Origin of the sequence: Bacteroides fragilis, from assembly GCF_019583405.1 — a bacterium.
In the GTDB taxonomy this organism is placed as follows: domain Bacteria; phylum Bacteroidota; class Bacteroidia; order Bacteroidales; family Bacteroidaceae; genus Bacteroides; species Bacteroides fragilis_B.
Genome location: NZ_SZUU01000002.1, coordinates 346,028 through 403,698, shown reverse-complemented (window position 1 = coordinate 403,698; position 57,671 = coordinate 346,028). Strand labels below are relative to the sequence as shown.

Annotated in this window: 39 protein-coding genes and 1 tRNA gene (2 of these 40 running past the window's edge); 24 read left to right on the top strand and 16 right to left on the bottom strand. The window is 46.4% G+C overall.

From position 1 onward, the window contains the following. From FDF36_RS05995 to pheS, 8 genes are all read right to left on the bottom strand, one after another. Positions 1–2,191: the 5' portion of a tetratricopeptide repeat protein gene (locus tag FDF36_RS05995; RefSeq protein ID WP_220390708.1), read on the bottom strand. It extends 8 nt beyond the left edge of the window; the window shows 2,191 of its 2,199 coding nt (coding positions 1–2,191); it begins with the start codon at positions 2,189–2,191; its stop codon lies beyond the left edge, outside the window. A 3-nt stretch (positions 2,192–2,194) separates the two neighbouring features. Further along, the gene (locus FDF36_RS05990) at positions 2,195–3,385 is read right to left on the bottom strand and encodes a DUF418 domain-containing protein (RefSeq protein WP_220390707.1); all 1,191 of its coding nucleotides are present in this window, start codon (positions 3,383–3,385) and stop codon (positions 2,195–2,197) included. An 11-nt stretch (positions 3,386–3,396) separates the two neighbouring features. Then, positions 3,397–4,434, bottom strand: coding sequence for an OprO/OprP family phosphate-selective porin (locus FDF36_RS05985; protein ID WP_220390706.1), 1,038 nt, complete (start codon positions 4,432–4,434; stop codon positions 3,397–3,399). A gap of 19 nt (positions 4,435–4,453) precedes the next feature. Beyond that, positions 4,454–5,473 carry an ABC transporter substrate-binding protein gene (locus tag FDF36_RS05980; protein WP_220390889.1) on the bottom strand — a complete coding sequence of 340 codons (1,020 nt, stop codon included), beginning with the start codon at positions 5,471–5,473 and terminating at the stop codon, positions 4,454–4,456. A 7-nt stretch (positions 5,474–5,480) separates the two neighbouring features. Next, positions 5,481–6,740, bottom strand: coding sequence for a phosphoglycerate kinase (locus FDF36_RS05975; RefSeq protein WP_005807633.1), 1,260 nt, complete (start codon positions 6,738–6,740; stop codon positions 5,481–5,483). Positions 6,741–6,829: 89 nt separating this feature from the next. Then, the gene (nth, locus tag FDF36_RS05970) at positions 6,830–7,507 is read right to left on the bottom strand and encodes an endonuclease III (protein ID WP_220390705.1); all 678 of its coding nucleotides are present in this window, start codon (positions 7,505–7,507) and stop codon (positions 6,830–6,832) included. Further along, entirely contained in the window at positions 7,504–8,700 is a 1,197-nt protein-coding gene (locus FDF36_RS05965) for an MFS transporter (protein WP_220390704.1), read from the bottom strand. Before FDF36_RS05965 ends, nth begins: the two co-directional genes overlap by 4 nt. Positions 8,701–8,812: 112 nt before the next feature. Then, positions 8,813–9,832: a phenylalanine--tRNA ligase subunit alpha gene (gene pheS / locus FDF36_RS05960; RefSeq protein WP_220390703.1), complete on the bottom strand. Its 1,020-nt coding sequence runs from the start codon at positions 9,830–9,832 to the stop codon at positions 8,813–8,815. A 630-nt stretch (positions 9,833–10,462) separates the two neighbouring features. Here pheS and FDF36_RS05955 point away from each other — a divergent pair. After that, entirely contained in the window at positions 10,463–11,605 is a 1,143-nt protein-coding gene (locus tag FDF36_RS05955) for a hypothetical protein (protein WP_259281375.1), read from the top strand. A 108-nt stretch (positions 11,606–11,713) separates the two neighbouring features. Here the strand turns inward: FDF36_RS05955 and FDF36_RS05950 are convergent. Further along, positions 11,714–11,787: transfer RNA gene (locus FDF36_RS05950), tRNA-Ala, on the bottom strand. Positions 11,788–11,902: 115 nt separating this feature from the next. On the opposite strand from FDF36_RS05950, the gene FDF36_RS05945 reads away from it, so the two are divergent. The 10 genes from FDF36_RS05945 (at position 11,903) to FDF36_RS05900 (ending at position 27,114) form a co-directional block, all read left to right on the top strand. Beyond that, a complete protein-coding gene (locus tag FDF36_RS05945; RefSeq protein WP_011203211.1) occupies positions 11,903–12,205 on the top strand; it encodes a DUF4286 family protein in 303 nt (100 codons plus the stop codon). After that, positions 12,202–12,768, top strand: a complete 567-nt coding sequence (ruvC, locus tag FDF36_RS05940; protein WP_220390702.1) for a crossover junction endodeoxyribonuclease RuvC — start codon at positions 12,202–12,204, stop codon at positions 12,766–12,768. The genes FDF36_RS05945 and ruvC overlap by 4 nt, the downstream gene beginning before the upstream one ends. A 57-nt stretch (positions 12,769–12,825) precedes the next feature. Next, positions 12,826–14,826 (top strand): type I pullulanase, encoded by a 2,001-nt coding sequence (pulA, locus tag FDF36_RS05935; protein ID WP_220390701.1) that lies wholly within the window; start codon positions 12,826–12,828, stop codon positions 14,824–14,826. A gap of 240 nt (positions 14,827–15,066) precedes the next feature. Further along, positions 15,067–15,624: an RNA polymerase sigma-70 factor gene (locus tag FDF36_RS05930; protein WP_220390700.1), complete on the top strand. Its 558-nt coding sequence runs from the start codon at positions 15,067–15,069 to the stop codon at positions 15,622–15,624. 88 nt (positions 15,625–15,712) lie between these two features. Then, positions 15,713–16,711, top strand: coding sequence for a FecR family protein (locus FDF36_RS05925; protein ID WP_220390699.1), 999 nt, complete (start codon positions 15,713–15,715; stop codon positions 16,709–16,711). A 137-nt stretch (positions 16,712–16,848) separates the two neighbouring features. Beyond that, on the top strand, positions 16,849–20,286 hold the full coding sequence (locus tag FDF36_RS05920; protein WP_220390698.1) for a SusC/RagA family TonB-linked outer membrane protein: 3,438 nt from the start codon (positions 16,849–16,851) through the stop codon (positions 20,284–20,286). Positions 20,287–20,300: 14 nt separating this feature from the next. Continuing rightward, positions 20,301–22,166 carry a RagB/SusD family nutrient uptake outer membrane protein gene (locus FDF36_RS05915; RefSeq protein ID WP_220390697.1) on the top strand — a complete coding sequence of 622 codons (1,866 nt, stop codon included), beginning with the start codon at positions 20,301–20,303 and terminating at the stop codon, positions 22,164–22,166. A 106-nt stretch (positions 22,167–22,272) separates the two neighbouring features. Beyond that, positions 22,273–23,829, top strand: coding sequence for a beta-N-acetylhexosaminidase (locus tag FDF36_RS05910; protein ID WP_220390696.1), 1,557 nt, complete (start codon positions 22,273–22,275; stop codon positions 23,827–23,829). Between the two features lie 15 nt (positions 23,830–23,844). Next, on the top strand, positions 23,845–25,359 hold the full coding sequence (locus FDF36_RS05905; RefSeq protein ID WP_220390695.1) for an arylsulfatase: 1,515 nt from the start codon (positions 23,845–23,847) through the stop codon (positions 25,357–25,359). 300 nt (positions 25,360–25,659) lie between these two features. After that, positions 25,660–27,114, top strand: a complete 1,455-nt coding sequence (locus tag FDF36_RS05900) for an ATP-binding cassette domain-containing protein (RefSeq protein ID WP_220390694.1) — start codon at positions 25,660–25,662, stop codon at positions 27,112–27,114. A 222-nt stretch (positions 27,115–27,336) separates the two neighbouring features. Here FDF36_RS05900 and FDF36_RS05895 read toward each other — a convergent pair whose 3' ends face one another. Beyond that, entirely contained in the window at positions 27,337–29,679 is a 2,343-nt protein-coding gene (locus FDF36_RS05895; protein ID WP_220390693.1) for a PDZ domain-containing protein, read from the bottom strand. A gap of 156 nt (positions 29,680–29,835) precedes the next feature. Between FDF36_RS05895 and gpmA the strand changes: the two genes are divergently transcribed. Beyond that, entirely contained in the window at positions 29,836–30,582 is a 747-nt protein-coding gene (gene gpmA, locus FDF36_RS05890) for a 2,3-diphosphoglycerate-dependent phosphoglycerate mutase (protein ID WP_220390692.1), read from the top strand. A 155-nt stretch (positions 30,583–30,737) separates the two neighbouring features. After that, a complete protein-coding gene (locus FDF36_RS05885) occupies positions 30,738–31,790 on the top strand; it encodes a class I fructose-bisphosphate aldolase (protein WP_220390691.1) in 1,053 nt (350 codons plus the stop codon). A gap of 82 nt (positions 31,791–31,872) precedes the next feature. On the opposite strand, the gene FDF36_RS05880 is transcribed toward FDF36_RS05885, so the two are convergent. Further along, complete coding sequence (locus FDF36_RS05880) at positions 31,873–34,791, bottom strand: ligand-binding sensor domain-containing protein (RefSeq protein ID WP_220390690.1); 2,919 nt, start codon at positions 34,789–34,791, stop codon at positions 31,873–31,875. 176 nt (positions 34,792–34,967) lie between these two features. On the opposite strand from FDF36_RS05880, the gene FDF36_RS05875 reads away from it, so the two are divergent. Then, on the top strand, positions 34,968–36,617 hold the full coding sequence (locus FDF36_RS05875) for a beta-N-acetylhexosaminidase (RefSeq protein WP_220390689.1): 1,650 nt from the start codon (positions 34,968–34,970) through the stop codon (positions 36,615–36,617). 122 nt (positions 36,618–36,739) lie between these two features. Here FDF36_RS05875 and FDF36_RS05870 read toward each other — a convergent pair whose 3' ends face one another. Further along, on the bottom strand, positions 36,740–38,206 hold the full coding sequence (locus FDF36_RS05870) for an arylsulfatase (RefSeq protein WP_220390688.1): 1,467 nt from the start codon (positions 38,204–38,206) through the stop codon (positions 36,740–36,742). Between the two features lie 299 nt (positions 38,207–38,505). On the opposite strand from FDF36_RS05870, the gene FDF36_RS05865 reads away from it, so the two are divergent. The 6 genes from FDF36_RS05865 to FDF36_RS05840 all read left to right on the top strand — a co-directional run bounded on the left by FDF36_RS05865 (position 38,506) and on the right by FDF36_RS05840 (position 49,485). After that, positions 38,506–40,089, top strand: coding sequence for a sulfatase family protein (locus FDF36_RS05865; RefSeq protein WP_220390887.1), 1,584 nt, complete (start codon positions 38,506–38,508; stop codon positions 40,087–40,089). Positions 40,090–40,133: 44 nt separating this feature from the next. After that, positions 40,134–42,449: a glycoside hydrolase family 20 protein gene (locus FDF36_RS05860; protein WP_220390687.1), complete on the top strand. Its 2,316-nt coding sequence runs from the start codon at positions 40,134–40,136 to the stop codon at positions 42,447–42,449. A 77-nt stretch (positions 42,450–42,526) separates the two neighbouring features. Next, complete coding sequence (locus FDF36_RS05855) at positions 42,527–45,589, top strand: glycoside hydrolase family 2 TIM barrel-domain containing protein (RefSeq protein ID WP_220390686.1); 3,063 nt, start codon at positions 42,527–42,529, stop codon at positions 45,587–45,589. A 49-nt stretch (positions 45,590–45,638) separates the two neighbouring features. Further along, positions 45,639–47,456, top strand: coding sequence for an alpha-L-fucosidase (locus tag FDF36_RS05850; RefSeq protein ID WP_220390685.1), 1,818 nt, complete (start codon positions 45,639–45,641; stop codon positions 47,454–47,456). Positions 47,457–47,521: 65 nt separating this feature from the next. Beyond that, positions 47,522–48,178 carry a fructose-6-phosphate aldolase gene (gene fsa / locus FDF36_RS05845; RefSeq protein WP_220390684.1) on the top strand — a complete coding sequence of 219 codons (657 nt, stop codon included), beginning with the start codon at positions 47,522–47,524 and terminating at the stop codon, positions 48,176–48,178. Between the two features lie 137 nt (positions 48,179–48,315). Next, positions 48,316–49,485, top strand: coding sequence for a mechanosensitive ion channel family protein (locus FDF36_RS05840; RefSeq protein ID WP_220390683.1), 1,170 nt, complete (start codon positions 48,316–48,318; stop codon positions 49,483–49,485). Here the strand turns inward: FDF36_RS05840 and FDF36_RS05835 are convergent. Continuing rightward, positions 49,470–50,504 (bottom strand): endonuclease/exonuclease/phosphatase family protein, encoded by a 1,035-nt coding sequence (locus FDF36_RS05835; RefSeq protein ID WP_220390682.1) that lies wholly within the window; start codon positions 50,502–50,504, stop codon positions 49,470–49,472. The genes FDF36_RS05840 and FDF36_RS05835 overlap by 16 nt on opposite strands. Before the next feature lie 145 nt (positions 50,505–50,649). Continuing rightward, positions 50,650–52,116: an aminoacyl-histidine dipeptidase gene (locus FDF36_RS05830; protein ID WP_220390681.1), complete on the bottom strand. Its 1,467-nt coding sequence runs from the start codon at positions 52,114–52,116 to the stop codon at positions 50,650–50,652. 162 nt (positions 52,117–52,278) lie between these two features. Here FDF36_RS05830 and FDF36_RS05825 point away from each other — a divergent pair, with 162 nt between their 5' ends. Next, entirely contained in the window at positions 52,279–52,512 is a 234-nt protein-coding gene (locus tag FDF36_RS05825) for a hypothetical protein (RefSeq protein WP_005807575.1), read from the top strand. A gap of 27 nt (positions 52,513–52,539) precedes the next feature. Next, positions 52,540–53,145, top strand: a complete 606-nt coding sequence (locus FDF36_RS05820; RefSeq protein WP_220390680.1) for an OmpH/Skp family outer membrane protein — start codon at positions 52,540–52,542, stop codon at positions 53,143–53,145. Between the two features lie 909 nt (positions 53,146–54,054). Here FDF36_RS05820 and FDF36_RS05815 read toward each other — a convergent pair. Together FDF36_RS05815 and FDF36_RS05810 are read right to left on the bottom strand one after the other, a co-directional pair. Then, complete coding sequence (locus FDF36_RS05815) at positions 54,055–54,399, bottom strand: hypothetical protein (RefSeq protein ID WP_005807567.1); 345 nt, start codon at positions 54,397–54,399, stop codon at positions 54,055–54,057. Next, positions 54,396–54,698: an FtsB family cell division protein gene (locus FDF36_RS05810; RefSeq protein WP_005807565.1), complete on the bottom strand. Its 303-nt coding sequence runs from the start codon at positions 54,696–54,698 to the stop codon at positions 54,396–54,398. The genes FDF36_RS05815 and FDF36_RS05810 overlap by 4 nt, the downstream gene beginning before the upstream one ends. A 148-nt stretch (positions 54,699–54,846) precedes the next feature. Between FDF36_RS05810 and FDF36_RS05805 the strand changes: the two genes are divergently transcribed. Together FDF36_RS05805 and FDF36_RS05800 are read left to right on the top strand one after the other, a co-directional pair. Continuing rightward, entirely contained in the window at positions 54,847–56,691 is a 1,845-nt protein-coding gene (locus tag FDF36_RS05805) for a DNA polymerase III subunit gamma/tau (RefSeq protein ID WP_220390679.1), read from the top strand. A gap of 100 nt (positions 56,692–56,791) precedes the next feature. Beyond that, positions 56,792–57,671, top strand: partial view of a head GIN domain-containing protein gene (locus FDF36_RS05800; RefSeq protein ID WP_220390678.1) — the 5' portion only. It continues 101 nt past the right edge of the window; the window shows 880 of its 981 coding nt (coding positions 1–880); the start codon lies at positions 56,792–56,794; its stop codon lies beyond the right edge, outside the window.

Sequence of the window (57,671 nt, the reverse complement as noted above, 5' to 3'; positions counted from 1 at the left end):
GATCGAGAACCAATGGAATATCATCGGAGGTAATACCTTTTCCTATGATGATATCCTCGTCCTTGCGGAACATCTCAAGGAACTGCTCTTTACTGCCATAGAGTTCTGCGGCTTTGGAGTAGAAAGGCACGGCTTTCTCTATATCTCCCAATGACCATGCCACATGACCGGCATTCAGGTAGTCTACCGGCATCGGCTTTTGGGTAATCACTTTATCATAGTACTTCATGGCTTGTTCGCGTTTTCCTGTCATGAACGAACACCAACCGATGGCACGCCATGCTTTGATGCAATCACTTTCCAGGAAATCGAGTTTGAAGAAGTAGTTCAGTGCTTCTTCGTAGTTCCATGTCTCTGCCAGGCAGTTGCCAATATAGAAAATTACTTTTGTGTCTTCCGGCAATACTTCTTCCACTTTTCGGTAATATTCCAAAGCTTTGCGGAATTGTCGGTCGAGACGATAACAAATGGCTAAATGGCGATTAGTCCATAAGTTGTTCGGTTTGAGGGTATCTGCTTTCCGATAGGCTTCGATGGCTTGTGTATATCGTTTCAGTTTTTGCAGAGAGTAGCCCTGCTTTTGGTAAACTTCAGCTTCATTCTCTCGTGGGACCATGTAGGCGACTTTGTCATAGGCTTCGGCTGCTTTTTCCCAGTGCTCTTTTCTGAAGTGAAAGTTGGCTAAAGCCAGCAGGGCATCCGGGTTGAACAACATGTCTTCCAATGCCGGATTGCTGTACAGGCAGATGGCCTCTTTGAACAAGTCGCGAAATTCCTGTCTTCGCATATTCAATTTGAAGAAGCGGTATAAGTCGTGCAGATATTGGTTACTTACCGTATCGGGGCGTTCGGAAAATTTCTTCAGTGTTTCGGCTTTCGACTGATCTGCCAATTCTTCCATTTGTTGTTCCGTGAGCTGGCTCAACATCATGTCACGCTGTGATTGCGGTAATTGCTGCATAGTGAAGAACAGCGAATACTTGTCACTGTTACAGAAGAAACCAGACTGCAGGATGATTTCCAACAGACTTCCTCCTTCTGTTTCCCGGTTACGAAACTCTTTAATGACAGCCGATTGTTGCCTGTCGAAAGGATAGAACCAATTGGAGATTTCTCTGAAGAACGGATAGCTTTTGAGTTGTGCAAATGTGCTCATATATACATCGGCACCTTCCAGTTGCAATTCGTTCATTTCACGTAACTTGTCACCCAGTCCGGATTTCTCTATAGCATCGGCCCAGTCGGGATTGGTGTCATCTTTCTCTTCATCGGACTCTTCGAAACCAAACTTCATGTTGCGCATGGGAGACATGCTTTTCAGCATTTCGGGAATGATTTCCTCACGCATTTTTTTGTCGATTTTTTCCGTTTCCTGACTGAGAAGTATTTGGATATGTACGCGTAACAGTTCTTTTTCGAATGCGGTTTCTTCCATCAGTGCCGTGATACGTAAATTGATTTCCGGATAGAAATCGATACGTGGTGAATAGGCATGGAGAATAAAAGCGATTCCTACCAGAGCCCGCTGGCTGATCTGTACATTGGGGTGACGGTAAGCATCTATCAGCCACAGAAGTTTTCGGAGATCGAAACATTCCATCAGACTAAGGGTAACGGCACTTGTAAAAAGGCAAAGATCGTTCACCGGAAGTAATTCGGACTGAAGCATGGATTGTGCAGTTGTACTTTCTTCCGTACTCCAGTTGCTATTGGTCCAGGTTTGCAGGAACAGAATCCGCAGATTATCTTCGTGACGTTTTAAAACTTCATCCATGTTTTGATCCGAAATGAATCCGCTTACGGCCAGGTCATCATTGAACGATTCAAGCGTGTGTATCAGCATCTCCAGGGTAAGGGGAGATAGTTCTTCAGTACGTCGCGTACGATATTGATGATAATAATGGCTTGATACACTGTCGAGTAGTGTAATACGTGCCTGATCGGTGATTTCAAGAGTATCGGCCAGCAATCTTTGATATAATTTCTTACGCTCCGGGTCTTCTACCCCCTGACGCATGTATTGCAGCATATAGTTGTACGAAGTCTGTATCTGCTCCAGACGGGTACGGAGCGACCATTCGGGGCATTTCCATAGGAATGATTCCAATTGGGTCAATGCCTCTTTCAGTCGTTTTTGTCCGATCAGTCGGAGAATATATTGATATTGTTCGTTGATAAGTTGTTCGTTCATAATTTACTTCCGTTTATTGTTTCCAATCCATGTAAGGCGTTTCCATAAGCCTTCGAAGGGGCCATGTTTGAAGTGGCCAAGCCACCAGGAACAGAATGCCATTTGTAGAAGTACAAAAAGAATGCCAAAAAAGAAACTGTAAGTAATTCCCAAGAAACGTCCTAATTCGAAGCCCCAATGATAGAAAAGGAGAGAGCCAATGACGGATTGTCCGATGTAGTTTGTCAGACTCATCTTGCCATACGAGGTGAAACGCATCAGGAATCTGCGGTCTTTGACACGGTAGAAAGTGATAAGCAGTCCGCTGACCAGCAATACCATGAAGCTGAGGTTGCTCAAAGAGCTTATGATCAGTTGCAAGGGAATCAGGAGGGCATCGCGCGTGATGAATCCCGGCAGCATGTTATTCAGACCATATAATGGAAAGAAACATAAGAGTGACATACCTAATGCTTTGAGCCAGCGTTGTTCGTTCTGTTCGCTATAAAGGAATATTCCCTTACGTCCCACCAGCATACCGAAGAGGAAGAGGGCAGGCGTTTGCAGAATGCGTCCGTGCTCCAATGCCCAAGTCAGGTTGGCAAGTTGCCCTTCCCAGAGGTTCATGCGGATCGTTTCAAGGAAGGCACCGTTTTTCTGCACGTCGAAAGCAATCCCGAAATAGTGGGAAGCCAAGCTGGGACCGGGTACATATTCCGGGTTGCAGAGAGCATAGATCACTTTGAACCAATCTATCGGTTGCAGGATAAGCAGGGTGGCGAAGATGGCTACACTGCGGCTATCGAGGCGACAGAACAGAGGGAGTATCAGACCGAGCATGGCATACATCGTCAGTATTTCACCTGTAAAAAAAGCAGCGTTGAACTGTCCGATGATGAACAGTAGCACCATCCGCCAGATGAACCGGAGGCGAAAATCTTTACCACGGCGTTGTTGGTTGCTATCCTGAATATAGAAACTGAAGCCGAACAGCAGGGCAAATACAGCATAAGCTTTGTTGCTGAAGACAAAAAAGAGCCCGTTCCAGATAGCTCTGTCGGTAAACTTCATCCATTCGCCGGGGACGGCATCCGGAAAGGAGTAGAAATTAAAATGTTCGATACTATGCAGGATGATGATCCCCATCACAGCCAGTCCTCTCAGTACATCGGCCACGTCTACACGGGCATTGGGTTCGCTGATTTTATGTTCCATTGATTATCGTTTTAGAATCTTACTTGTACCTGCGCCTGAAACAGGTTACTGTCTTTTCCCTTATTCCGGTCGCAAAAAGTATATTGTGCTTGCAGTCTGCATTTGGGATAGAACCAATATTGCAGTCCGGCTATGTAATTCGTCTGTTTTCGGCCGATGGCTTTATCTGCGTTGAAATAGTCATACGAAGCTACGAGGTCGAAGTTGCGTAGGAGCCGGCAACTTCCGGTGGCATAAAAACCGTCACTTTTCACAGTTCCGTCTTTTCCCGCCAGATATTCGGAACGGAGGCTGAACGGGCTTGCCGTGATGATACCTCCTATACTCCAACGGTTTTTGGTGTAGTTTTCCCCTGCCGGGATACCGGTTATTTCCGAATCGGCGACGGCATGTCCTGTTCCTTTTATAAACGAACCACCTACCAACAGCCATTTCAGAGGATTTACCATCAGATTGCCGATGATATCTTTTTGATTGTTTTTATCTTTGATATTGAGTCCTTGTCCGTTCATCACCGCCAGTTTGTAGTATAGCAGGTCGTTCAGTAATCCTCCGTGGATCATCGCACCGATGTCGCGTCCCGATGTCATGCCACAAGCTACGTCACTGCCGCTTACCCCTGCCAGATAACACACAGACTGTGAGTAGCAGTTAATCAGTTCCACTGTCGTGGGTGATAATTCGTTCTCGATCGTATAAGGGACTTTAAATTCTCCGATGCGGGCTTTCAGTCCGGGTAGAATCTGATAATCGGTATAAACCTCGAGCAGCATACCTCCATTGTAAAAGTCGTACATGAAATCGCAGGTCCAACGGTCGGTGATTCGTCCGTGAGCCATGAAGATGATTCGTTTGATGTCGAATGTATTGGTTTTCTTCGCTGCATCGTCATAAGTATATCCCAGTTGCGCATATCCGGCAAGGGTGATCCGTTCTTTTAGCGTATTGACGACTTTGTTTACCGTCATACCCTCTTTTTTTTCCTGTGCATTCAGGTTGCCGCTTGCCAGTAGCAGCAGCACAAGTGTTAATAGGAATGTGTTTTTCATCTTTACTTTGTTGTATTTATTATGGTTGGAATTGGCCGGGAATGAAGGTCGTATCTACTAAGTTTTCACCCTGATAGTTACCGGGGATTGCTCCTTTGTTCTTCAGCCAGGCAATAGCTTTTTTTATGTCGTGAGAAGACGGACACATGGCAGGTCGATAATCGGGCAAGTCCACCTGGGCAGCCAGTGTTTCCGGCAGTCCGAATTCTTGTGTTAATATCTCCCCCCATTTATCCCGGGGATAGGTTTGCAGGTATTTCACGCCGAGATTGTATCCGGTGATAAACCTCCTTATTTCTTCGTTTTTTTCTTTGATGGCCTCTTCTGTGAAAGCCGTTCCGGCGGAGTGTATCCTCATTTGGACTGTATTCAGCAATACTGTGTGTCCGTCGTTTACCGCGATTGCCGTTGCCGGACCGGGCAAGAAAGATGCTGTGATCTGCCCGTTTTCCAACATCATCAGCCTCAAAAAAATGTTGTTGATTTCGGGTTTGTTCGCTTCACCGGGAGTAAGACGGGCCTGTTTCATTACTTCGTCGGTGGCATACTCTATCAGGGTATTGCAAGAGATGGCAATGTTTTTCCCTTTTAGGTCTTCCGGATTCCTGACATCATATTTTTTGCTTGTTATCAGGCTAAGGCAGCCATCATTTTCCATAACCAGACGCAAACGGACTCCTTTGGTCTGTAAAAGGGCGGCACACGGATAGTCGGTGAGCATACCATCCAGTTTGCCCGATAAGAAAGCAGCGTCACGATCGGTTGCCGAGGCATAAGTGATGAAGTTGACTTTTATATCCAGCGAATCATAAACACCGTAACGGGCGGCAATCAGATGAGGTAGTCCGTCGAAAGAAGGCATTAGTCCGAAAGTCAGAGGCTGAAGTTCGGATGACAGTGTATGTCCCTCTTTTTTGTCTGCACAGGCTGATAAAAGAAGCAGTAGTATGATGCTGAAAAAGGGTTTCACTCTTGACTTTTTCCTTTTAAAAAAGGCAACTCCGTGAGGGGCTGCCTTTTCTGTTTTATAGTGATTCACTTTAGTCTTATTCCTGAATAGCGGCAATACCCGGAAGAACTTTTCCTTCGATTGCTTCAAGCAATGCTCCACCGCCGGTAGAAACATAAGATACACCGTTTGCCAGACCGAACTTGTTGACACAAGCTACAGAGTCACCACCGCCGACGAGTGAGAAAGCCCCGTTCTTAGTAGCCTCTACGATAGCTTCGCCTACCGAGCGTGAACCGTGAGTGAAGTTTTCGAATTCGAATACGCCTGTCGGGCCGTTCCAAAGGATAGTCTTGGAATTCTTGATCACTTCGGCAAAGATTTCTTCTGATTTAGGACCGATGTCAAGACCTTCCCATCCGTCAGGAATTTCATTCACAGGACAGAATTTAGTGTTGGCATCGTTAGAGAAAGAGTCGGCGATCTTAGCGTCAACAGCCAATACCAGATTTACACCTTTGTCTTTAGCCTTTTGCATCAGTTCGCGGGCGAGATCCAGTTTGTCATCTTCGCAGATAGACAGACCGATCTGTCCACCCATAGCTTTGGTGAAAGTATATGTCATACCGCCTGTGATGATCAGGTTGTCTACCTTGTTCAGCAGGTTTTCGATGATTTCGATCTTAGAAGACACTTTAGAACCACCCATGATGGCTGTAAACGGACGTTTGATATCGTTCAATATCTTGTCAACGGCCTTCACTTCTTTCTCCATCAAGTAACCGAACATCTTATTGTTCACATCGAAGTATTTGGCGATCAACGCCGTAGAAGCGTGTGCACGGTGAGCTGTACCGAATGCGTCGTTTACGTAGCAGTCAGCGTATGAAGCCAGTTTCTTTGTAAATTCTTTCTGGCTTTCTTTCACGGCTTTCTTGGCAGCAGCTTTTTCTTCGTCGGTTGCGTCTTCAGCCAGTCCTCTCGGTTTGCCTTCTTCCTCAGCGTAGAAACGGAGATTTTCGAGCAACAGCACTTCGCCCGGTTGTAAAGCGGCAGCTTTCACGGCAGCTTCTTCGCCCATGCAGTCGTTAGCAAACTGAACTTCAACGCCCAGCAGTTCTGACACGTGCTTAACGATATGTTTCAGAGAGAATTTGTCGGCAACGCCTTTCGGACGGCCCAGGTGAGAGCCGATGATGATGCTGCCACCGTCTGCCAGAATCTTCTTTAGCGTAGGAAGTGCAGCACGGATACGAGTGTCGTCTGTAATGTTGAAGTTTTCGTCCAAGGGTACATTGAAGTCCACGCGAACGAATGCCTTTTTACCGGCAAAATTGAAATTGTCAATTGTCTGCATAATACTTTATTTATTTACTTTAAAAGTGTTAGTTTCTTTTATGATGACCGCAAAGTTAGTATTAATTTCTCTTTTTTGCTATGAAATCGTTATTTATTCTTCCTCTTCGGTGTGTCTTTGCTAACTTTATACTTCTCACAGTAATATTTACACATCAATTGCAAACCACAGGTTTCACATTTGGGAGTGCGGGCCTGACAGACGTAACGTCCGTGTAGGATCAGCCAGTGGTGAGCGATGGGGATCAACTCATCGGGGATGTTCTTCACCAGTTCTTTTTCTACACTGAACGGGGTGGTGCAGGAGTCGCCTACCAACCCGATGCGGTGGCTCACGCGGAACACGTGAGTGTCTACCGCCATGGCTGCCTTGTTGAACACGACGGACTGAATGACATTGGCCGTTTTGCGCCCCACACCGGGCAGCTTGATCAGTTCTTCAAGTGTACCGGGCACTTCGCTATTGAAGTCGTTCACCAGCATGCGTGCCATGCCCACCAGGTGCTTCGACTTGTTATTAGGGTAAGACACACTGCGGATGTACTCGAAGATCACCTCCGGTGTGGTGGCAGCCAGTGCTTCCGGGGTGGGAAAATCCTGGTAGATTTTGGGAGTGATCATGTTTACCCGCTTGTCTGTACACTGTGCGGAGAGGATAACGGCGATCAGTAGTTCGTACGGGTTATTGTAATGCAGTTCCGTTTCGGCCACGGGCACATTTTCCTGAAACCAGGCGATTACTTTTTCATAACGTTCTTTCTTTGTCATCTTAGTTTGTTCTTATGATAATGGGGTGCGACTTTCAGGTTGAAATAAAAGGTAGAAACCACCGTCAGGCAAGCTCCGAAGAAGTAAGCCATGTCGAACGAGGTCAGTTGAGCGATGTATCCTCCCAGCACCAATCCGATGCCGATACCTACATCCCACGAAGTCAGATAAGTGGAAGTGGCTGTGCCACGCTGGCTGTTAGGGGCCAGGTTGACAAACAGGGTATTAAAGGCCGGAAACATGGTGCCGAATCCGACTCCCAGCAACAGAGCCACCATAAAGAAGAGTACATCTGTCAGTTCGGGGCTCAGCGACATCAGCTTACCGCAGGATGCCAGGGTGAAAAAACAGGTGCACACCAGATAGAGCCCCAAGGTGATGACCTGTGTGATGCGCCCCTTGTCCACTTGGCGTCCGGAGAACATGCGTGAGACAGCCATGCCCACTGCCATAAAGGTGAAGAACAACCCAGAGCTGAGTGTGATCCCGATCTCCTTGGCATACATGGCTATGTAAGTACTCGTCATGCCGTAGGGAATGGAGAGCAAGAGCAATGCCACTCCGGCAGGTATACCTTTAATTAATACGAACCGGTCCAGTGAAATCGGTTCACGTTTTACCGGTTCCTTAACAGGTGTCTTTACCAGGCAGGCAGCCGCAAACCCCACTGTACCGGAGAGGAGTGAACACAGGAAGATGGTCTCGAACGAACAGGTGTCGTGCATAAAAAGTCCGATCATCGGTCCGAAGCTCATGGCCGTGTTGTTCATCAGTCCGTAGTAGCCTACCGCTTCTCCGCGGCGGGAAGAAGGAGTGATGTCGATTACGATGGTATTACCCGCTACGGTCACCATTCCGAAAGCCAGTCCATGCACCACCCGGAGCATGATGAACAGTGACAGCACCCCGGCAAGGATGTATCCGGCAAAGACGGTGATGAACAGGAAGTAGGCGATCAGGTAGAGTGGCTTGCGTGCCAGCGTGTCCAGCAGATAGCCCGAGAAGGGGCGGATACAGAGTGAAGCTACGGTGTAGCAGGATAAAATGACCCCTACGGCTGCATTTCCGGTTTGGAAAATTTCAGTCAGATAGAAAGGCAATACAGGCAGAATCAGATAGAAGGCAAAGTATAAAAGGAAGTTTGCTGCCAGTATCAGAACATAGCTGGGGGTGACAAGCCTATCTTTGGGCATAGTATGGTGGTTTTGATTGGACCGCGGAGTAACACAAAGTCTCACAGAGAGCCTCTTTTTAATTTTAAGAAAACCCTGTGAGACTCTGTGTTCATGTCTGCGGCAGTAAAATTTAATAGGCCGCTTCGAACTCCTTCAGGAAACGTGTATCGTTTTCGGAGAACATGCGGAGGTCTTTCACCTGATATTTCAGGTTTGTGATGCGTTCGATACCCATACCCAGAGCATATCCGCTATACACTTTGCTGTCTATTCCGTTGGCATCGAGTACGTTCGGGTCTACCATTCCGCAACCCAAGATTTCCACCCAGCCGGTGTGTTTGCAGAAGGGGCATCCTTTTCCGCCGCAGATGTTACAGCTGATATCCATTTCGGCGCTGGGCTCCGTGAACGGGAAGTACGACGGACGCAGGCGTATCTTCGTATCGGCACCGAACATCTCTTTGGCGAAGAGCAGCAACACTTGTTTCAGGTCGGTGAAAGATACGTCGCGGTCTACGTACAGCGCTTCTACCTGATGGAAAAAACAGTGTGCGCGATAGCTGATAGCTTCGTTACGGTAAACGCGTCCCGGACAGATGATACGGATAGGTGGTTGCGAAACCTCCATCACACGGCTCTGTACCGATGAGGTGTGTGTGCGCAGCAGTACGTCGGGATGCGATTCGATGAAGAATGTGTCTTGCATGTCGCGTGCCGGATGGTCTTCGGCAAAGTTGAGTGCGGAGAACACATGCCAGTCATCTTCTATTTCCGGACCTTCGGCAATGTTGAATCCCAGACGGGCAAAGATGTCAATGATTTCGTTGCGCACAATAGAAAGCGGATGGCGCGTGCCCAGTTCCACGGGATAAGCCGAACGGGTCAGGTCGAGATCGTCCTGTCCGTTGTCCTGGTTGTCGAACTGTTCTTTCAGTGCGTTGATTTTTTCTTGTGCTTTTGTTTTCAGTTCGTTGAGCTTCATGCCGACTTCTTTTTTCTGTTCGGCGGCCACATTGCGGAAATCTGCCATCAAGTCATTGATGGCTCCTTTCTTGCTGAGGTATTTGATGCGCAGAGCTTCGAGTTCTTCGGCATTGGTGGCTTTCAAGGCCCCCACCTCTTCAAGAAGTTGATTAATCTTAGCTATCATATCTTGCGATTTATTGTTATTCGATTTTCGTTAAATTGCTGCAAAAGTAACAATAATATTGCAATCAAAGAGGATAGAAAGAAATAAAATGTGTCAGTTGGCTAAATTCATCACAGAGTATTTGGGGGACATAGAGGAGAAAGAAGAAGAGGAACTCTATGATAAAGGTAAAAGATGTTTCTCTGATAATTAGCTTATGATTTCTGTGGCTCTTCAGGCTTCCTTCTTTTGTTGGTGTATAAAATAACCAAGAGGGTAGAGATATTTTCTCTTTCTTTTTTCGGTTTGTTGCTACTTCAAAACAAGTTCAAAACTGTGAGTCGGTTACCTGCATGCCCTCCAGTAAACTATCACATCACTGAAGTCTGTGAAAAAATACTGAAAAAGTACTTTCAACCTTGGTAAAAATGCCAAGGATATTTCCATTAAAAAACGAACGGTCCATATCGGCATACTTAAGATATAAAATAAAAAATAACTTTCTTTTTTACAAATAATAGGTTATTATGTGAAAAATGATTATTTTAGCCGACGCGGGGGAGTGATTAGGTACGATAGCTATTCTTTTCGTCATAAGGTGAATTATGGATACTTTGTATCTTATGTATGACCTTGCAGACCTTAAATTGTATGGATATGGCCAGTTGGATGTCAGTAAAAAGTATATCTGATAAATATGGAATCAGCGAATCGCGGGTGCTCGGATGGATACGGGAGTGTGAAATAACCTCTTCAACTGTGGGTAGCGTGGTGTTGATTGATGACGAGAGTGTACAGAATCTGATCGGGAATGAGAAGCGGTTGGCACGTCTGACCACTAATTACGAACAACTTTGCGGAAAATTAGAACGACGCATCGAGGCAGAACTTAAGAAGGATGAAGATGCCGCGCTTAAGATGCGTCTCTTTGATGACTTTGCACCCATCGTACGCCGGATATTGTCTATGGTAGTAGGCGGCTTGAGTACCGAAGAGCAAAAAATGTTCAATAGTGCCTTTGCTGCCTCTCCTCTTTCGAAGGTGGCCAATAGGATGGGATTCAATTCTGTATGCGAATATCTCAAAGAATTCAAGAAGATGTTGAGAAATCTGCCTGAAAGTACAAACGAGGTCATCAATGGGCTCCAATCAGAGCTTTCCAGAAGCCGGAAAAACGTCGAGTGGTTCAAAAAAAAACAGACGGAAGAGTGGCAAATGATAGAAGCTGTGCGTAGACGTAATAGTGATTTGTGGAATAGAAATGAAAGTTTGTTCAAGCAGAATAAATGCTTGGAAAAGGAGAAAGGTGAATTGTCGAATCGTCTGAGAACATTGGAAGAGGTGCTTGGCGGACGAGAGCGCATAAAATTAGCTGAATCGGAGAATGGAGAAGATGTCGTAAGTTCCGGAGAAACGCCAGCAGAGATATCGGAGGTGCCGACAGATTTGCGCGATCAGCGTTCTGAAGCGGGAAAATTACAATGTCGCAAATCAAAGTTATATGACCGGATCATTAGCTTGCGTGAAGAGGTGAAAAAGAATGAGTGGGAGGTACGGCTATTGGAAAATCATTTGAAAACTGTGCACAGTTGGGATTATGCTGTGATAATCCTTGAAGTGTGGATCAAAAGGAATTTTGAGAAAAAGGTGAAGATCTCTATACAAGAAGTGCTAACGGAAGCGGAAATTGGAGCAGCGACTACGACACTTGAAGAACCTGGGGCAGTATCAGTGGAAGAAAAAAAAGAAGAAGGTGGTTTTTGGCATAAACTCCGCTTCCGGTTCGGCCATTAATTGTGTGTGGGGGAACTGATATAAAGGTGAATTAGAAACAAAGTGGGAAAGTCCTCACGGATTTTCCCACTTCAATGATGAAATATTTACTATTTTTATTAATTGGTGTGGAGAGTATCGGACTCGAACCGATCACCTTAACACTGCCAGTGTTACGCTCTAGCCAGATGAGCTAACCCCCCGTGGTCTTAATGATAACGTTTGCGAACGTTTATCTGTTTTGGTGCTGCAAATATAATGTATTATTCTGAAATAATTGCTATGTTTGCGGAAATAATCAACTTAAAGATAAAAAATATGCTGATATACAATACCACTTTCCAGGTGGACGACGAAGTTCATGATAATTTTTTGATCTGGATTAAAGAGAGTTATATTCCTGAAGTAGAGAAACACGGTGCTCTCCGTGCTCCGCGCATCTGTCGTGTGTTGAGTCATCGTGACGAAGGTACTTCCTATTCGCTCCAATGGGAGGTGGACGATTCTGGCGTGCTGCATCGCTGGCACCAGGATCAGGGTGCGCGGCTCAATCAAGAGCTGGTGAAGATATTTAAGGATAAAGTAGTCGGATTTCCCACATTGATGGAGGTATTGGAGTGATTCAGCCGGTAAAAGAAAAGATTATTCTGGGCATTGATCCCGGTACTACGATCATGGGATACGGAGTGCTCCGTGTTTGCGGGACAAGACCCGAGATGATCGCTATGGGGATCATCGATCTGCGGAAGTTCGGCAATCATTACCTCAAACTTCGTCATATCCACGAACGAGTACTTAGTATTATCGAAAGTTACTTGCCCGATGAAGTGGCGATTGAAGCTCCTTTTTTCGGGAAAAACGTGCAGTCGATGCTGAAGCTCGGACGTGCTCAGGGAGTAGCGATGGCGGCTGCGTTGAGCCGTGATATTCCTATCACTGAATATGCCCCGCTGAAAATAAAAATGGCCATCACCGGCAACGGGCAGGCCTCCAAAGAACAAGTGGCGGATATGTTGCAACGCATGCTGCATTTTGCCAAAGAGGATATGCCTGTTTTTATGGATGCTACCGACGGATTGGCAGCTGCTTATTGTCATTTCCTGCAGATGGGACGTCCGGTAATGGAGAAAGGGTATAGCGGTTGGAAAGACTTTATAGCTAAAAATCCCGAAAGAGTAAAGTAGCGACAGATTGCCGAATGTAGGTAATAATTAGATAATAATATAATATAAGAGAAAAACATGAAAATGAACTATCTTGCCTTTATCGGAGTGACAGCGGCTACAGCTGTAGTGAGTTGTACTCCCGCCAAGAAAGAATATGCGTCTTACGAATTATATCCGGTACGTTCGGGCAGCCTCACGGAGATGGAATATTCACCGGAGTCTACCAAGTTTACCCTTTGGGCACCTACTGCCGATGAAGTCCGCCTGATGTTGTTCGACTCGGGTGAAGGTGGGCATGCTTACGAAACGATTTCCATGGAGCCGGGTGAAGAAGGCACTTGGACGGTAATGGTCAGTAAAGATCTGATGGGGAAATTCTATACATTCAATGTTAAGGTGAAGGATAAATGGATGGGCGATACGCCCGGTATCAATGCCAAAGCGGTAGGGGTGAATGGAAAACGTGCAGCCATTATTGACCTGAAATCCACCGATCCGCAAGGTTGGGAAAAAGATCAGCGACCACCGTTGAAATCTCCGGCCGATGCAGTCATTTATGAAATGCATCACCGTGATTTTTCGGTCGATTCTACATCGGGGATTCAGCATAAGGGAAAGTTTCTGGCATTGACAGAACACGGTACGATGAACCCCGCCAAGTTGCTAACCGGAATTGATCACTTGATCGAACTGGGGATAACACATGTTCATCTCCTCCCGTCTTATGATTATGCTTCGGTTGACGAAACCAAATTGAATGAAAATAAATATAATTGGGGATATGATCCACAGAACTACAATGTACCCGATGGTTCATATGCTACTGATCCTTATGATCCGGCTGTGCGCATTCGTGAGTTTAAGCAGATGGTACAGGCACTGCACAAGGCCGGTATACGGGTAGTGCTCGATGTGGTATACAATCATACATACAACACCGATGGCAGTAATTTCGAACGTACGGTGCCTGGTTATTTTTATCGTCAGAAACCGGACGGCTCGTTGGCCAATGGTTCGGCTTGTGGTAACGAGACGGCCAGCAATCGTCCGATGATGCGTAAATTTATGATTGAATCCGTACTCCACTGGATTAAGGAATACCATATCGATGGTTTCCGCTTCGACTTGATGGGCATTCATGACATCGAGACGATGAATGAAATCCGTAAAGCGGTCAGTGCTGTCGACCCCTCTATTATTATTTATGGTGAAGGTTGGGCTGCGGAAGCACCTCAGTATCCGGGCGATTCACTGGCTATGAAGGCCAATACTTACGAAATGCCGGGTATTGCTGCCTTTTCTGATGAAATGCGTGATGCATTGCGCGGGCCTTTTAATGATAACCATAAAGGGGCGTTCCTGGCCGGAATTCCCGGGGAAGAAGAAAGCGTTAAATTCGGAATTGTCGGAGCCATCCGTCATCCTCAAATCAATAACGACTCTGTGAATTACAGCAAAGCCCCTTGGGCTGCCCAGCCGATTCAGATGATCAGCTACGTGTCTTGTCATGACGATATGTGCCTTGTAGACCGCCTGAAGTCGAGCATTCCCGATATCACTCCCGAACAGCTCTCACGGCTCGATAAATTGGCGCAGACGGCGGTGTTTACTTCGCAAGGCATTCCGTTCATTTATGCCGGTGAAGAGGTGATGCGCGATAAGAAAGGGGTGCATAACAGTTTTGAAAGCCCAGACTCCATTAATGCTATCGATTGGAATCGCAAAACTCTTCATGAAGATGTCTTCACTTACTATAAACGTCTAATCAGTCTTCGTAAGGCCCATCCTGCTTTCCGTATGGGTGATGCGGAGATGGTGCGTAAACATCTGGAATTTCTTCCGGTAGATGGTGGTAATTTGGTGGCTTTCTGCCTGAAAGACCATGCTAACGGAGATGCTTGGGATAACATTATCGTGGCACTCAATGCCCGTTCTGTTCCGGCTAAACTGACAATACCTGAAGGTAAATACACTGTCGTATGCAAAGATGGTGTGATTGATGAAAGAGGATTAGGCTTGCTATACGGACCTGAGGTAACGATTCCGGCACAGTCTGCACTGATCATTCATCAGTAGAGGGCTTTGTGAAAGCCTTTCTCACCACGGATTACATTGATTCACACAAATGAAAAATAAATGGCTTATGGCCAATGTAAGATATCTGTGATCATCTGTGTAATTCGTGGTAAATTCTGATTATAATAACTTTGTGGGTATGCAAAACCAATATAAAGTTAACCTAAATTGATTATCTCTAAAATACTCTCCTAATTCGTGGGATATGTATGCATAGAGCGATCTTAAAATATCTGTATAATGAAATTTACAAGGAAGTTTCCGTCTGATACCGATAGTCTGGAAAGTCCCCAAAAATTTGAGGCTTTTTTTCTGGATTATTATCCCCGAATCAAAGGATTTATTAATGGTTTGCTGCAGAATGCTGAAGAGGCGGAGGATCTCTCGCAGGATATTTTTACATTGTTGTGGCAGAATCGGAGAAACTTGAAATTAATAGACAATCTGGATGCATACCTGTTCCGTATTGCTCGGAATGCAGTTTTCCGACATATTGAACGATCCCTTCTATTTCAGAATTATCAATCTTGGCAAACATCGGGTGATCATCCGGAACATTGTGAAACAGAGGCGGAACTTGATGCAAAGGAGTTGGAACTAATCATAGCCATCGCTGTGGAAAGAATGCCTGCCCAAAGAAGAAAGATATACCGGATGAGCCGAGAACAGGGACTTAGTAATGAAAAAATAGCCCGTCAACTAAATATTAGTAAGCGTACAGTTGAGAATCATCTGACCCAGGCTTTGGCCGATATACGCAAGATATTGCTTCTGGTTATTATGGCTACTATTGTATAAACTTAGTGGTTTACCAGAAAAAAAAAATTCTGGACTGTGTGTGTTTGAGGAGTTACGTATCTTATATACGTAACCCATAAAATATACTATGTCTGACTCATATAAAATTATACGCAACTTTATGGCTTTTACAGCCAGTCCGGAGCTTAAAAACAAAGTGTGGACATGGCTCATTGATCCCTCCGGCAGGGAACGGAAAGACAAAGCACTCCATCAGATGTGGGACGGATATCGGTCTGAGGCAGATGCCGATACTTGGCATTCTTTACGTAAGTTTCAAAAAAGAGCAGGCTTTTCTTCAGGCAGACCGGCCTATTTATATCGGTGGGCATATATAGCGGTTTTTCTTTTTATTCCGTTAATATCTATTGTAATGGCCTATATGTATGTGGAACATCATACGCAAGAAATCCGTTTTGTGGAATGTATCGTTCCTAAAGGAGAGCAAAAACAGGTCACCTTACCGGATGGTTCGATTATCACTTTGAATTCCGGATCCATATTTCTGTATCCCACACATTTTACCGGTGATACCCGTTCTGTATATCTTTCTGGAGAAGGGCACTTTGCGGTAGTTCCTGATAAGAAGCTTCCTTTTGTGGTAGCAACTGACCATCTGGACATCTGTGTGCTGGGCACTCAGTTTAATTTGCAGGCATATCCCTTTGATAAAAGGACAATTACTACATTGGAATCAGGTTCTGTTGCTGTAAGAAAGAAAAATCAGCCTGACAGTTTTATTACTTTAGAGCCCAATCAACAGCTTGATTATGAAAATAAAAGTGGCAAATTCAATAAGATAGATATAGATGCTTCAGTTTATTCGGGTTGGATAAGAGGAGAAATGAACTTTATTTCCCAGTCGCTCAGGGAAATCCTGAGAACACTGGAAAGAAGCTATGCAGTATCTATTCATTTATCGTCTGATCTGACGGAATCGAACCGGATCAATTCGGATCTTTATACAATAAAGTTTAAACATCGTGATGATATTTTCCATGTTTTGGATATTGTGACAAAAACAGTCGGAGGCATCACTTATAAAGTGGAGAAGGACGAATCCATATCAATTTGTCCGATAAAGTAAAAGAAAGGAGAACAATTATATGCAAAAAAGGGAACCGGAAACAAATTACCACACCCATTTCCGATCCCCGAAATCAATCAAAAACTTTTTAACCTTTAGAGACTTTAAACAGTATTAATTGATTAACTTACAAAATTATGAAATTAAAAATCAATTTAAGGAATATTCTATCCGTAAAAATTCATAAAATAGTCCTTTTACTTCTCGCTTTATGCATTTATAACACTGCGTACGGGCAAAATCAGCGGATAAGTGTATACGGCAACAATCAATCTTTGCAAAAAGTATTCGAACAGATAGAGCTACAGACTCAACTGAGTATTACATACAATCAGACCAGACTGGATGTAAATAAGAAGATTAAAGAGAACTTTGTAGACAAGGAACTGTCCTTTGTAATGGATGCTCTTTTGAGAAATACCGGATTTACTTGCCGTTATGAGGCTGAGCATATTGTTATTACTCCCGTTGAGCAGAAAAAAGAGAAAGCTGTTGCCAGGCAAGCTGCTCAAATGAAAAAGATAACTGGTAAAGTTACGGGTGTTACGGGTGAACCTCTTATAGGAGCAAATGTACTTGCCGTAGGTGGTAAGCAGGCCACGATCACCAATCTTGAAGGAGAATTTTCATTGGAGGTCCCTGAAAACAGTAAGTTGCAGGTTACTTATATCGGTTATTTGCCGCAAGAGGTCAGTATCAATGGAAAAACTCAAATCGTTATTCAGTTGAAAGAAGATTCACAATTGATGGATGAAGTAGTGGTTGTCGGCTTCGGAACACAAAAGAAGGTCAATCTGACGGGAGCGGTTACAGCTGTTAATGTGCAGGAAACATTAGGAGATCGTCCGATAGCGAATATTACGGCGGCCCTGCAGGGAGTTGTTCCCGGATTAAAAATTGAAGGTGCAACCGGTACGCCCGGTGACAATCTATCGTATAATATTCGTGGAACCACTTCTATCAACGGTGGTGGTCCGTTGGTGTTGGTCAATAATGTACCGATGGATATAAATATGATTGATCCGCAGGATATAGAATCGGTTTCTGTTTTGAAGGATGCTGCTTCTGCAGCCATTTACGGGGCACGTGCGGCATTTGGAGTGATCCTTATTACTACTAAACAAGGCAAAAAGGATATGGCGCCTAAATTCAATTATAATAATAATTTCTCGTTCTCCAAAGCATTGGAATTACCTCAAAAAGCAAACCCGTTGGAGTCCGTATTGGCATATAAAGAAATGGGATGGCCCAATGATACATATGTGGATGGCAAGAATATACCTCAGTGGGAAACGTATGTACGTGATTATATGGATAATCCTTCTAAATATCCTCAAGGCTACATTTTCGATGAAAAAGGAAATCTGTTCCTGATGAGAGAAAACGACATGTTTGCGGATATGATGGAAAATTATGGTTTTATGCAAAACCATAGCTTCTCGGTTTCGGGCGGAGGTTCCAGAACGAATTACCGTATCGGTTTGGGATATACCAATGAAGACGGAATCCTGATTACGGATAAGGACCGGTATGAACGTGCCAATCTGTCGAGTTTTCTTAGTGTGGAGGTCAACAAATGGCTGACAACTCAGTTGGATATACGGTATGCTAATTCTACTCAGAACAAAGTGGAACAAGGCGGAAGGAATGGAGTCTGGGGAAGTGCCATGCAGCTTCCTTCTTATCAGAATATCTCGCCTTATGAAGTGGACGGGATTACTTATCCCGCTGAAACTTCCGCTACTTATATTCGCTATGGGGAACCGCGTATCGTTAAAAAAACTGACTTTAGAGCCTTGGGACGCATTATTATTTCACCTCTGAAGAACTTGAAGATAACAGGTGAATATACATACAATAGGGTGACAAATTACAACCGTATGTATGTGAACCAGTATAAATACATAGGAATGAATTTTACTGGTATCCTGAATAATACGGAAAATACCCGGTATGCTCTGACTCAGGGATTTAACAACTACAATGCGATCAACATTTTTGCAAATTACGATTTTTCAATAGGCAATCATAATATAGGGGTGATGGGGGGATTCAATCAGGAAGAGAATCACGCCGAATCACAGTGGACGGAAAGAAAAGATGTATTATTGAGCAACCTGCCGTCCATATCGGGAGCTACCGGAACTACAACGGCTACAGACACATTCAATGAATATGCCCTTAGGGGACTCTTTTACCGTGTTAACTATTCGTACAAAGACCGTTACATGGTTGAAGCCAACGGACGTTATGACGGAACTTCACGTTTCCCTAAAAACAATCGGTTTGGTTTTTTCCCTTCTTTCTCGGGAGGATGGCGCATATCGGAAGAGTCTTTTATGGCAGGAACCCGGAGTGTTCTGTCTAATTTAAAGTTCCGTGCATCTTGGGGATCGATAGGAAATCAGATTATCTTGCTGTCTGATGGCTCGCCGGACAATTATCCGTATATACCGGAAATGGCTCCGGGATTAACTAATTGGTTGGTAGGCGGTAAAAAACCTACGACTCTCTCTACGCCGCCGATGGTCAGCAGTGCGTTTACCTGGGAGAAAGTATATACGCTTGACTTCGGTGTCGACTTCGGATTTTTTGATAACAGGTTGAACGGGACTTTCGACTGGTATCGGCGTGATACGAAAGGAATGTTGGCGCCGGGTATGGATTTGCCTTGGGTGGTGGGAGTAGCTGCTGCCAAGCAAAATGCCGCAGATCTGAAAACCTATGGTTGGGAACTGGAACTCAACTGGAGAGACCGCATTAAAGATTTCAGTTACCGTATCGGATTCAACCTTTACGATTCGCAGAGCGAGATTACCAAGTTCAACAATGAAACCAATTTGTTGGGTACTTATCGGAAAGGGCAGAAGATTGGTGAAATCTGGGGATATGTGACCGATCGTTTTTATAGAGAAGACGATTTCAATGCCGATGGAACTCTTAAAGAAGGCATTCCTATCCCTAAAGGAGCTGGGAAAGTGTATCCGGGAGATGTGCTTTATAAGAATTTTGATGATGATGCCACTACCATTTGGAGTGGAAAAGGGACAGCGGACGATCCGGGCGACCAACGTATTATCGGTAACTCTACGCCGCGTTTCCATTATGGCATCAACGCAGGCTTGAGTTGGAAGGGATTTGATCTTTCCATTTTCCTTCGTGGTGTGGGCAAACGCGACTTTTGGCGTACCGATCAGATTGCATGGCCTACCGCTACATGGGGAAGTTTGTTTAAAGAAACTCTTAATTTCTGGACACCAGAGCATACGGATGCTTATTTTCCGAGAGTATATGCAAACAATGGTGTGAATACCGCTACGAACCGCTGGAAGCAAACCAAATATCTGGCCAATGCGGCTTATGTGAAACTGCAAAACATCACTTTATCCTATACATTGCCTAAGGTATGGACTAAGCAGATTTACTTTGACGAAGTCAAGGTCTTTTTTAGTGGGGAGAACCTTCATACATGGGATCATTTGCCGGAGGGCTTAGAGTCGGATATGCTTTCAAAGGGAGCATGGGAATACCCGTTTATGAAGAAATTTTCACTTGGATTTAATGTCACATTCTAAATAACCGAAATAGTATGAAGAAATATACATTTGCCCTGTTTATATTCTGTGCGATCGCTTTGACCGGTTGCTTGAACAATGATTTTATGGAAAGGTATCCGTTGGGCAATCCGACGGAAGAGACGGCCTTTGTGACGTATGATAACTTCAAGGCGTATGCTTGGGGACTGTATGAAACACTTCCTACATTAGGATATGGTGATACTTCGACGGATGACATTTCATACAATCAAACGCGGGGAAGCAGCGAAAGCAACTGGATCAGGGGGCTGGTTACTGTGCCCGATAAGCGTGACGGCACAGCTTGGAACTATTATGGCTTTATCCGCCGTGTCAATCTGATGCTGGGGCGTATAGACGCTTCTCAAATGACTGAAGTAGAGAAAGCGCATTGGAAAAGTGTCGGATACTTCTTTCGTTCATACCGCTACTTCTCACTGTTGTCCGCTTACGGCGGGATACCTTGGATTGACCGGGTACTGAGTGATAATGATACGGAGTTGATCAATGGTCCCCGTGCTTCCAGAGACGAAATAGCGAAGCATATCCTTGAGGATCTGCAATATGCCGAACAACATATCAACGTCAATGGTGATGGCGAAAATACGATTAATAGAGCTGTCGTACAGGCTTTTATGTCCCGTTTTTGTATTTTTGAAGGCACATGGAGGCGGTATCACGGATTGAATGATGCCGATATTTATCTGAAAGAATGTAAACGGGTGTCTGCCGAGGTCATGAAGTCTTATCCGGAAATTTGCAACAACTACGACGATCTGTTTTGTTCGCTTGATTTGAAAGACGTACCGGGAGTTATACTCTATCGTGAGTTCTCAAATGCGGAAAATGTTGTACATGCTGTCAGCATTGGAGGAACAACCGGAGCGTCTTACTATAATCCGACCCGTGATTTGGTGGACAGTTATCTTTGTTCGGATGGTAAAACCCGTTGGAACAGTCCGCTTTTCCAAGGAGACAAAGATATGTACAGTGAGTTCAGTTGCCGGGATCATCGACTTTGGCTGCAAGTGACCCCTCCTTTCAGAGTAGATCGTTCGGCTTCTACCGATGCGTGGGGTAACAAGTGGAAGTTCACCGATGTCGCTAAGGACAGGAGTTTCATCGATAGCTTGAATATCCGGTTAGGAATAGGGTATGGAAGTGGCAAAGAGAGACAGAAGACACTGCCTTTCCGCCAAGGGTATGACGGAGGTATTCTGGGAGCAGTTCCACATTTCGATTTCTATTTGGAGAATCAGCCTTGGTACAAGTCTGCATTTGGGTATAATAATTGGAAGTATTATTGTACTTACCTGTCGATGGGATCGCAGCGAAATGAAGAGACCGATATGCCACTGTTCAGGGTGGAAGAGGTGATGCTGAATTATGCCGAGGCAATGTGTGAGTTGGGTGAATTCGATCAGTCGGTAGCCGATCAGACGATCAATAAACTGCGTAGCCGTGCCAACGTAGCGTCTATGAAGGTGGCGGAAATCAATGCCGGTTTCGATCCTAAACGTGATTTGGGAGACCCTTCTTATCCGGGTGATTATGCTGTCGATCCTTTATTGTGGGAGGTCCGTCGCGAACGGCGTATCGAGTTATTCTCCGAAGGGTTCAGGTTTGATGATCTGCGGAGGTGGAAAAAGTGCCATTACGCATTAAAGAAGAAGCTGGGTATGTACGTCAAAGCATCGGATTTTCCGGCCGGAACGAAGGTGACGATTGACGGAGGAGGTGTAGAGGGATATCTTGAATTCCATCCTGTACAAACCCATACTTGGTCCGAATATTATTATCTGAATCCTATTCCACGTAATGAAAGGGTGCTGAATCCTCAGTTAACCCAAAATCCGGGTTGGGATGACGGAGTAAAGTAGGAACTTTTCCTGATTGACAAATGGTTTTAACCGTGTGATAAGAGACTGTCCGTAGAAATTCTTATCTTTGGGCTGTTTCTTGTCACACTATAAATACTATGTTTAAATGAAATACCTGATTTTAATACTGTTTTTCCTCGGTTCGCACGCCATCCGCCTATGCGGACAAATCATCTTGCCTACACCTGACTACCTTGAAAAAGCCAATGGACAGTTGCAGTTCCAAGGCGCCATACGGATGCATGCTCAAGATACTTCCGCTTCTTTCCTACGTTTGTTTTATGAAAAACTGATACCGGAAAGTGATATGGAATGGTGTGGAGAGAAGGAGTATAGCCAAATCTGCTGGGAGAAAGATACTACACTTCCGGCAGAGGGATATCGCATTCTTGTTACTCCTGCGAAAATAACTGTTTGTGCGGCAGATAACGCCGGTTTTATTTATGCCATTCAGAGCCTGAGACAATGGAGTATACGGGAAGGAAACAAGCTGATATTCCCTTGTGTAGAAATTACTGACTTTCCGCGGGTGAAATGGCGTAGCTTTATGCTGGATTCGGGACGTCAGTACCAGAAGGTCTCTACCATCAAGAAGTATATCGATATGGCTTCGATGCTGAAAATGAATTATTTTCATTGGCATCTGACCGAGGGCCTCGGCTGGCGTATCGAGATAAAACGCTATCCGCTCCTGACTCGGATCGGAGCTTTCGTAGGACAGGGACCGGAGCAACAGGGCTTCTACTCTCAGGAAGAGGTGAAAGAGATTGTCGGCTATGCGGCGGATCGAGGCATTACGGTTGTTCCCGAGATCGACATGCCCGGACATGCCGAGGCGGCGCTCAATGCGTATCCTGGGTTGGGATGTTTCAACATTCCGGTGAAAGTACCCCAAAGCGGTTTTACACAGAATATTTTTTGCGCGGGCAAAGATAATACACTCACTTTCCTGCAGAATGTACTGGACGAAGTGTGCCGGATGTTTCCGTCCGTCTATATTCATCTCGGAGGCGATGAAGCACCTAAAGGAAACTGGGATAAATGTATGGATTGCCAGGCACGGATTGCGAAAGAAAAATTAAAGGGTAGCCATGACCTGCAATTATGGTTTTCGGCCCAAATGGCAGATTACCTGAAGCGGAAAGGGCGAAAGGCAATCTTTTGGGGAGATGTGATTTATAAAGACGGTTATCCGTTGCCGGATAATGTGGTTATACAGTGGTGGAACTGGAGAGGACATAAGGATCTGGCTTTGAAGAACGCTGTCAGGCATAATTACCCGGTGATTTGCGGTACGAACTATTACACCTATCTCAACTTTCCCCTAACTCCTTGGAGGGGATACGACAAGGACCGCACTTTCGATCTGGAGGACGTATATCTGCATAATCCGTCCTATAGGCGGCAGGAAGAAAATCCACTGATCCTCGGAATGAGTTCTGCATTGTGGACAGACGATGGAGTGACGGAAGATAGGATTGACCGTCGTGTCTTTCCGCGTATTCTCGCACTTGCCGAACAAATGTGGTATTCCGGCAAACCGTTAAGTTTCGATGAGTTTTACGGTAAAGTTCTTCTGAAACAGCCATGGTTCGAACGGCAGGGATATGCATTCGGTCCTGCCTTGAAAAAAGAGGTAGATGTAAACTATAAATGGGACTAAAAAAAGAAACCAATCATGAAAAGAATAGAAATCTATATCGGACTATCTATATTTGCTTTATCGGCCAAAAGCCAGGTGAAAGAATCTCGACCCAATGTCATATATATCATTATGGATGATTTGGGTTACGGGGATATCGGTTGTTATGGTTCGGAGAAAATAGAAACGCCGAACATCGACCGTTTGTGTAAAGACGGCATCAGTTTCACCCAGCACTATACCGGATCGCCTGTTTCGGCACCGGCACGCTGTGTGCTGATGACAGGTATGCATTCGGGACATGCACAGATACGGGCCAATGATGAAATGGCATACCGGGGAGCTATCATGAACTATGACTCCATGTATGTGCATCCGAGTCTGGAGGGACAGTATCCTCTGAAGGCCAATACGATGACTATCGGAAGGATGATGCAGCAGGCGGGGTATGTCACCGGATGTTACGGGAAATGGGGATTGGGTGCTCCGGGATCGGAGGGTACTCCCAATAAACAGGGATTCGACAGTTTTTACGGATATAACTGTCAGCGGCAAGCGCACAGTTACTATCCGGCCTTTCTGTATAAGGATGAAGACCGTGTATATCTGAACAATAAAGTGCTCGACCCTCACACTGCCCGGTTGGATCCCGGAACAGATCCCCGCGATGAAGCCAGTTATGCCAAATTTTCACAGAAGGAGTATGCCAATGACCTTATTTTTGATGAGCTGATTTCGTTTGTCGGACAGAACAAGAAGAAGCCTTTCTTTTTGATGTGGACTACTCCGCTTCCGCATGTGTCATTACAGGCACCGGAGAAATGGGTGAAACACTATGTCGAAAAGTTTGGAGACGAGGCGCCTTACACCGGGAAAGCCGGATATATGCCTTGTCGGTATCCGCATGCTACTTATGCTGCCATGATCAGTTACTTCGACGAACAGATAGGCAGATTGATAGAGAAACTCAAGGCAGATCATTTGTATGACAATACTATCATCATGTTCACTTCCGATAACGGTCCGACCTTTAACGGTGGAAGCGATTCGCCATGGTTCAATAGTGGAGGCCTTTTCAAGTCGGAGTATGGCTGGGGAAAATGTTTTGTACATGAAGGCGGAATACGGATACCCGCCATCGTTACTTGGCCCGGAAAGATCAAGCCTTCCACTCAGACCGACCATATCTGCGGATTTCAGGATGTGATGCCTACCTTGGCGGATATTGCGAAGGTTGATTGTCCGCCGACTGACGGAATCAGTTTCCTACCCACTCTGCTCGGCAAGACCGGAGAACAGAAAGAACATGCATACCTGTATTGGGAATATCCCGATCCGGTGATCGGTCTCAAAGCCATTCGCATGGGTAAGTGGAAAGGAATTGTCAACAACATCCGTAAGGGCAACTCTACAATGGAACTTTATGACTTGGAGAGTGATCTCAGGGAAGAACATGATGTGGCTGCCGAACATCCCGATATCGTCCGCAAGCTGACGAAGCTGATGGAAGAGTCGCACACCGAACCGGAGAACCCCAAATTCAAGTTCTGATCGGCCGCGATCGTCCGAAGCCTTACGGGAAGGTGAGTTCGTGGAGGTTGTCAAAACTCACCACAGAGGGCGAAGAGTAGCACAGAGGCGATTTAAGTTATTGATTATTGGTGAAAAGGCTCTGTGTTACTCTGTGGTAAGAAAAGTTTCGACGCATCCCCTTCCGGAAAGATCAGCAGAGGCCGCCGAAGACGTATAAAAGCGTATAAATATGCCCCTCCGATTGATTTTTTACCCTTATTCTGTCTCTTTGTGCGGATTTTGGTATAATTTTGCCCCGCCCAATAATGAAATAGGATCATGGAACAATACACATTCAGTATAGCGGGTGGCGTGGCACGCAACCCGCTTGTGCGTTTGGCACAACCAGTCACAGTACAAATCGCTACCGGCGAACATATCGCTATCGTAGGACCCAATGGGGGAGGGAAAAGCTTGTTTGTAGACACGCTTTTGGGTAAATATCCTTTGCGTGAGGGTACATTGGACTACGATTTTTCTCCTTCTTCTACCCGGACGGTATATGATAACGTGAAATATATTGCTTTCCGTGACACCTACGGGGCGGCGGATGCCAACTATTACTATCAGCAACGCTGGAATGCCCACGATCAGGAAGATGCCCCCTCTGTGCGGGAGATGTTGGGAGAGATCAAGGATGAAAGACTGAAAGAGGAATTGTTCGAACTCTTCCACATCGAGCCATTGTTGGACAAGAAGATCATCCTTCTTTCCAGTGGCGAATTACGTAAATTTCAACTGACTAAAACCCTCCTGACAGCTCCTCGGGTATTGATTATGGACAATCCTTTTATCGGTTTGGATGCGCCTACCCGTGAATTGCTTTTCTCGCTGCTCGAACGTCTCACCCGCTTGTCATCCGTGCAAATCATTCTTGTGCTTTCGATGCTCGATGATATCCCTTCGTTCATTACCCATGTGATTCCGGTAGAAGACCTGCACGTGCTTCCGAAAATGGAAAGGGAGGCTTATCTGGCTTCATTTTGTGTGACCAATGAGGCCGAAGTTCTGGACGCACTGCAACAGCGTATAGCCGGATTACCTTATGACGGAGCAAACTATGACTCCGAAGAGGTGGTAAAATTAAATAAGGTAAGTATTCGTTATGATGACCGCACCATCCTGAAGGAGCTCGACTGGACAGTCCGCCGGGGTGAAAAGTGGGCATTGAGTGGAGAAAACGGTGCCGGTAAATCTACACTGCTCAGCTTGGTTTGTGCGGACAACCCTCAGTCGTACGCCTGTGACATCAGTCTTTTCGGACGCAAGCGGGGTACGGGCGAAAGCATTTGGGAGATTAAAAAACACATCGGTTACGTCAGTCCCGAAATGCACCGTGCCTATCTCAAAAATCTGCCGGCCATTGAGATTGTGGCTTCCGGATTGCATGACAGCATCGGTTTGTACAAACGCCCGCAGGAAAGCCAGATGGCTGCCTGCGAGTGGTGGATGGATGTGTTCGGCATTGCGGCTCTGAAGGACAAACCTTTTCTTCAGCTGTCGAGCGGTGAGCAGCGCCTGGCATTATTGGCCCGTGCTTTTGTGAAAGATCCGGAATTGCTTATTCTGGACGAGCCGCTGCACGGACTCGATACGTACAATCGCCGGCGGGTGAAAAAGATTATCGAAGCTTTTTGCCGTCGGCAGGACAAGACGATGATTATGGTAACCCATTACGAATCGGAACTTCCTTCTACCATCACCGACCGCCTTTTTCTGAAAAGAAATCGTTGAGCGTGACGGGCGGCAACGCCTGTTTGAGGGTATACTGTTGTTTATCAGTGGATCAATCTTTTTCTGTGGCGCATGGTGATATACACTCTGTTATCTTTTAAACCAACGCCTCCTGCCTTTCAAACCTACGGTCCTTTGGTTTAAAAGGCAGGCATGCCCGTATGCGTGATGGGTGTCCTTCGCCGAAACGGGCTCCACTGATGCCCTTAGCCGTATCTTGCTTTACATCGTTACCGCATTTTCTTTCTGATTTCGGAAGAAGATGATCCGGAACTTATTGCCTTCGGGTGACTTCCGGATCTCGGTTTCCATATCCGTCCGGTTATCTACCGGTTTGCCGTTAATGCGCAGAATCACGTCATTGGCTTGCAGGGCGGTTATTCCCTTTTCGACCTGCACTACCAGTATACCTCGTATTTTGTCGAGTCCCGTGGCCGAACGTTCTCCTTCGGTCGACACCTCTTTCAAGGTTAACCCCTTCCACGAATACGTCTGTACCGTCTCCGGTTTTTCTTCCGGAATTTTGAAAACCGGCAATTCCGGAGTAGCCGCCAAAGCTTTCAGGTGTGGGCATTGTACGCCGAAATGCTCCATATCGAAATTCCGGAAACCCGTCTTCAAGGCAGGCGAATTTTCTCTTACCCGGTAGTCTCCTTTTTCCGGAGTGATGAAGAGCGGATCACCGTAAAGTGAATGAAGGTCCGTCCCTCTCTTTTGCGCCTGTTCCAGTCCTTGCTCGGTGACAAAAAAGTTAGTGTCTGTTTCCTTTCCCCATTCATTTACCTGAATGGGGCGATAGGGAGTCGTGACGATGTTGTGACGGAAAATGTCTTGAGAGTTTGCAAACCAAACGTGCGGATGGAATGTGTTGTTGACCATAATGTTGTTTTCTACCGTTCGTGCGAAGCCTTCGCGCAATTTCAATCCTCCGTGTAGGCAGAGGTTGTTGTAGATGTGATAGTTGGAAGAACCGTCGTCCAGATCGATGTCCCATCCGTGGTCGCATCTCCAGCGGTTGTTGCGGATGACAGTCGTTTCGGTAGCGTCCCGGAATACCATTTGAGGATGTTCTTTCGCGAACTCATCCATCACATTCCGGTCGGGATGCCAATAGCGGTCGCGTCCCCAGGAGTTGAAGGACCCGTGGTCGCCTGTCTCGAGTACGGTGTCGAACACATCGTTTCCTTCTATCATATGTCCTCCCCAGGTACCTTCACTGACGTTGATGCCGGCACGGGGTAGGTCGTAAATACTGTTGTTACGGATGGTGATTCGTGCGGACATAGATAGCTGGATACCGGCTCCCTGCTTTTCTATCTCTCCGATCGAGTGAATCAGATTGTCGTCCACCAGACAGTCTGAGGGATAGTCGGGGGTGAGGGGGCCTGTCCCTTTATCCATCTCCTCCCAGGTTTGTGACTTTCCGTACTCGAACAGGGGAGAGCGGACAGCATCCGGAGAGCCGACAAAGCAAACGGCACTGGCTCCTACACGGGTGATGTGATTTTGGCTGACACGGTGGTTGCGGTTATAGTTGGAGAAGAAGATGGCATTGCCTCCGACGTCGTGCAGGCAACATCCGGTCACGGAGCACTCTTCGGCGTTTTCAATCATCAGGGCTCCTCCCCGGTAGATTTTCCAGTCACTGCGCAATAGGGGTTCGTCGGTCTTCATAAAGGTGCGCAGGGTTTGTGTCAGTTCTAAATGGTCTACGGATACGTGACGGACCGGACTTCCGGGTTTCCCTTTCAGGACGAAGAGACTTTCTACCTGCGGCACTTCGAACAAGGCGGTTTGCAGATTGAGTTCTCGTGGCGGATAGAAATAGAGTGTATGGGTTTCTTTATCAAAATACCATTCCCCTTCGGCATCCAACTCTTCAAAGATGTTTTCTACCATGCGGTAAGTGTCGTGCATACCCATCTGGCGGTTGTTCTGAAATCCGCCTTTCAGTATCAGTTCGCCCTTGGCGTCTTTGCCTTCGATGCTGTATTGGTAGCCTCCCCATTCTCTGCTGTGCATGGCGTGCAGATAACCTCCCGCGGGGTTGCTCCAGTTTTTCACACGTTCGGGCGAGCAGGCGTCAGCTGCATATCCGTTGAAGATGCGTATATTCGGATCAAAATTCGGATACCGTGCCGATATCTGTTTTTTTCCGTTCACAAAGAGCTGGTCGGGGATCAGTTCTTCTTCCACTTGGGCCTGCATGATACCGTTTTTATACTCTTTCCAACACAGGTTCCGGAGTATACGCGAACCACTGATGACCGCCTTTTGTCCGGGATACGAAGAAAAACGGACCGGATGTTCGGGTGTGCCCGAAGTCTCGTTTGTGATAAGAATCGGAGTGGACAGGTAGTTGGTGCCTTCGCAGTAGATGGTGATGGAACGCCGGCCGGCCTGCCGTGAGGCCTTTTTCCAGGCATATTCTAAAGTAGCCATCGGCTTTTCCGCTGTTCCGGGATGATGGTCGCTGCCCGAAGGTGATACATAGAGTGTTATCTCTGTTTGGGCGGATAGCAGACCGGATACGAATAGTAGTAATGGAAAAAAGAGTTTTCTCATGTGTTGTTCATTTAGGAATTAAATAAAAAGGTTACTTACAGTGCACAAAGGTAACTTTTCTCAGCATACTTCAGCATAGATATTTAGAAAAAGTTTCGTGAACTTTGTACTCAGTACAAATGTTCTATAGTAAACACCTAAAGAAAGGAGAGTTGAATGAAAAAGATTGTATTGCTCCGTCATGGAGAAAGTGCATGGAACAAAGAGAACCGTTTTACCGGTTGGACAGATGTCGATCTGACAGAAAAAGGAATTGCCGAAGCTTGTAAAGCAGGCGAACTACTGAAAGAGAATGGATTTAACTTCGATAAAGCTTATACGTCATACCTTAAACGAGCGGTGAAAACGCTGAATTGCGTACTCGACTGGATGGATCAGGACTGGATTCCGGTAGAGAAAAGCTGGCGCCTGAATGAAAAACATTACGGCGATCTGCAAGGACTGAACAAAAGCGAAACAGCCGCCAAATACGGGGATGAACAGGTGCTTATCTGGCGCAGGAGTTATGATATAGCTCCTAATGCCCTGTCGGAAGACGATCCGAGAAATCCCCGCTTTGAGAATCGTTATCAGGAAGTACCCGATGCGGAACTTCCCCGGACGGAATCTCTGAAAGATACCATCGAACGTATCATGCCTTATTGGAAGTGTATCATCTTCCCGAATCTGAAAACGGCTGATGAAATTCTGGTTGTTGCCCACGGAAATAGTTTGCGCGGCATCATCAAGCACTTGAAGCACATCTCCGATGAAGAGATCGTAAAACTGAATCTGCCGACTGCCGTCCCTTACGTATTTGAGTTCAGTGACGAACTGAATCTGGAAAAAGACTATTTCCTGGGTGATCCCGAAGAAATCCGTAAGTTGATGGAAGCGGTTGCCAACCAGGGAAAGAAAAAATAAGAGGAGAGAGACCTCGTAAAGGAATAAAAATGAATCAGGTTCACCACAGAGGACACAGAGTTTTAATCTCTTGTTTATATGGATGTTTAAGAGAAAGATATTCTCTGCGTCCTCTGTGTCCTCTGTGGTGAATCAAACTCAAAACCATTACAATTATGAATAAAATAATAGAACTGTTGGGAAATCAGGCTGAATATTACCTGAACCACACTTGCAAAACCATTGATAAATCACTGATTCACGTACCGTCACCGGATACAATCGATAAGATATGGATTGACTCTGACCGTAACATACAGACTTTGCGCAGTTTGCAGACATTGCTGGAGCATGGTCGTCTGGCAAACACCGGATATGTATCCATTCTTCCGGTCGATCAGGACATCGAACATACGGCCGGAGCTTCGTTCGCTCCGAATCCGATTTATTTCGATCCGGAAAACATTGTGAAGCTTGCCATCGAAGGCGGTTGTAATGCGGTTGCATCCACTTTCGGCAATCTGGGTGCTGTTGCCCGAAAATATGCGCATAAGATACCGTTTGTAGTAAAACTGAACCATAATGAGTTGTTGTCTTATCCCAATACTTACGATCAGGTTTTGTTTGGCACCGTCAAGGAGGCTTGGGAAATGGGGGCAGTGGCTGTAGGTGCTACTATCTATTTCGGTTCCGAACAGAGTCGCCGCCAATTGGTGGAAATCGCTGAGGCTTTCGATTATGCGCATGAACTGGGTATGGCCACCATCCTGTGGTGTTATCTGCGTAACAACGAGTTCAAGAAAGATGGTATAGACTATCATGCGGCTGCTGACCTTACCGGACAAGCCAACCGTCTGGGAGTTACCATCAAGGCCGATATCGTAAAACAGAAATTGCCGACTAACAATGGTGGTTTCAAAGCGATTCATTTCGGAAAGACGGATGAAAGAATGTATACCGAGCTGACTACGGACCATCCGATCGATCTTTGCCGCTATCAGGTGGCCAATGGATATATGGGACGTGTCGGGCTGATCAACTCCGGTGGAGAGTCACATGGAGCATCCGACCTGAAGGATGCTGTCGTTACGGCAGTAGTAAACAAACGTGCCGGCGGTATGGGATTGATCAGCGGACGTAAAGCTTTCCAGAAACCCATGAACGAAGGAGTGGAGTTACTTCACGCCATTCAGGATGTCTATCTGGATGCGTCTGTCACCATTGCCTGATAGAGAGGGTGTAGCTATCCGACAGACAGGGTGTAACCATGCAGTCCGGATGGCTACACCCTAACTGGCGGATGGCTACACCTTACTGCTTTTTCCTTATTTTCTCTTTATACTGAGTCGGTGTTTCTCCGGTATATTGCTTAAATGATGTACTGAAATAGCGGGATGTTGTAAATCCTATCTTTTCTGCTATCTCTGTGAAAGTGAGATCGGTGGTTGATATCAGTTGGATGGCCTTTTCCATACGGAATTTATTGATGTAATCGTTGGCTCCCATATTGGTCATTGCTTTTAGTTTGTTATAGAGTGAGGCGCGGCTCAACCCCATCTCCGTGCAGAGGAATGTGACGTCCAGTTCGGGACTGTCCAGATGGTCGGTGATCAACTGGTTCAGCTTCCGCAGGAAAGTTTCATCGGGTTGGCTGAGTTCCTCCTTGACAATATTCGGACTGCTTGCTATTTCGGCAGGTGCTTTGCTTTTTTCGCCGTTGCGGAGACGGTTACGTATCAGTTCTACGATTTGCAGTTCCCGTTCCCCCTTCTCGGTGAACGATGGGAGGAGTTCATTGCTGACATTGACGAGGAATCGAATCTTTTCTTCATATTCCTGTAATTCCCGTTCTTTTAATTCCCATTTCAACCGGTTCTTCCTACGGCGCAAAATGGCGAAGATGATAGCGGTGATGCCTCCCGACACAAATAGTAACAGGCAGATGATGAACCATCCGCTTCGGTACCAGGGAGGGAGTATGGTCAGTGACAGGATCGGACGGAAGGGAGTCCAGTCGCCATTTTGAGTACTGCATGCAGCCTGTATACGGTAGCTGCCTGCCGGTAGTGAGCGGATGACCAGTTCCGGATCGTATGATTCGATCGGTTCGTCATTGAGTCCGTCTATCCGGTAGCGGTATCTTTTTTTCCGGAAGATGTCTTCTTCGTGAGACATCACGCGTAGGGTGATTGCCCGGCTGTCTTGCGGTAGGGTGAGTTTGTCGGGATTTCCTGCCGTCCGGTTCGTGGCCGATTCACCGTTTACACGTACATCGGTCAGTACTACTTCCGGATAGTTGGAGGAAGTTGCCGGGAAGCGGTTATTGATACAGAGTAACCCATTGACACCCCCCATATAGACTTCACCCTTCCCTGAGACGAGCCGGGGCTTGGCAAGATATTCATTCGGAATGACCCCGTCCGATTCACCGAAAAGAATGAACTTCTGGGATTGCAGCATCCAGGCAAATAACATGTGGTCTGCACCAATCCATACTTTTCCCCGATGATCACATATCACCGAACTGGCTTCGCCGAACAGTGAAGTGATCAATGGGTGATATTGCCGGGTCCGGATGCTGTATTGTCCCAACCCTGTATTGCTGCCTATCCAGAAATCACCTTTTTCGTCCATCGAAACGGAGTAGAGCAGTGTATCGCCCGTGCAGCTGAAAAGTTTTTTCAGCCTATTGCCGGTTCGGTCCAGTTCGTAGAGGGTACGACTGTCGTGCAGGTAAGTGAAACGTTCGTTATGCGCAATGGCATTCATACTGCCTGCGATCTCCATACCTTCTTCTTCATTTACTACGCGTATTTTCTGCGAACCGATGTCATACCGGTAAGTATGTCCTGCCAACAAAAGTACGCTGCCCGGTTCGTCCCGGTAGATATTGACCGCCATACCGCTATAGTAAATATATTGTTTGAGGTCGGGATGGTCTATAGGTAGCGGTTTCCGCTTACCGTTCTCTTTGTTATAAACAAACAATCCCTTGGAAAAGACCGATAAAAGGATGGATTCTCGGGTAAATCCGGTGATCGAGACCACTTTGTCACCCCAGGTAGAACGGTCGTGACGGAACTCTTCGGTGACAGGGTCGAGGCTGTTGACACCCCCACCATCCGTACCTATCCAGATTCGTCCGTTCGGTTCGTCTTGATACAGACTCAGCACGGTGGGGTCACTCAGACCTTGGGTGCTTCCGGGAAAGACATCGGTATAGGTCTTCATGGACACTTCTCGGATATTGATCAATCCTTTGCGGATACTGCCTGCCCACATGTTATTGTAATTGTCATTGTAGAGTGACAAGATGGAGTTAACCGGAAGCGAATAATTATCTCCCGGAATATGTTCGAGTACTGTGATTCGATGGCTGTCCGGGTGTATGATGTTGATACCTCCTCCGTCTGTACCGACCCAGATGTGTGAGTCCCGTTCAGCCATGCTCAGCACCACGTTGTTGCTGAGCCCGGAATTGTCGGTGGTGTACGAGGCCAGCAGTCGGCCTTCGGGGTTGAAGCAGCGGAGTCCTTCATTATAAGGAGCCAGCCAGATGCGGTTGTGAGAATCGATCAGGAGTGCCATGATCTCCTTTCCGCAGTCGAAAGGGGGGAAACGGCGTTCGCCCGAACGGAGATTGATCAGTCGGAGCCCTTGCCAACGGCTGCAACAGAGCAGCGTCTCTTCGTCCCACCGACTGATGGCGGAGATAGCGAAATAAGGATCGGAACTAAAATCCAGCAGGAGTTTTATCGAGCGGCTGTCATAGTCGTAGCGATAGATGCGGTTGCGTCCGCCGAAGATTACCCCTTGTTCTGTCAGGCAGGCAGAGTAGGCGAGGATCGGATGCCCCCGATCGTCTCGCGGAATGGCGAAATCGTCACTTGACCTGCGATATTGCGCTATTCCACCGTCTGTCAGTATCCATATATTATGTTGAATATCTTCGGTAATTTGATGGATGTAGTTGTGCGGTAACGAATGCACGTCCTCTTGCCGGTGGACATATTTTTTCAGCTTTTGTCCGTCAAATCGTCCCAATCCTGCATTGGTTCCTATCCATACAAATCCTTTTGGCTCGGTATAGACACAACGTACGGTAGAGGGAAGTCCCTCCTTCAGGGAAATTTGTTTATAGTAGTAATGGCTGGCTTTCAGCGGGAGGCAACAGACAGTAAAAAGTACGGTCAGCCAGGTCAGAAAGCCGGTATATGGATTGTTTTTCATGGATGTATTTCTATCACGTTACCGGCAAAAGTAACAGTTTGCATAGACGTGACCAAAAAAATGGAAATAAAATCTTATCTTTGCACTGTCTTGTTTTCCTGCCTGTCTTCTCTTCCTGATTCTGTGGAAGAAGAGGCGGGGGCGAGGCTTCCCTTGTAACTCTAATTAATTAAACCATGAACAAGAAACTACTATCCCGTTTAGCTCCCGGTTTGTTTGCCGTTGTGCTATTCACAGCCTGCCGCCCGGCAGCCACCGTAAAGGGTAATTTGGACGTAATCCCTCAACCCCAGGAGATTGTCCTTGCCCAAGACACCACTCCCTTTGTTATCGACCGCAGCACTACGATTGTCTATCCGGCAACTAACGAAAAGATGCATCGCACCGCTGAGTTTCTGGCTGCTTTTATTAAGGAAATGACCGGAACTGAGGTTCGTGTATCGGACAAAGAGAAAAGCAGCAATGCCATTATTCTTGCTGTAGACTCCACAATGGGGCATCCGGAAGGTTATAAACTTGAAATCACTCCTGAAAAGGTTCTCTTGACGGGAGGCAGTGAAGCCGGTGTCTTTTATGGTACTCAGACCATTCATAAAGCTCTTCCGATCCTGAAAGACGGTAAGGTGGCAGCTGCCCTTCCTGCTGGTACGGTTACCGACTTTCCCCGCTTCCGTTACCGGGGATTCATGATCGATGTAGGCCGTCATTTCTTCCCGGTCAGCTACCTTAAGCAGATGATTGACCTGATGGCACTGCATAACATCAACTACTTTCATTGGCACCTGACCGAAGATCAGGGATGGCGAATCGAAATCAAGAAATATCCCAAACTGACAGAGGTCGGTTCTAAACGAGACTCTACCATTATCGATTGGGAAACCAAGAAATTCGACGGGAAGCCCCATAGCGGATTTTATACACAGGACGAAGCTCGTGAGATTGTTCGCTATGCTGCCGACCGTTTCATTACGGTAGTTCCCGAAATTGACCTTCCGGGACATACCACTGCTGCACTGGCTTCTTATCCGGAACTGGGATGTACAGGTGGTCCGTACAAAGTACTTTGCTCATTCGGTGTCTTCCCCGATGTACTCTGTGCAGGTAATGACCAGACACTTCAGTTCACCAAAGATGTATTGGATGAAATTATGGATATCTTCCCTTCCGAATATATTCATATCGGCGGTGACGAATGTCCGAAAAGCCGTTGGGAGAAGTGTCCCAAATGTCAGGCTAAAATTAAGGAATTGGGTATCAAAGCCCTGCCTAAACATTCGAAAGAGAATCAGTTGCAAACCTACTTCATGTCCGAGCTGGAGAAAGAAATCAATGCTCACGGACGCCGTATGCTGGGATGGGATGAGGTATTGGAAGGAGGTCTGACTCCGAACTCCACTATCATGTCATGGAGAGGAATCCAGGGAGGAATCGAAGCTGCCCGCCAGCATCATGATGTCATTATGACTCCTATTCAGCGGCTCTATTTCAGTAATCCGCGTATCAATAAAATGACGGGATTCGAATGGATGAACCGTGTATACAACTTTGAACCGGTACCTGTAGAACTGACCGATGCGGAAAAGAAGTTTGTGATTGGTACTCAAGGATGTATCTGGACCGAATGGACAGCCGATTCAACGAAGATGGAGTGGCAGATTCTGCCCCGAATGGCTGCTTTGTCCGAAATACAATGGACATTGCCGGAGCATAAGAACTTTGAGCGTTTCATGGAGCGCCTACCCGAGATGCTGAAGATTTATTCTTCTCTGGATTATGGTTATCGGGAAGATGTATTCGCGGCGGATACCTTGAAGACTCATAAATAAAAGTTCACCACAGATTACACGGATTAACACAGATTATTTAATTCCGTATCAATGAAATTAATTACTTATCTGTGTGAATCCGTGTAATCTGTGGTGAATCTTGTTACCGGTCCGTCCGGATCTTATTTCTCTCCCGGAAGTAACGGGAAGTTCGGGTTAGGTATATGCGATGACTGCATGATAGCCTTCAATTCCGTCACCTTTTCCGGATATTGGTTCAGCACATTGTGTCGTTCCGACGGATCAGAATTGAGATTATAGAGTTCATAATACGGATTCCTGCCACGAACATTCATGTGGACCAGCTTCCACGGTCCTTTGCGTACGGCCTGGCGTCCGTTCATCTCCTGGAATTCAAAGTACAGATATTCATGTTCTTTCTGTCCTTTGCGGTTTTCGAGCAATGGCAGCAGGCTGACACCATCCATTTGCTGATTCTTTGCTTTCGGATTCAGAATTTCACGGAACGTAGGCATTACATCCCAGAACGAACACATGAAGTCGGTTTGAGTACTGGGCTGTACACGTCCCGGCCATGAAATAATCATCGGTACACGGATTCCTCCTTCGTACAAGTCGCGTTTGTATCCGCGCCAGATTCCGTTGCTGTTGAAGAAGTCCGGATCGGCTCCGCCTTCCATGTGCGGACCGTTGTCACTTGCAAAGATGATGATCGTATTGTCATAAACTCCCATCTCTTTCAATTTCTGTACAATCTGACCTACATATATATCCAGACGATAGACCATAGCTGCAAATGTGGCGTGCGGATAGAATTGTGAGCAGTAACCGCCCTTGCGGAATGCGGGATTACCCGGTTCGGTTCCATGGAAAGGTTTTTCGGGATATTTGCCGCGGAACTTCTTTATAATGCTGTCTTCGGGTACAATCAGTTCGGCATGGGGGATGATGGTGGGATACCACATACAGAACGATTCTCCGCTTTTTCCCATCCGATCAAGGAAGTCAAGTGCCTTTGAGTGAATCAGATCCTGAGAATAAGTTCCTTTACCGTACTGTACGTCCAGTGTGTTATCTTTCAGTTCTACCCGTTTGTCATTGTCCCACAGATGATCGGGATAATAGCTGTGTGCCAGTAACTGGCAGTTGTAGCCATAGAACTCGTCGACGCCCTGTTTTTTAGGATCACCCGTAGAACCGATAAAACCGAGTCCCCATTTACCGAAAGCGCCGGTCTTGTATCCTGCGTTCTGGAAATCGTGGAAGATGGTTTGGGCATCTGCCGGTAGGGGGAATTGCCCTTCCGGATCGAGTTCTACATTTCCGCGAATGGCCGTATGTCCACTGTGAGTACCGGTCAGTAGGCAAGAGCGCGAGGGGGCGCTGACGGTGGTACCCGAATAACATTGGGTGAAGCGCATTCCTTCCTGAGCCAACTTGTCTATGTTGGGAGTTTCGAACTTCTCTTGTCCGTAACAACTGAGGTCACCAAATCCGAGGTCGTCGGCCAGGATGAAAACAACGTTGGGTCTCTTTTGATCCTGGACTTTGTTTTTTTGTGCAAGCGCCTGTTGTGTTCCTGCTATGCCGACAAGCAACGCGCTACTGAACAATAATTTTTGATTCATAAAAATGTTGGTTGATTAGGTTGGTATTTAGTTCATTTGAAATAGATTCGTTTCTATCTTGTTATGTTTCGGTTCTCGTGAGGTCTTCCGTGTCTGCAAATATACAAATTTCAGCTAAGACTTGTTATCAAGGGCCTTCCGATTTTGTCTATCGGATGTTCAAAAACATCTATTTATGCCTTCTCTATTCTATTATTAGACATTTTCAGAAGAATCATAGTTATTTTTGAACTTGAATGACTGTTAAAACTCTTTATATTTGCACCACTAATTAATCCCTAATAGAAAAACTACTTATGATGAACAATCTACCATCCGGAATCCTCTACTCGCTGACCGGTGCGGCAGCTGTAGCTTCTTTGACTTCATGTGCCACAGGCAAACAGAAAGAAGAGCAAAAACCTCTGAACATTGTTTATATTATGACGGACGATCATACGGCGCAAATGATGAGCTGCTACGATACCCGTTATATGGAAACTCCCAACCTCGACCGCATTGCCCGCGATGGTGTGCGTTTTACGAATTCTTTTGTAGCCAACTCACTGAGCGGTCCCAGCCGTGCCTGCATGATCACCGGCAAACACAGTTGTGCCAACAAATTTTACGACAACACGACTTGCGTGTTCGACAGTGCCCAGCAAACTTTCCCGAAACTGCTTCAGAAAGCCGGTTACCAAACCGCTCTTGTAGGTAAGTGGCACTTAGAGAGTCTGCCATCAGGCTTCAATTATTGGGAGATTGTGCCCGGACAAGGCGACTATTATAATCCCGACTTCATCACACAAGATAACGATACCATTCAGAAACACGGTTATATTACCAACCTGATCACTGATGATGCTATCGATTGGATGGAAAATAAGCGTGACGAGAGCAAACCGTTCTGCTTGTTGATTCATCATAAAGCTATCCACCGTAACTGGATGGCGGATACCTGTAACCTGGCTTTGTACGAGGATAAAACCTTCCCGCTGCCCGATAACTTCTTTGACGATTACGAAGGCCGTCCGGCTGCTGCGGCACAGGAGATGAGTATCGTGAAGGATATGGACATGATTTATGACCTGAAGATGCTGCGTCCGGATAAGGACTCGCGTCTGAAATCGCTTTATCAGAAGTTCCTGGGACGTATGGACGAAGGACAGCGTGCGGCATGGGACAAGTTCTATGGTCCGGTGATCGATGACTTCTACAAGCAAAATCTGAGTGGGAAGGAATTGGCTGACTGGAAGTTCCAGCGCTATATGCGTGACTACATGAAGACTGTGAAGTCACTGGACGACAATGTGGGACGTGTGCTCGACTATCTTGAAAAGAAGGGATTGCTGGACAACACGTTGGTGGTCTATACCTCCGACCAGGGCTTCTATATGGGTGAACACGGTTGGTTCGATAAGCGTTTCATGTATGAAGAGTCCATGCGTACACCGCTGATCATGCGTATGCCGAAAGGATTCGACCGTCGTGGTGACATCACCGAGATGGTTCAGAACATCGACTATGCACCTACTTTCCTCGAACTGGCCGGTGCCCCTGTTCCTGCTGATATACAGGGTATGTCATTGCTTCCATTGCTGAAAGGCGAACAGCCCAAAGACTGGCGGAATGCATTATACTATCACTTCTATGAATATCCGGCCGAGCACATGGTGAAACGTCATTATGGAATACGTACCGAACGCTATAAACTGATCCATTTCTATAACGACATCAATTGGTGGGAACTGTATGATATGCAAGCCGACCCGACGGAAATGCACAATCTGTACGGACAGAAAGAGTATGAACCTGTGGTGAAAGAGCTCAAAGAGCAGATGCTGAAGTTGCAGGAACAATACAATGATCCGGTACGCTTCTCTCCGGAGCGGGATAAAGAATAGAGTTCCTTTTCCCACTCCAAACAGAAATCCATTGACTAAACTGTATGAAACACATTATATATATACTCCTGTTGGCGTTCTGCCCCCTTGCGACGTTACAGGCTGATAACTTAACACCAATCGTTTCTGTAGTTCCCTGCCCGGTACAAATGGTACCGGGTACCGGGAACTTCCGTTTCTCCGGGAGGACTACGCTGATTGTGGAAAATGCGGAACAAGCGGAAGTAGCGCGGAATTTTATAAACCTTTTCACAAAAGCTGCCGGATTCACTCCCGTACTAAAAACGGGAAAGATGAAAGGCGATGTATGCTTTGTCACCGACCCATTGCTGAAAAGCGAGGCTTACAGGTTGAATATCACTCCCGAACGGATTAGAATAGAGGCATCCGATGTGAAAGGATTCTTCTATGCCTTACAGACGATCCGTCAGTTGCTTCCTCCTGATATTGAAAACTCCCGTACGGTAAATGCCATGTGGACGGTTCCTTGTCTGACCATTCAGGATGAACCCCGTTTTGGTTACCGGGGATTAATGCTGGATGTTTCCCGCTTTTTCATTCCTAAAGAGAGTGTGTTGCGAATCATTGACTGCATGGCTATGCTGAAAATCAATAAGCTCCACTTCCACCTGGTGGACGATAACGGCTGGCGACTTGAGATCAAGAAATATCCCCGCCTGACTGAGGTAGGTGCTTGGCGGGTAGACCATACGGACGTACCGTTCCATTCACGGCGGAATCCGTTACCCGGTGAACCCACCCCTGTCGGTGGCTTTTACACTCAAGAGGACATGAAGGAAATGATTGCTTATGCTGCCGATCGTCAGGTAGAGATTATTCCCGAGATAGAGATGCCGGCACATACCAATTCGTCGTTGGCAGCTTATCCCCAACTGGCTTGTCCGGTGGTAGATCAATTTATCGGTGTGTTGCCGGGTTTGGGCGGTGATCATGCCAGTATCATCTATTGTGCCGGAAACGATAGCGTATTTACTTTTTTGCAAAACGTCATCGACGAGGTGGCAGCACTGTTTCCGTCACATTATATTCATTTGGGGGGCGATGAAGCCCAGAAAACTTACTGGAAAAAGTGTCCCCTCTGCCAGGAACGTATGAAGAAAGAGCACCTCGCCCATGAAGAGGACCTTCAAGGTTACTTCATGAAGCGGATAGCCGAATATGTACGCAGCAAAGGCAAAGAGGTGATGGGATGGGACGAGCTGACCAACAGTTTCATTCCCAAAGGTGCTGTCATCTTTGGTTGGCAAGGGATGGGCAATGCGGCTTTGAAAGCTGCCGACCGGGGGCACCGGTTTGTGATGACCCCCGCCCGAGTGATGTATCTGATCCGTTATCAGGGACCGCAATGGTTTGAACCGCTTACTTATTTCGGTAACAATACGCTGAAAGATGTTTATCAGTACGAACCGGTGCAGAAGAACTGGAAACCTGAGTACGCTTCGTTGCTGATGGGGGTACAGGCTTCATTGTGGACTGAGTTCTGTAATCGTCCCGAGGATGTGGACTATCTTGTTTTCCCCCGTTTGGCGGCGCTTGCCGAAGTGGGATGGAGTCGTCCGGAACAGAAAAACTGGGACTTGTTTCTGAAAGCGATGGATCGGTATAATGAACACCTCGATGTGAAAGGTATCGGATATGCCCGCTCGATGTACAATATTCAGCATACCTCGACTCCTGTCGACGGTGCATTACAGATAAAATTGGAATGTATCCGCCCCGATGTGGAAATTCGTTATACAACCGATGGTTCCGAACCGGAAGCAACTTCCACCCTTTACACCCGGCCGTTGGAATTCCATACTGCGCAGACGTTGAAGTGCGCCACTTTCGCCGCCGGCCGCCAGATGGGAAAGACTCTCGTATTACCGTTGTTACACAATAAGGCTACTGCCAAACCGATATTCACTCAAGGAGCTTCCGGAGCATCTGTTTTGACCAACGGAGTGCGGGGTAGCCTGAAGCAAACTGACTTCGAATGGTGCTCGTGGAGTAAGAGTGATTGCATTTCTTTTACATTAGATTTGCAGAAAGACGAAAATATTCATACTTTTACGCTGGGTTCCATTACGGTGTACGGGATGGCAGTTCATAAGCCGGAGTCCATTAGTGTTGCCTTGTCTTCGGACAACGTGAACTTTACGGAAGTGGGAGAGAAGTATTTCACTCCCGAAGAAATTTTCCGTGAAGGAACTTATGTAGACGACTTGAAATTTGATTTGGGAACGGCAAAGGCCAGATATGTACGCGTCACCGCCCGTGGAGCCGGAAAATGCCCTCCCAATCACGTCCGTCCGGGACAGGAAGCACGAATCTTTTTTGACGAAATAATTGTGGAATAAGATTCCGCTTTTACCTCTAAAATCTAAAGGGCGTTGGAACTTATTAAGAATTTTGAATATTAAATACCTGATAAACAATGAACAAACCAATCAAACTAACCTTCCTGCTGATGTTGGCCTGTCTGATGTTGTTGCCTGCCAATGCGCAGAACACTCCCGAATGGCAGAGTCAGTATGCAATAGGTCAGAACAAACTGGCACCTCACACCTATGTGTGCCCCTATGCCGCTGCTACTGACGTGAAAAAAGGGGATTACGAACAGTCACCCTATTATCTCAGCCTCAATGGTAAATGGAAATTCCATTGGGTGAAGGATCCCGATCTCCGTCCGAAAGACTTTTATAAACCCTCGTTCTATACCGGAGGGTGGGCAGATATCAACGTACCGGGAAACTGGGAGCGCCAGGGATACGGAACGGCCATCTACGTAAATGAGACTTATGAATTTGACGACAAAATGTTCAACTTTAAGAAGAATCCCCCTCTTGTGCCTTATAAGGAGAACGAAGTAGGATCTTATCGCCGTACTTTCACTGTGCCTGCCGGATGGAAGGGCCGCCGGGTAGTACTCTGCTGCGAAGGTGTGATTTCTTTTTATTATGTGTGGGTGAACGGACATCTTCTCGGTTACAACCAAGGCTCCAAGACAGCTGCCGAATGGGATATCACCGATCAGCTGGAAGAAGGTGAGAATACGATTGCTCTCGAAGTATATCGCTGGAGTTCAGGTTCCTATCTGGAGTGTCAGGATATGTGGCGTCTGAGTGGTATTGAGCGTGATGTGTATCTGTATAGTACTCCCAAACAATATATAGCCGATTATAAGGTAAACGCAACTCTTGAAAAGGAACGTTATAAAGATGGTATTTTCGGACTCGACGTTACGGTCGGAGGGCCTGCAGATGGTGTGGCATCCGTATCTTATACACTGAACGATCCGCTCGGACGTCCTGTACTGTCGGGTGAGATGCCTGTCAAGTCGCGCGGACTGAGTAACTTCATCACATTCGGAGAACAGCGCCTGAAGGATGTGAAACGTTGGAGTGCCGAGCATCCCAATCTCTACACCCTCGTGTTGGAGTTGAAAAATGCAGGAGGACAGGTGACCGAAGTTACCGGTTGTGAAGTCGGTTTCCGTACTTCGGAGATCAAAGACGGGCGTTTCTGCATCAACGGTGTGCCTGTATTGGTCAAAGGAACCAATCGTCATGAACATTCGCAGTTGGGGCGTACCGTCAGCAAAGAGCTCATGGAGCAAGATATACGTCTGATGAAACTGTATAATATCAATACTGTGCGCAACTCACATTATCCCACCGATCCGTATTGGTATCGGCTGTGCGATCGTTACGGACTTTATATGATCGATGAAGCGAATATCGAGTCACACGGTATGGGATATGGACCCGCTTCGCTTGCCAAAGACAGCACTTGGCTGACAGCACACATGGATCGTACACATCGCATGTATGAACGTTCGAAAAATCATCCTGCCATCGTTATCTGGTCATTGGGCAACGAAGCCGGAAACGGAATCAATTTCGAGCGTACCTACGATTGGCTGAAATCGGTAGAGAAAAGCCGTCCCGTCCAGTACGAACGTGCCGAGCAGAACTACAATACCGATATCTATTGCCGAATGTATCGCAGTGTCGACGAAATCAAGGCCTATCTGGCTCAGAAAGATATCTACCGTCCGTTCATTCTTTGCGAATATGTGCATGCCATGGGTAACAGTGTAGGCGGCCTGAAAGAGTACTGGGATGTATTTGAGAATAATCCGATGGCACAGGGCGGCTGTGTGTGGGACTGGGTAGACCAGTCGTTCCGCGAGATCGACTCGAACGGCCGCTGGTACTGGTCGTATGGTGGAGACTACGGACCGAAGGGAATTCCGAGCTTCGGTAATTTCTGCTGCAACGGTCTGGTAAGTGCCGATCGTGTGCCCCATCCGCATTTGCTCGAAGTGAAAAAAATCTATCAGAACATCAAATGCACCTTGATCAATAAGAACAATCTGACCGTAAGGGTGAAAAACTGGTTCGACTTCTCTAACCTCAACGAATATATCCTCCACTGGCAGGTGGTGGGTGACAATGGCAAATTGCTGGCCGAAGGTAACAAAGAGGTGAACTGTGCGCCACACGCTACAGCCGATGTGACTTTGGGAAAAGTTACCTTGCCTGCCAATGTCCGTGAGGGTTATCTTAATCTGAGCTGGACCCGTAAAGAAACTTCACCGATGGTCGGCACCGATTGGGAGGTGGCTTACGATCAGTTTGTGCTGCCCGGAACCAAAGGTAGTACGGCCTATCTGCCTGCTAAGGCCGGACAGACAGCTTTCACGGTGGATAAAGAAACCGGTGCTCTTAACTCATTGACACTGGATGGACAAGAATTGCTGGCAACTCCTGTCACGCTGAGTTTGTTCCGTCCTGCTACGGATAATGATAACCGTGATCGTAATGGTGCATACCTTTGGCGTAAATCCGGACTCAATCAGTTGAGTCAGAAAGTGGTGTCTCTGAAAGACAGCAAGAAAGCCGCTACTGCGAAAGTGGAGATTCTGAATGCAAAAGGAATGAAAGTGGGTGATGCCGATTTCGCCTATTTACTAAACTCTGCCGGAGCCTTGAAGGTGAAAGTGACTTTTCGTCCTGATACTGCCGTGGTGAAATCGATGGCACGCCTGGGGCTTACTTTCGAGATGAATGATACGTACGGCAATGTAGCTTATCTGGGACGGGGCGACAACGAGACTTATTCTGACCGTATGCAGTCGGGTAAGATCGGTCTGTATCAGACTACGGCCGAACGTATGTTCCATTACTACGTCACTCCGCAGTCTACCGGGAACCGTACGGATGTCCGCTGGATGAAGCTGACGGACGAAGCCGGACAGGGTATCTTTGTCGACTCCAACCGTCCTTTCCAGTTCAGTGTCATTCCGTTTGCTGATGATGTATTGGAAAAAGCCCGCCACATCAACGACCTCGAACGTAACGGTCATGTCACCGTACATCTGGATGCCGAACAGGCCGGTGTGGGAACGGCAACCTGCGGGCCGGGCGTACAGCCGCAATATCGGGTTCCTGTGACGGAACAAAGCTTTGAGTTCACGCTGCGTACAGTGAAGTAAATAGAATACTAACCAATCCATTTCACCCCAAAAACATAACAATACATTTATGAAGAAATTAATCTTATCGACCGCGCTTCTTGCCGCTATCTGCACAGCCGGACAAGCCCAGGAGAAGAACGACTATTATGTGAAGCATGTAGAGTTTCCACAAGGAGCCACTTTGGAACAAAAGGTAGACATGGCGGCACGTCTTGTACCTACTCCGCAGCAATTGGAGTGGCAGCAGATGGAGCTGACTGCTTTCCTGCATTTTGGTATCAATACCTTCACAGGACGTGAATGGGGAGACGGCAAAGAAAATCCCGCACTCTTCAATCCCACCGATTTCGATGCGGAGCAATGGGTACGTTCGCTCAAGGAAGCCGGTTTCAAGATGGCCATTCTGACAGCCAAGCATCATGATGGATTCTGCCTGTGGCCGACCAAGACAACCGGGCACTCCGTGGCGGCTTCTCCTTGGAAAGACGGGAAAGGGGATGTGGTACGCGAGTTGCGCGACGCTTGTGATAAATACGGCATCAAGTTTGGGGTTTATCTTTCTCCCTGGGATCGGAACGCCTCTTGTTATGGAGACTCTCCGAAATACAATGAATTCTTTATCGAACAACTGACTGAACTGCTGACCAACTATGGTGAAGTGCACGAAGTCTGGTTCGACGGTGCCAATGGTGAAGGCCCCAATGGAAAGAAGCAGGAGTATGACTGGACTGCTATCCTTTCTACTATTCGTCGTCTCCAACCCCGTGCTGTGACTGCCATTATGGGCGATGATGTACGTTGGGTAGGCAACGAACGCGGATTGGGACGTGAAACAGAATGGAGTGCCACCGTGCTGACTCCCGGTACGTATGCCCGCTGTGAAGAGCAGAACAAGGCGCTGGGTGTGAAGGCCACTTCCAAGGACTTGGGCGGACGCGACATGCTGGTCAACGCCAGGGAACTCTTCTGGTATCCTTCCGAAGTGGATGTGTCGATCCGTCCGGGATGGTTCTATCATCAGCAGGAAGACAATCAGGTGAAGAGCCTCAAGCACCTGACCGATATTTATTTCAAATCTGTGGGCTACAACTCAGTGTTGCTGCTCAATATCCCTCCTGACCGGCGCGGACGCATCAGTGATGCCGATGTCAATCGTCTGAAAGAGTTTGCCGATTATCGTAAAGAGATTTTTGCCGATAACCGTGTCAAAGGTGGTCTGAAAGCGTGGACTGCCCGGCCGGGTGATACACGTGTCTATCAGTTGAAGCCAAAATCGGAAATCAATGTGGTGATGTTGCGTGAAGACATTTCGAAAGGACAACGCATGGAGGCTTTCACAGTCGAAGCGTTGACAGCCGATGGATGGAAAGAGATAGCGAAAGGAACGACTGTCGGTTATAAACGCCTGATACGTATTCCGGCTGTCGAAGCCCGTCAACTGAGGGTGAAGATCGATGCTTGTCGTCTGGCGGCTAATATGAGCGAAGTGGCCGCTTACTATGCCCGTCCGCTGGAAGAGTCGGCTGCAAAAGAAAACTGGAATGATCTGTCCCGTACTGCATGGAAACAGGTAACTGCCGCTCCGTTGGTGATCGATCTCGGCAAGACTGTGGATATGGCCGGATTTGTATATGCCCCGGCTAACGCGGAAGCGAAGCCGACGATGGCCTTCCGTTATAAATTCTATGTCAGTGCTAATGGCAGAGACTGGAAAGAGGTGCCGACTACCGGAGAATTCAGTAACATCATGCACAATCCTGTACCACAGACTGTCTCGTTCGGAAACAAAGTCAGTGCACGCTACATTAAACTTGATGCTACCACTCCGGATGCTACGCCGGCCCGGGTAGACTTGAAAGAAATAGGAATCCGTTTGCAGAAGTAAGTCGTTCTGTTGAACAACTGTTCCGGGTTATCTGTTTGAATGTAAGATATTAAACACTATTAGGTATGAAATTCTTTATTGATACAGCTAACCTGGATCAAATCCGGGAAGCACATGATTTGGGAGTTCTGGACGGAGTGACCACCAACCCTTCTCTGATGGCGAAAGAAGGCATTAAAGGTGTCGGAAATCAACGAAGACATTACGTGGAGATATGCAATATTGTACAAGGTGATGTCAGTGCCGAGGTGATTGCGACTGATTACGAAGGAATGGTCAGGGAAGGTAAGGAGCTGGCAGCCCTCAGCCCGCATATTGTAGTGAAGGTACCGTGCATTGCCGATGGCATAAAAGCCATCAAGCACTTTTCGGGGCAAGGTATCCGTACCAATTGCACATTGGTTTTCTCCACCGGTCAGGCTTTATTGGCTGCTAAAGCGGGAGCTACGTATGTTTCTCCTTTCGTGGGACGTTTGGATGACATCTGTGAGGACGGAGTCGGATTGGTTGCCGATATCGTACGGATGTACCGCTTCTACAATTATCCTACTCAGGTACTGGCCGCCTCTATCCGTAGTTCCAAGCACATCATAGAATGTGTGGAGGCCGGTGCCGATGTAGCTACTTGTCCGTTGAGCGCCATTAAAGGACTGCTGAACCATCCGCTGACAGATGCCGGATTGAAGAAATTCCTGGAAGATTATAAGAAGGTAAATGAATGAGAATTCTTGCTGACAAATGAAAAAGGCTGCATTGAAAACGATACGTTCCAATACGGCCTTTTTCATTTGGACTAAACCTAAAGCCCGTTCAGGTGTTATTTGGATAGAATGAACATTTTAAAATAAAGACGATAGTTATGATAGATTTAGGAAGTTGGATGAACAAAATCCTTATCGGTTGGGGGGTAGACCCTAAAATTGCAAATACTTTTGATGAAACGATTATTGCCATCCTGATGATTTTTATAGCGGTTGGATTGGATTATCTTTGTCAGGCCATTTTTGTAGGCGGGATGAAGCGTCTGGCACGGAAGACCTCTTATAAATGGGATACATTGATGGTCAAACATAAAGTTATTCATCACCTGATCCATATCCTTCCCGGTATCTTGATGTATATGCTTCTTCCTATGGCGTTCGTACATGGAAAAACGCTGCTGTTGGTTTCGCAGAAGATATGTGTTATTTACATGATTTTTGCATTGCTGCTGGCTCTCAACAGTAGTCTGCTGATGTTGCTGGATATACTCAATGGTAAGGAGAAATTAAAAAATCGTCCGATGAAGGGCTTTATCCAGGTATTGCAGGTACTTGTTTTCTTTATCGGAGGCATTGTGATCGTAGCCATCATTGTCAATAAGTCTCCTGCTACATTGTTTGCGGGATTAGGTGCATCTGCCGCCATCCTGATGTTGGTTTTTAAAGACAGTATTCTGGGCTTCGTGGCAGGTATACAGTTATCGGCCAATGATATGATACGTCCCGGTGACTGGGTGACTATCCCTTCGACCAATGCCAATGGGATTGTAGAAGAAATTACCCTAAACACGGTGAAGATACAGAATTTCGATAATACCATTTCTACTGTCCCTCCCTATTCACTGGTCAACGGTTCGTTTCAGAACTGGCGGGGAATGACGGAATCCGGAGGGCGTCGGGTGATGAAGAGTATCTTTCTTGACCTGACTACATTGAAATTCTGTACTCCCGAAATGCTCGACACTTTTCGGAAGGAAATACCCTTGTTGGCCGATTATCAGCCGGAAGAAGGAGTGATCCCCACTAACTCGCAAGTGTTCAGGGTATATGTAGAACGTTATCTTTGCAGTCTGCCCGTGGTCAATCAGGATCTCGACTTGATTATCAGTCAAAAAGAAGCTACGGAATATGGAGTACCGATTCAAATTTACTTCTTTTCCCGCAATAAAATCTGGAAAGAATATGAACGTATCCAGTCCGATATCTTTGATCATTTTTTTGCGATGGTACCGAAGTTCGAACTAAAGGTATATCAGTATTCGGATTGATTGGTTTCAAAATCGGCATACACCGGTAAGTGATCGCTGTATCCTTTCTGGTATTTCATTCCGACATAGGTGCGGAAGGGCTGCATACCTCCGTACTTTTCATCTTTTATCAGAAGGAAGGGCAAGCGTGCTACGTTTGCCTTTTTTTCTTTGGTAAAGAGTGTGCCCGAAGCGTCAAGTAACGTTCCTGATACGATGAGATGGTCCAGCAGTCCCCATTCACCCTGATACTTATAGGAACCGAAGTTACGGTCTTTTGCCTTTCGTGCCAGCAGGTGGTAAAGTCGGTCATGATGGGTACTCGGTTCGGGAGACATTGCCTGTAGCACTTGTACTACCGATTTATCTGTGGGATAATCGTTAAAGTCTCCCATAATGATCAGTTTGGCGGAGGAGCGTACATTGATAAGACTATCTGCCGCATCCTTTAACTTTTGTGCAGCGTAAAGCCGGTAAGGTTCCGACTGCCGTACTCCGCCTGAGCGGGAAGGGAGATGTGCCACCATTACGTCCAGCGTATCGCCTGTGAGCAGTAATCCGCTGACGTGCAGAATATCTCTTGTCGGTCGATGACCTTTGAAAGTTCCGACGGAGAGGGCGGAGTAGGATAGAAGTTTGAACCGGTCACGTTGATACAGTAATGCCACATCGATGCCGCGCAGATCGGAGCAGTGGGTCATCACGTACCGATAACCGGCTTCTTTCAGTGGGGAATAAAGGGTCAGGTCACGCATAACTGTATCGTTTTCCACTTCACAGAGACCTATCAGTGCGGGAAAATTCCATTCTCCGATGGCTGTGAGCGTGCGGGCTATATTATCTAATTTCTTTTTATATCGTCGGTGGTTCCAGTGACGCATTGAATGGGGTAGAAATTCCATATCGTTTTTCAGTGAATCATGTCGGGTATCGAAGAAGTTTTCGGTATTCCAAAAGACGACACGGAAAGGAGGCTGATTCTGTGCAGAGAGAAAAAGGGAAGGGAGGGAAATCAGTAATATAAAGAAGAGACGGAGCATAGATTAGATTCCTTTTTTTAATTCTGTTCAGTGCCTGTTTGTTTTGAAGTTCACCACAGATCGCACGGAGCCTCACAGATTATCTCGTTGATATTCGAGATGAATACTTTTGTATCGATCTGTGCGGTCTGTGGTGAAATTAGCTTTAGTTCTTTGCCGGAATATGTGCCAACACATCCAGCAGATGTTTCCAGAATTTATCTACCGAAGGAATATGCATCCGTTCGTCCGGGGAGTGAACTCCTGTCAAGGTAGGGCCGAATGAAATCATATCCAGGGTAGGATATTTGTCGAGGAACAAGCCACATTCCAGTCCTGCATGGATTGCCTTTACTTTGGCATCAACACCGAACAGGCGTTTATATGACTCTTCTGCCACTTTTAGAATTTCCGAATCCGGATTGGGTTTCCATCCCGGATAACCTTCACCCCAGTTGACCTGAGCACCGGCGAGTCTGAATACGGCACGGACCGTTGTTGCTATATCGTCGCGTGACGAAAGGATAGAGCTACGTTGGCTGGTTTCGATACGGATGGTGTTTTCCGGTTTCATTTTTACAGATGCCAGGTTCGTTGAAGTTTCTACCAATCCCGGAATATCCTGACTCATGGCATATACTCCGTGCGGGCAACCGTATAGCGAAGTAATCAGCCGGTAGGAAGTACTCGAGTCGATGGACCAGTCGCGGTGCGGCTCTGTTTCGAGAAGAATGTTCAGATCCGGTTCCACCCGATGAAGTTCGTTTTCGATTTCGGCGGTGAATACATTCAAGGCTGTACGTATGTCATGTTTGTAATGTTCGGGTACGGAGAATACAGCTGAAGCTTCACGCGGAATGGCGTTACGCAGATTACCTCCGTTGAATTCATAGAGGTGGAAGTCCTCTTGGTAAGTAGTCATCACCTGATAGAGAAACCGGTTCAGTATTTTGTTGGCATTGCCGCGTCCCAGATGTATATCCCCTCCGGAGTGTCCGCCTTTCAGACCTTTAACGGTTATGCGGAAGCAGAGGTGGCTGATGGGTGTCATTTCATTTTCATATTGAAATTCGGCCACTGTATCGATACCGCCCGCACAACCGATGTAAAGTTCACCTTCGTCTTCCGAGTCGAGATTAAGCAAAATTTCCCCGCTCATAAAGCCTTCTTTCAAGGCAAAAGCGCCGCTCAGTCCTGTCTCTTCATCTACTGTGAACAGACATTCGATAGGACCGTGTTCAATGCTGTCGTCAGCCAGGATGGCCAGTTGGGTCGCTACTCCGATGCCGTTGTCGGCTCCTAAGGTCGTTCCTTTGGCTTTCATCCACTCTCCGTCAATCTCCGTTTCGATGGGATCGGTTAGGAAGTCATGTTCCGTATCATTATTCTTTTCGCACACCATGTCTACGTGCGATTGCAGAATCACTGTCTTCAGATTTTCTTTACCCGGTGTTGCCGGTTTTTTGATAAGCACGTTGCCGGCTTCGTCTACTTTGGTTTCTAAATTATGTTTTTCTCCGAACGCCTTTAAATAAGCGATAATCTTCTCTTCCTTCTTTGAAGGACGGGGCACCTGGCAGATTTCATTGAAGAAGCGAAATACGCCGGCCGGTTTCAGTTCTGATTTTTCCATTCTCTTTTCTTTTTTATGGAATTAAAAATTCAATTTTAACCCCTTATTGCTAAATATGGTTAATTTGCTTGCGAATTTTGAACCCGTTTCTCTTTTTTTATGGTAAAAAAGGAGGCTTAGTCAGTACAAAAGTCTATATTTGCACCCACAAAATTAATAGAAATGCTCTATACAATACTGATAACTCTGTTAATAGTTGCTATTTGCCTTGGTTTATTAGGCATAAAAGTCTTTTTTACAAAAGGCGGAAAATTTCCCAACGGGCACGTCAGCGGCAATAAAGCGTTAAGGGAGAGAGGCATAAGTTGTGCACAGTCCCAAGACCGGGAAGCACAGAAGAAACGACGTTTTTCTATTGATGAAATTGAGAAAACCTTAAACGATAGTATGAACTAATTAATTAAAAAACTATATTTTACAAGTATGAAGAGAATGAATTACCTCATTAACGGATTTGCTGCTCTTGCATTCCTCTTTCTTTTTTCACAATGCGCTGGTAAAGCTGATAATGCTGCTACTCCTGCCGCTTCCGGAAATGCGAACGGCACTTCTGGTTTGAAAATCGCTTATGTAGAAGTAGATACTTTGTTGTCTCAATATAATTTCTGTAAAGACCTGAATGCTGACATGATCAGTAAAGAGGAGAACAGCCGCATGGTTCTGAATCAGAAAGCAAACGAACTGCGTAAATCTCAACAGGAATTCCAGAAGAAATATGAAAGCAATGCTTTTATTTCTCAGGAAAGAGCACAGCAGGAATATGCACGTTTAGCTAAATTGGAACAGGATTTGCAGGCTCTGCAGAACAAACTGGCTACGGAGATGGCATCGGAGAATGCTAAAAACAGTCAGATTCTGCGTGACTCTATCAACGCTTTTCTGAAAGAATACAATAAAACAAAAGGTTATAACCTAATTATCAGCAATACCAGCTTTGATAACCTGCTGTATGCCGATAGCACACTGAACATTACTAAAGAGATCGTAGACGGACTTAACGCAAGATATACTCCTGTGGCTAAGAAATAAAATCGGTTTACTATATTATAGAATAGAAGAGGCAATTCCAATTACCGGGTTGCCTCTTTTTTTAATTAAGATAATCTCCCTGTTTATAGTATCTGTTCGTCCAAAGAGAACTTTATAAAGAAATCTCTTTTCGGTTTTCGGGTAGCTGTAAAAAACCGGACAATAATAATACCTTGTAAAGGAATCCCTGCCGGTCTCTTTTTCTATCCGAATTTATCATTCTGATGATTTTTATCGCATTCCGGTTCTAAAAAGACATGAAACACGCTGTTTTACAAACAGCGCATTCCTTTTTTGAGACACATCCGGGAGAAGAAGATCCCCTTAAAGGGGCTTTGGAAACCGGAAAGCCAGGGTTGAAGGCTCCGAAAGCCAGGCTTTGAGGGGAACAGTGCCCGGCTTTCCGGAAAAAGACGTAAGCATTTGCCTCGAAAGACGTAGGCGTTTTTGGAAAATACTTACGTCTTTCAGAAAAATCTCCTTATGTTTTTCCATTTCACTCCTATTATTCCCGTTCGGAAGCCGAAAAGAGGCTGGAATTTCTCTGGTTGCTACTCCGGAACGAACAAAGTGAAAATAACAAAGAGTCGGAGTTTCCTGAGGAATGACCGTCTGTTGGTTTCGATTTTAGCAGAAGGGATGTAATTTTGTTTGTTAATTCCCCGTTCGGGTGATAGACGTAAAATCACTGATTCCGCAGGGAGGCTTTTTTGCCTCGCGCTTTATAATTGGCCGAAAGAGAGCAATCTGAGGATGCTGAAATATCATTCTGGCAAAATGTCAGAAGCCGTTAGCTGTAGAGGATACAGGGTAACGCAAGGCGAATTTTAAGTCATCGATTCGTGTAGATAATCTGTGAAAATCCGCATAATCTGTGGTGAATACGAGTTTCGCCCCCCTTTTCTTTTTCTATTTGGAAAGCTCTTTTTCTTCTTCCTGCGGAATACGGAATGCTGTGTATAGCTCCAATATAGCTGCGATAGTAAGGCAGGCAATCCATTCGTTGCCGCGTGTGGTGAACATGAATGCACCTGTCAGTATCAATGCCAGTGCACCGAATATTTGTTGAATGCGCAGTCGGCGGAGCGTTTTGCTTTTTGCCCGGAGCGGAGTGTTGACCTGGGCCAATGCCACAAAGCCTGCCCCGATGGTATATATATAAGGTGCATACACCCATCCGGTGATAAAGACGGCGGCTCCTACGAGAGCCATCACGGCGCCTACGGCGAAAAGTGCGGGTATCAGTTGTTTCATTCGTTCTCGTCAAATACGTAAATGTCTTCGTTGGGCTTTTTCATCAGATATTTTTCGCGCGCTATCTGTTCGATGGCTTCAGGATTGGTGCTCAACTCGTTGAGGCGCTCCGTGTTTTCTTCATACTCTGCGCGGTATTTATCAATCTCTCCCTGCAAGCGGCTGATTTCGCGTGCATAGCCGATGCGGCGGATCATACTGTTTTCGTCCAAAAAGCCGATGATGACTCCGAATGCCAGGACGGTGATCCAGTATTTATGTCTGCCTATAAACTCCCAGATTGTGATTAATTTGCCCATGATTTTCTCATTAATTCCAGATGCAAAGATAAAACTAATAACTTAAAACGTAGCATTTCCGCTCTAAAACTTATTCCGCTTCCTTTTTTCTCCTTGCACTTTTTTGCGTACATTTGCACAAACTCAAAAAACAGAGATCATCCGGAATATGGAAAACTATATCGTATCCGCCCGTAAGTATCGTCCTTCCACCTTTGAGTCGGTCGTGGGGCAACGGGCACTGACCACTACACTGAAGAATGCTATCGCCACCCAGAAACTGGCGCATGCTTATCTGTTCTGCGGACCGCGCGGAGTGGGTAAAACTACTTGTGCACGTATCTTTGCCAAGACCATCAACTGTATGAATCTTACGGCAGATGGCGAAGCCTGCAACGAATGTGAGTCGTGTGTCGCTTTCAACGAGCAACGTTCGTACAACATTCATGAATTGGATGCGGCGTCCAACAACTCGGTAGACGATATCCGCCAACTGGTGGAACAGGTGCGTATTCCGCCACAGATAGGTAAGTATAAAGTGTATATCATTGACGAGGTACACATGCTGTCGGCCTCGGCTTTCAACGCTTTCCTGAAGACATTGGAAGAACCTCCCCGCCATGCCATTTTCATTTTGGCTACAACGGAGAAGCATAAAATCCTTCCCACCATTTTGTCTCGTTGTCAGATTTACGATTTTAACCGTATCAGTGTGGATGATACCGTGAATCATCTGTCTTATGTGGCATCGAAAGAAGGAATCACGGCCGAACCTGAAGCCTTGAACGTGATTGCGCTCAAAGCGGATGGAGGTATGCGTGATGCACTTTCCATTTTCGACCAGGTAGTAAGTTTCACCGGAGGTAATATCACCTACAAGAGTGTGATTGAGAATCTTAATGTGCTGGATTATGAATACTATTTCCGCCTGACAGACTGCTTCCTTGAAAATAAGGTAAGTGATGCTTTACTATTGTTCAACGATGTACTGAACAAAGGATTCGACGGTAGCCATTTCATCACCGGACTTTCATCACATTTCCGTGATTTGTTGGTGAGCAAAGATGCTGCTACACTCCAGTTGCTTGAGGTAGGTGCCAGTATCCGCCAACGTTATCAGGAGCAGGCACAGAAGTGCACATTGCCGTTCCTGTACCGGGCCATGAAACTTTGCAATGATTGTGATATGAACTATCGTACCAGCAAAAATAAACGTCTGTTGGTGGAACTGACCTTGATACAGGTTGCTCAGCTTACCGTTGAGGGGGATGACGGCAGTGGTGGGCGTGGCCCTAAACAAGCCATAAAACCCGTCTTCACGCAACCCGCCGCTGCACAGCAGCCTCAGGTAGCACCTGCCGCTTCGCAATCTCAGAGTACGAATGTCGCTGCACCTGCTGCTCCGCAGATTGCACCCCAGCAAGCCACTGCCTCTCCGGCTGTCAACATACGTCCGGGCGGAGCGGTTTCTCCACCGGGAGCTATGCCCGATGCGGTACGGATGGCGCAGTTTAAAGAAGAAAAGAAGATTCCTGTGATGAAGAAATCCAGTCTCGGACTTTCCATCAAGCATCCTCAGAAGGAGGAAGAGCAGCAGGGATCGGGAGCCGTCCATACTGTCCAGGCGCAAACACAGCAGATTGAAGAAGATTTCATCTTCAATGAACGCGATTTGAATTATTATTGGCAGGAATACGCCGGACGTATGCCGATAGAACAGAAAGCGATTGCCATGCGTATGCAGAACATGCGTCTGTCATTGCTCAATGATACGACTTTTGAAGTGGTGGTAGACAATGAAATCATTGCGAAAGATTTCACGGCACTGATTCCCAACATACAAGCATATTTGCGTGGTTCATTAAAGAACCGCAAAGTGGCGATGACCGTTCGTGTCAGCGAAGCGACGGAGAATGTACGTGCCGTCAGCCGTGTGGAAAAATTCCAGATGATGGCACAAAAGAACAGCGCATTGTTGCAACTGAAGGAAGAGTTCGGTTTGGAACTGTATTAAGGAAAGCAACCATCCGTTTTTTTGCAAGAAATACAGGTTTCTGTGCAACGTTCCGGATACTTGTTACGTCTAATAGCTATAATCAAAAAATAGAATGAATATGAAAACAATTCGTAAGAGAGGGATCAGTGCATTTCTTTTTCTGTCTTTGTTGATGTCGGCAACGTTGGTAAGTGCCCAAGGAGCGATTGTGGCAAGTGGTAAATACATAACGAAGAACGTTAAAGTGTCGGGATTCGACCGGATTCAGCTGAAAGGAAGTCCGACCATTGAATACACACAGTCGTCGGGAGGAACCAAGGTTCAGGTTACAGGATCGGACAATCTGGTCGATTTGATAGAATGCCGGGTAGAAGGAAGTACGCTGATAGTGAATATGAAGCCACATACCAATATTTCTTATGGTAAAGCGGGATGGCTGAAAGTCCTGGTTTCCAGTCCGTCTTTAAGAAGTGCTTTCCTTCAGGGGTCGGGCGACATCTATTTAGGTAATCTGAAGGCAGAAGAACTTGAGGTATCATTGGCCGGTTCGGGAGACATCGTTGCGGGAGATGTAACATGCAATGGTGATTTTTCTGCTTTGTTGAAAGGTTCCGGAGATATTGATGTGAAAGGACAGATTCGTGCTAAAAGTGTGAGTCTGACTTTGCAGGGTTCGGGTGACTTGAATGTTGTCGGTGTTACCGGGAGCGAAATCAGTGCAATGCTTCAGGGATCAGGTGATCTGAAAGTAAGAAGTGCTTATACCACATCGACCGTAACGGCAAAATTGAGCGGATCGGGTGATATGGATGTATTGGGTATCCGTGCCAATAATGTGGCGGCACAATTAGCCGGTTCGGGTGATATGACTCTGTCCGGTTCTACCCGCGATGCCACATTGGTGCTGAGCAGGTCGGGAGAACTTAATGCGCGTAAGTTGGATGCAGAGAATGTAACAGCCCGTGTCAACGGTTCCGGAGATATTACCTGTGTAGCTA

Coding starts and splice junctions, on each gene's coding strand:
- FDF36_RS05990 (WP_220390707.1), bottom strand. CDS start 3,385: ATGGAACATAAAATCAGCGAACCCAATGCCCGTGTAGACGTGGCCGAT.
- FDF36_RS05985 (WP_220390706.1), bottom strand. CDS start 4,434: ATGAAAAACACATTCCTATTAACACTTGTGCTGCTGCTACTGGCAAGC.
- FDF36_RS05975 (WP_005807633.1), bottom strand. CDS start 6,740: ATGCAGACAATTGACAATTTCAATTTTGCCGGTAAAAAGGCATTCGTT.
- nth (WP_220390705.1), bottom strand. CDS start 7,507: ATGACAAAGAAAGAACGTTATGAAAAAGTAATCGCCTGGTTTCAGGAA.
- FDF36_RS05965 (WP_220390704.1), bottom strand. CDS start 8,700: ATGCCCAAAGATAGGCTTGTCACCCCCAGCTATGTTCTGATACTGGCA.
- pheS (WP_220390703.1), bottom strand. CDS start 9,832: ATGATAGCTAAGATTAATCAACTTCTTGAAGAGGTGGGGGCCTTGAAA.
- FDF36_RS05955 (WP_259281375.1), top strand. CDS start 10,463: ATGGATATGGCCAGTTGGATGTCAGTAAAAAGTATATCTGATAAATAT.
- FDF36_RS05945 (WP_011203211.1), top strand. CDS start 11,903: ATGCTGATATACAATACCACTTTCCAGGTGGACGACGAAGTTCATGAT.
- pulA (WP_220390701.1), top strand. CDS start 12,826: ATGAAAATGAACTATCTTGCCTTTATCGGAGTGACAGCGGCTACAGCT.
- FDF36_RS05930 (WP_220390700.1), top strand. CDS start 15,067: ATGAAATTTACAAGGAAGTTTCCGTCTGATACCGATAGTCTGGAAAGT.
- FDF36_RS05925 (WP_220390699.1), top strand. CDS start 15,713: ATGTCTGACTCATATAAAATTATACGCAACTTTATGGCTTTTACAGCC.
- FDF36_RS05920 (WP_220390698.1), top strand. CDS start 16,849: ATGAAATTAAAAATCAATTTAAGGAATATTCTATCCGTAAAAATTCAT.
- FDF36_RS05915 (WP_220390697.1), top strand. CDS start 20,301: ATGAAGAAATATACATTTGCCCTGTTTATATTCTGTGCGATCGCTTTG.
- FDF36_RS05910 (WP_220390696.1), top strand. CDS start 22,273: ATGAAATACCTGATTTTAATACTGTTTTTCCTCGGTTCGCACGCCATC.
- FDF36_RS05905 (WP_220390695.1), top strand. CDS start 23,845: ATGAAAAGAATAGAAATCTATATCGGACTATCTATATTTGCTTTATCG.
- FDF36_RS05900 (WP_220390694.1), top strand. CDS start 25,660: ATGGAACAATACACATTCAGTATAGCGGGTGGCGTGGCACGCAACCCG.
- FDF36_RS05895 (WP_220390693.1), bottom strand. CDS start 29,679: ATGAGAAAACTCTTTTTTCCATTACTACTATTCGTATCCGGTCTGCTA.
- gpmA (WP_220390692.1), top strand. CDS start 29,836: ATGAAAAAGATTGTATTGCTCCGTCATGGAGAAAGTGCATGGAACAAA.
- FDF36_RS05885 (WP_220390691.1), top strand. CDS start 30,738: ATGAATAAAATAATAGAACTGTTGGGAAATCAGGCTGAATATTACCTG.
- FDF36_RS05880 (WP_220390690.1), bottom strand. CDS start 34,791: ATGAAAAACAATCCATATACCGGCTTTCTGACCTGGCTGACCGTACTT.
- FDF36_RS05875 (WP_220390689.1), top strand. CDS start 34,968: ATGAACAAGAAACTACTATCCCGTTTAGCTCCCGGTTTGTTTGCCGTT.
- FDF36_RS05870 (WP_220390688.1), bottom strand. CDS start 38,206: ATGAATCAAAAATTATTGTTCAGTAGCGCGTTGCTTGTCGGCATAGCA.
- FDF36_RS05865 (WP_220390887.1), top strand. CDS start 38,506: ATGAACAATCTACCATCCGGAATCCTCTACTCGCTGACCGGTGCGGCA.
- FDF36_RS05860 (WP_220390687.1), top strand. CDS start 40,134: ATGAAACACATTATATATATACTCCTGTTGGCGTTCTGCCCCCTTGCG.
- FDF36_RS05855 (WP_220390686.1), top strand. CDS start 42,527: ATGAACAAACCAATCAAACTAACCTTCCTGCTGATGTTGGCCTGTCTG.
- FDF36_RS05850 (WP_220390685.1), top strand. CDS start 45,639: ATGAAGAAATTAATCTTATCGACCGCGCTTCTTGCCGCTATCTGCACA.
- fsa (WP_220390684.1), top strand. CDS start 47,522: ATGAAATTCTTTATTGATACAGCTAACCTGGATCAAATCCGGGAAGCA.
- FDF36_RS05840 (WP_220390683.1), top strand. CDS start 48,316: ATGATAGATTTAGGAAGTTGGATGAACAAAATCCTTATCGGTTGGGGG.
- FDF36_RS05835 (WP_220390682.1), bottom strand. CDS start 50,504: ATGCTCCGTCTCTTCTTTATATTACTGATTTCCCTCCCTTCCCTTTTT.
- FDF36_RS05830 (WP_220390681.1), bottom strand. CDS start 52,116: ATGGAAAAATCAGAACTGAAACCGGCCGGCGTATTTCGCTTCTTCAAT.
- FDF36_RS05825 (WP_005807575.1), top strand. CDS start 52,279: ATGCTCTATACAATACTGATAACTCTGTTAATAGTTGCTATTTGCCTT.
- FDF36_RS05820 (WP_220390680.1), top strand. CDS start 52,540: ATGAAGAGAATGAATTACCTCATTAACGGATTTGCTGCTCTTGCATTC.
- FDF36_RS05815 (WP_005807567.1), bottom strand. CDS start 54,399: ATGAAACAACTGATACCCGCACTTTTCGCCGTAGGCGCCGTGATGGCT.
- FDF36_RS05810 (WP_005807565.1), bottom strand. CDS start 54,698: ATGGGCAAATTAATCACAATCTGGGAGTTTATAGGCAGACATAAATAC.
- FDF36_RS05805 (WP_220390679.1), top strand. CDS start 54,847: ATGGAAAACTATATCGTATCCGCCCGTAAGTATCGTCCTTCCACCTTT.